At 67.3% G+C, this 57,671-nt stretch carries 47 protein-coding genes and 3 pseudogenes (1 of these 50 running past the window's edge); 17 read left to right on the top strand and 33 right to left on the bottom strand.

The window, feature by feature from the left end:
- The 7 genes from MKL20_RS03115 to MKL20_RS03085 all read left to right on the top strand — a co-directional run.
- Positions 1 to 850 carry the 3' portion of a MurR/RpiR family transcriptional regulator gene (locus tag MKL20_RS03115; protein WP_244035499.1) on the top strand. It extends 89 nt beyond the left edge of the window, so only the last 850 of its 939 coding nucleotides appear in the window; the start codon falls outside the window, past its left edge; the stop codon is at positions 848 to 850.
- Positions 847 to 1,824 carry an isoaspartyl peptidase/L-asparaginase family protein gene (locus tag MKL20_RS03110; RefSeq protein ID WP_244035441.1) on the top strand — a complete coding sequence of 326 codons (978 nt, stop codon included), beginning with the start codon at positions 847 to 849 and terminating at the stop codon, positions 1,822 to 1,824. Before MKL20_RS03115 ends, MKL20_RS03110 begins: the two co-directional genes overlap by 4 nt.
- A gap of 8 nt (positions 1,825 to 1,832) precedes the next feature.
- Positions 1,833 to 3,746 carry a dipeptide ABC transporter ATP-binding protein gene (locus MKL20_RS03105; protein WP_244035440.1) on the top strand — a complete coding sequence of 638 codons (1,914 nt, stop codon included), beginning with the start codon at positions 1,833 to 1,835 and terminating at the stop codon, positions 3,744 to 3,746.
- A 31-nt stretch (positions 3,747 to 3,777) separates the two neighbouring features.
- Positions 3,778 to 5,325 carry a glutathione ABC transporter substrate-binding protein GsiB gene (gene gsiB, locus MKL20_RS03100; RefSeq protein ID WP_244035439.1) on the top strand — a complete coding sequence of 516 codons (1,548 nt, stop codon included), beginning with the start codon at positions 3,778 to 3,780 and terminating at the stop codon, positions 5,323 to 5,325.
- A gap of 105 nt (positions 5,326 to 5,430) precedes the next feature.
- The gene (gene gsiC / locus MKL20_RS03095) at positions 5,431 to 6,351 is read left to right on the top strand and encodes a glutathione ABC transporter permease GsiC (protein WP_244035438.1); all 921 of its coding nucleotides are present in this window, start codon (positions 5,431 to 5,433) and stop codon (positions 6,349 to 6,351) included.
- Positions 6,352 to 6,358: 7 nt separating this feature from the next.
- Positions 6,359 to 7,261 (top strand): glutathione ABC transporter permease GsiD, encoded by a 903-nt coding sequence (gene gsiD, locus MKL20_RS03090; RefSeq protein WP_244035437.1) that lies wholly within the window; start codon positions 6,359 to 6,361, stop codon positions 7,259 to 7,261.
- Entirely contained in the window at positions 7,258 to 8,334 is a 1,077-nt protein-coding gene (locus tag MKL20_RS03085; RefSeq protein WP_244035436.1) for a P1 family peptidase, read from the top strand. Before gsiD ends, MKL20_RS03085 begins: the two co-directional genes overlap by 4 nt.
- A 394-nt stretch (positions 8,335 to 8,728) precedes the next feature.
- Here the strand turns inward: MKL20_RS03085 and MKL20_RS03080 are convergent, their stop codons facing one another.
- Both MKL20_RS03080 and MKL20_RS03075 read right to left on the bottom strand, forming a co-directional pair.
- Positions 8,729 to 9,748, bottom strand: coding sequence for an SMP-30/gluconolactonase/LRE family protein (locus MKL20_RS03080; protein ID WP_244035435.1), 1,020 nt, complete (start codon positions 9,746 to 9,748; stop codon positions 8,729 to 8,731).
- A 241-nt stretch (positions 9,749 to 9,989) separates the two neighbouring features.
- On the bottom strand, positions 9,990 to 11,561 hold the full coding sequence (locus tag MKL20_RS03075) for an ABC transporter substrate-binding protein (protein ID WP_244035434.1): 1,572 nt from the start codon (positions 11,559 to 11,561) through the stop codon (positions 9,990 to 9,992).
- Positions 11,562 to 12,242: 681 nt separating this feature from the next.
- Between MKL20_RS03075 and MKL20_RS03070 the strand changes: the two genes are divergently transcribed.
- Positions 12,243 to 13,181 carry a pirin family protein gene (locus tag MKL20_RS03070; RefSeq protein ID WP_244035433.1) on the top strand — a complete coding sequence of 313 codons (939 nt, stop codon included), beginning with the start codon at positions 12,243 to 12,245 and terminating at the stop codon, positions 13,179 to 13,181.
- 104 nt (positions 13,182 to 13,285) lie between these two features.
- Positions 13,286 to 15,052, top strand: coding sequence for a monovalent cation:proton antiporter-2 (CPA2) family protein (locus tag MKL20_RS03065; protein ID WP_244035432.1), 1,767 nt, complete (start codon positions 13,286 to 13,288; stop codon positions 15,050 to 15,052).
- 131 nt (positions 15,053 to 15,183) lie between these two features.
- Here the strand turns inward: MKL20_RS03065 and MKL20_RS03060 are convergent, their stop codons facing one another.
- The 6 genes from MKL20_RS03060 to MKL20_RS03035 form a co-directional block, all read right to left on the bottom strand.
- Positions 15,184 to 15,321, bottom strand: coding sequence for a hypothetical protein (locus tag MKL20_RS03060; RefSeq protein ID WP_243963613.1), 138 nt, complete (start codon positions 15,319 to 15,321; stop codon positions 15,184 to 15,186).
- A 65-nt stretch (positions 15,322 to 15,386) separates the two neighbouring features.
- Positions 15,387 to 16,622, bottom strand: a complete 1,236-nt coding sequence (locus tag MKL20_RS03055; RefSeq protein ID WP_409568107.1) for a DUF3095 domain-containing protein — start codon at positions 16,620 to 16,622, stop codon at positions 15,387 to 15,389.
- 356 nt (positions 16,623 to 16,978) lie between these two features.
- Positions 16,979 to 17,326 carry a hypothetical protein gene (locus MKL20_RS03050; protein ID WP_244035431.1) on the bottom strand — a complete coding sequence of 116 codons (348 nt, stop codon included), beginning with the start codon at positions 17,324 to 17,326 and terminating at the stop codon, positions 16,979 to 16,981.
- Positions 17,327 to 17,421: 95 nt separating this feature from the next.
- Positions 17,422 to 19,233, bottom strand: a complete 1,812-nt coding sequence (locus MKL20_RS03045) for a CHASE2 domain-containing protein (protein ID WP_244035430.1) — start codon at positions 19,231 to 19,233, stop codon at positions 17,422 to 17,424.
- A gap of 74 nt (positions 19,234 to 19,307) precedes the next feature.
- Entirely contained in the window at positions 19,308 to 19,829 is a 522-nt protein-coding gene (locus MKL20_RS03040) for a FecR domain-containing protein (protein WP_244035429.1), read from the bottom strand.
- A 22-nt stretch (positions 19,830 to 19,851) separates the two neighbouring features.
- On the bottom strand, positions 19,852 to 20,532 hold the full coding sequence (locus MKL20_RS03035) for a Crp/Fnr family transcriptional regulator (RefSeq protein ID WP_244035428.1): 681 nt from the start codon (positions 20,530 to 20,532) through the stop codon (positions 19,852 to 19,854).
- A gap of 642 nt (positions 20,533 to 21,174) precedes the next feature.
- Between MKL20_RS03035 and MKL20_RS03030 the strand changes: the two genes are divergently transcribed.
- The gene (locus tag MKL20_RS03030; protein WP_244035497.1) at positions 21,175 to 22,788 is read left to right on the top strand and encodes a GMC family oxidoreductase; all 1,614 of its coding nucleotides are present in this window, start codon (positions 21,175 to 21,177) and stop codon (positions 22,786 to 22,788) included.
- A 103-nt stretch (positions 22,789 to 22,891) separates the two neighbouring features.
- A complete protein-coding gene (locus MKL20_RS03025) occupies positions 22,892 to 23,764 on the top strand; it encodes a methyltransferase domain-containing protein (protein WP_244035427.1) in 873 nt (290 codons plus the stop codon).
- A gap of 340 nt (positions 23,765 to 24,104) precedes the next feature.
- On the opposite strand, the gene MKL20_RS03020 is transcribed toward MKL20_RS03025, so the two are convergent.
- The 10 genes from MKL20_RS03020 to MKL20_RS02975 all read right to left on the bottom strand — a co-directional run bounded on the left by MKL20_RS03020 (position 24,105) and on the right by MKL20_RS02975 (position 36,322).
- Positions 24,105 to 25,223 (bottom strand): M20/M25/M40 family metallo-hydrolase, encoded by a 1,119-nt coding sequence (locus MKL20_RS03020; protein WP_244035426.1) that lies wholly within the window; start codon positions 25,221 to 25,223, stop codon positions 24,105 to 24,107.
- A 94-nt stretch (positions 25,224 to 25,317) separates the two neighbouring features.
- Complete coding sequence (locus MKL20_RS03015; protein WP_244035425.1) at positions 25,318 to 26,529, bottom strand: serine hydrolase domain-containing protein; 1,212 nt, start codon at positions 26,527 to 26,529, stop codon at positions 25,318 to 25,320.
- Positions 26,530 to 26,533: 4 nt separating this feature from the next.
- Positions 26,534 to 28,033, bottom strand: a complete 1,500-nt coding sequence (locus tag MKL20_RS03010) for a M81 family metallopeptidase (RefSeq protein WP_244035424.1) — start codon at positions 28,031 to 28,033, stop codon at positions 26,534 to 26,536.
- Positions 28,034 to 28,105: 72 nt separating this feature from the next.
- Entirely contained in the window at positions 28,106 to 29,677 is a 1,572-nt protein-coding gene (locus MKL20_RS03005; RefSeq protein ID WP_244035423.1) for an ABC transporter substrate-binding protein, read from the bottom strand.
- A gap of 530 nt (positions 29,678 to 30,207) precedes the next feature.
- On the bottom strand, positions 30,208 to 31,371 hold the full coding sequence (locus MKL20_RS03000; protein ID WP_244035422.1) for a GlxA family transcriptional regulator: 1,164 nt from the start codon (positions 31,369 to 31,371) through the stop codon (positions 30,208 to 30,210).
- Between the two features lie 90 nt (positions 31,372 to 31,461).
- Positions 31,462 to 32,181, bottom strand: a complete 720-nt coding sequence (locus tag MKL20_RS02995) for an ABC transporter ATP-binding protein (RefSeq protein ID WP_244035421.1) — start codon at positions 32,179 to 32,181, stop codon at positions 31,462 to 31,464.
- The gene (locus tag MKL20_RS02990) at positions 32,178 to 32,969 is read right to left on the bottom strand and encodes an ABC transporter ATP-binding protein (protein ID WP_244035420.1); all 792 of its coding nucleotides are present in this window, start codon (positions 32,967 to 32,969) and stop codon (positions 32,178 to 32,180) included. The genes MKL20_RS02995 and MKL20_RS02990 overlap by 4 nt, the downstream gene beginning before the upstream one ends.
- Positions 32,966 to 34,192, bottom strand: a complete 1,227-nt coding sequence (locus MKL20_RS02985; RefSeq protein ID WP_244035419.1) for a branched-chain amino acid ABC transporter permease — start codon at positions 34,190 to 34,192, stop codon at positions 32,966 to 32,968. Before MKL20_RS02985 ends, MKL20_RS02990 begins: the two co-directional genes overlap by 4 nt.
- Positions 34,193 to 34,220: 28 nt before the next feature.
- Entirely contained in the window at positions 34,221 to 35,132 is a 912-nt protein-coding gene (locus MKL20_RS02980) for a branched-chain amino acid ABC transporter permease (protein WP_244035418.1), read from the bottom strand.
- Positions 35,133 to 35,155: 23 nt separating this feature from the next.
- Positions 35,156 to 36,322 (bottom strand): branched-chain amino acid ABC transporter substrate-binding protein, encoded by a 1,167-nt coding sequence (locus MKL20_RS02975; protein ID WP_244035417.1) that lies wholly within the window; start codon positions 36,320 to 36,322, stop codon positions 35,156 to 35,158.
- Positions 36,323 to 36,540: 218 nt separating this feature from the next.
- Between MKL20_RS02975 and MKL20_RS02970 the strand changes: the two genes are divergently transcribed.
- Both MKL20_RS02970 and MKL20_RS02965 read left to right on the top strand, forming a co-directional pair.
- On the top strand, positions 36,541 to 37,518 hold the full coding sequence (locus MKL20_RS02970; protein ID WP_050735878.1) for a dipeptidase: 978 nt from the start codon (positions 36,541 to 36,543) through the stop codon (positions 37,516 to 37,518).
- A 5-nt stretch (positions 37,519 to 37,523) separates the two neighbouring features.
- Positions 37,524 to 38,054, top strand: coding sequence for a 4-vinyl reductase (locus MKL20_RS02965; RefSeq protein ID WP_244035416.1), 531 nt, complete (start codon positions 37,524 to 37,526; stop codon positions 38,052 to 38,054).
- Between the two features lie 52 nt (positions 38,055 to 38,106).
- Here MKL20_RS02965 and solA read toward each other — a convergent pair whose 3' ends face one another.
- The 9 genes from solA to MKL20_RS02915 form a co-directional block, all read right to left on the bottom strand.
- The gene (gene solA, locus MKL20_RS02960) at positions 38,107 to 39,267 is read right to left on the bottom strand and encodes an N-methyl-L-tryptophan oxidase (protein WP_244035415.1); all 1,161 of its coding nucleotides are present in this window, start codon (positions 39,265 to 39,267) and stop codon (positions 38,107 to 38,109) included.
- Between the two features lie 292 nt (positions 39,268 to 39,559).
- Complete coding sequence (locus MKL20_RS02955; RefSeq protein WP_244035414.1) at positions 39,560 to 39,805, bottom strand: arginase family protein; 246 nt, start codon at positions 39,803 to 39,805, stop codon at positions 39,560 to 39,562.
- A gap of 650 nt (positions 39,806 to 40,455) precedes the next feature.
- The gene (locus tag MKL20_RS02945) at positions 40,456 to 41,151 is read right to left on the bottom strand and encodes a TMEM175 family protein (protein ID WP_244035413.1); all 696 of its coding nucleotides are present in this window, start codon (positions 41,149 to 41,151) and stop codon (positions 40,456 to 40,458) included.
- A 248-nt stretch (positions 41,152 to 41,399) separates the two neighbouring features.
- Positions 41,400 to 41,906 (bottom strand): PRC-barrel domain-containing protein, encoded by a 507-nt coding sequence (locus MKL20_RS02940; RefSeq protein ID WP_244035412.1) that lies wholly within the window; start codon positions 41,904 to 41,906, stop codon positions 41,400 to 41,402.
- 275 nt (positions 41,907 to 42,181) lie between these two features.
- Positions 42,182 to 43,237 (bottom strand): SDR family oxidoreductase, encoded by a 1,056-nt coding sequence (locus MKL20_RS02935; protein ID WP_244035411.1) that lies wholly within the window; start codon positions 43,235 to 43,237, stop codon positions 42,182 to 42,184.
- A gap of 323 nt (positions 43,238 to 43,560) precedes the next feature.
- Positions 43,561 to 44,160 (bottom strand): Isoquinoline 1-oxidoreductase subunit, encoded by a 600-nt coding sequence (locus MKL20_RS02930; protein WP_244035410.1) that lies wholly within the window; start codon positions 44,158 to 44,160, stop codon positions 43,561 to 43,563.
- Positions 44,161 to 44,162: 2 nt separating this feature from the next.
- Positions 44,163 to 46,502 (bottom strand): xanthine dehydrogenase family protein molybdopterin-binding subunit, encoded by a 2,340-nt coding sequence (locus MKL20_RS02925; protein ID WP_244035409.1) that lies wholly within the window; start codon positions 46,500 to 46,502, stop codon positions 44,163 to 44,165.
- Positions 46,424 to 46,906, bottom strand: a complete 483-nt coding sequence (locus MKL20_RS02920; RefSeq protein WP_409568105.1) for a (2Fe-2S)-binding protein — start codon at positions 46,904 to 46,906, stop codon at positions 46,424 to 46,426. The genes MKL20_RS02925 and MKL20_RS02920 overlap by 79 nt, the downstream gene beginning before the upstream one ends.
- A 249-nt stretch (positions 46,907 to 47,155) precedes the next feature.
- Entirely contained in the window at positions 47,156 to 47,419 is a 264-nt protein-coding gene (locus MKL20_RS02915) for a hypothetical protein (RefSeq protein ID WP_244035408.1), read from the bottom strand.
- Between the two features lie 77 nt (positions 47,420 to 47,496).
- Here MKL20_RS02915 and MKL20_RS02910 point away from each other — a divergent pair, with 77 nt between their 5' ends.
- Positions 47,497 to 48,516, top strand: coding sequence for a zinc-binding alcohol dehydrogenase family protein (locus MKL20_RS02910; protein WP_244035407.1), 1,020 nt, complete (start codon positions 47,497 to 47,499; stop codon positions 48,514 to 48,516).
- 108 nt (positions 48,517 to 48,624) lie between these two features.
- Here the strand turns inward: MKL20_RS02910 and MKL20_RS02905 are convergent.
- The 3 genes and pseudogenes from MKL20_RS02905 to MKL20_RS02895 form a co-directional block, all read right to left on the bottom strand.
- Positions 48,625 to 48,880: pseudogene (locus MKL20_RS02905) on the bottom strand (IS110 family transposase); the annotation flags it as partial.
- Between the two features lie 208 nt (positions 48,881 to 49,088).
- On the bottom strand, positions 49,089 to 49,481 hold the full coding sequence (locus MKL20_RS02900) for a hypothetical protein (RefSeq protein WP_244035406.1): 393 nt from the start codon (positions 49,479 to 49,481) through the stop codon (positions 49,089 to 49,091).
- A gap of 45 nt (positions 49,482 to 49,526) precedes the next feature.
- Positions 49,527 to 49,670: pseudogene (locus MKL20_RS02895) on the bottom strand (IS5/IS1182 family transposase); the annotation flags it as partial.
- Positions 49,671 to 50,144: 474 nt separating this feature from the next.
- Between MKL20_RS02895 and MKL20_RS02890 the strand changes: the two are divergent.
- The gene (locus tag MKL20_RS02890; protein ID WP_244035405.1) at positions 50,145 to 51,734 is read left to right on the top strand and encodes a mechanosensitive ion channel family protein; all 1,590 of its coding nucleotides are present in this window, start codon (positions 50,145 to 50,147) and stop codon (positions 51,732 to 51,734) included.
- A 291-nt stretch (positions 51,735 to 52,025) separates the two neighbouring features.
- Here MKL20_RS02890 and MKL20_RS02885 read toward each other — a convergent pair whose 3' ends face one another.
- A complete protein-coding gene (locus tag MKL20_RS02885; RefSeq protein ID WP_147854088.1) occupies positions 52,026 to 53,147 on the bottom strand; it encodes an aldo/keto reductase in 1,122 nt (373 codons plus the stop codon).
- 96 nt (positions 53,148 to 53,243) lie between these two features.
- On the opposite strand from MKL20_RS02885, the pseudogene MKL20_RS02880 reads away from it, so the two are divergent.
- Positions 53,244 to 54,145: pseudogene (locus tag MKL20_RS02880) on the top strand (LysR family transcriptional regulator).
- 46 nt (positions 54,146 to 54,191) lie between these two features.
- Here the strand turns inward: MKL20_RS02880 and MKL20_RS02875 are convergent.
- Positions 54,192 to 54,713, bottom strand: a complete 522-nt coding sequence (locus MKL20_RS02875; RefSeq protein WP_244035404.1) for a DUF1993 family protein — start codon at positions 54,711 to 54,713, stop codon at positions 54,192 to 54,194.
- Positions 54,714 to 55,094: 381 nt separating this feature from the next.
- A complete protein-coding gene (locus MKL20_RS02870) occupies positions 55,095 to 56,033 on the bottom strand; it encodes a LysR family transcriptional regulator (RefSeq protein ID WP_244035403.1) in 939 nt (312 codons plus the stop codon).
- Positions 56,034 to 56,107: 74 nt separating this feature from the next.
- Here MKL20_RS02870 and MKL20_RS02865 point away from each other — a divergent pair, with 74 nt between their 5' ends.
- A complete protein-coding gene (locus MKL20_RS02865; protein ID WP_244035402.1) occupies positions 56,108 to 57,325 on the top strand; it encodes an MFS transporter in 1,218 nt (405 codons plus the stop codon).
- The last annotated feature ends 346 nt before the right edge of the window (positions 57,326 to 57,671 follow it).

Below are 57,671 nucleotides of genomic sequence, written 5' to 3'. Positions count from 1 at the left end.
CTTCGTCCTTGATCATCCGTTGCGCGCTGCGACCCTGCCCGTGAATGAGCTTGCAGACTTGGTTGGCGTCTCGGTCGCCACCGCTAATCGGTTTGCTCGCGCTGTGGGCTATGAGGGCTACGCAAAGTTCCGCGCGGCTCTCGTCCTCGGCTATGAGAAGGCGCTCGCACCGGTCGAGAAGCTGCGCGGCGGCCGAGATCAAACCGCTACCGCGTCCGGCATCCTCGACGGAGCCTTGGCCGACATCGTCCGCAACATTGAAGCGACACGCCGCGGGCTCGACGGCCAGACCTGTGCGCAGGCCGTCGAGGCGATCCGCCGGGCCCGACGGGTCTACATTGTCGGGCTGGGCAGCAGCAGCTGGCCGGCCGGTATCCTGGCGCGCAACCTCGACGTCAACCGAGAGGACGTCCACCTGCTGGCAACCCTGGAGGGGCCCGGCTTCGCCGCCCGGACTCTGCGCCGGCTGACGACCGACGACCTCGTCATCGCGCTCGCAACCCCGCGGTACTTCGCCGACACGGTGCGGCTGGCCGAGATCGCCCGGAAGCACGGCGCCGCGGTCCTGGCGCTGACCGACGGACCGCACTCGCCCCTCGTCGCCACCGCTACGATCGCGCTCTACGCGCAGACTGACTGCCACTACTTTGCCGCCTCAGATGCCAGCCTGACGGCCCTCGTCGAGGCCCTGGCGAGCGCCTTCGCCCACGCCACCGTGGATCTCGTCCCGGCCGCGACGCGGGTGACGGAAGCCGTCCTGCCCTGGCTCGACCGCGACTACGCCGCCTGGCCACCGCAGGGCGGAGCCGACGACCTGCCCGACACCCCGCCCCCGGGAACCGTTCCATGAGCGACCACCGCCCCGTACTCGTGATCCACGGCGGCGCTGGGACGATCGCGTCGGGCCAGGCCGATCGCGGCGAGGCGCGCTATCACGCGGCCCTCGCCGAGATCCTGGCGGCCGGAGCGGCCTGCCTCGCCGCCGGCGGCAGCGCCCTCGACGTCGTGAGCCGCGCCGTCGACCTCCTGGAGGAGTGCCCGCTCTTCAATGCCGGCCACGGCGCTGTCTTCACCAGCGCCGAGACCCACGAACTCGACGCCGCGATCATGGACGGCGCCACCCTGCGGGCCGGTGCCGTCGCGGGGGTCGCACGGGTCCGCCGGCCCGGCCGCGCCGCCCGCGCAGTGATGGAGGCGGGCGAGCACGTCCTGATGGCCGGGGCCGGCGCCGAGGCCTTCGCGCGGCAGCACGGTCTGGAGATGGTCGAACCGGATTTCTTCTCGACGGAGGCCCGCCGCGACCAGCTCCGCCGGGCACTGGCCGCCGGGCAGGTGGCCCTCGACCACGACACGGCGTCGGGGCCCCTCGACGAGACCCGCAAGTTCGGCACGGTGGGCGCCGTCGCCCTCGACCGGGACGGCCATCTCGCCGCCCTGACCTCGACCGGCGGCATGACCAACAAGCGTCCCGGCCGTATCGGCGACTCGCCGCTGATCGGCGCGGGCACCTACGCGGACGACCGGACCGCCGCCGTCTCCTGCACCGGCACGGGGGAAGCCTTCATCCGCGTCGCCGCGGCGCACGATGTCTGCGCGCGCATGGCCTACGGCGGCCAGGACCTCGCGGCGGCGGCCCGGGCGGTGGTCGAGGACGCGCTCCCGGCGGTCGGGGGCCGCGGCGGACTGATCGCTGTCGACGCGCGCGGCCGTGTCGCGATGCCGTTCAACACCGAGGGCATGTATCGCGGCCTCGTCCGCCCCGGCGAGGCGCCGGCCACCGCGATCTTCGGCGAGTCCCGCCGCGTCCCAGCTCCCGCGCGCTGAGATCCGCCATGCCGACCATCGCAGCCGGAACCGGCTCTACCACCGCGATGCCCGACGGGCGCGTCGTCTCCGTCACTGGTCTCGCCGTCCGCTTCGCGACCTCCGAGCGGGTCGTGGAGGCGGTCCGCGACCTGTCGTTCCACGTCGATGCCGGCGAGACCCTGGCGATCGTCGGCGAGTCCGGGTCCGGCAAGTCCGTGACCTCGCTGAGCCTGATGCGCCTCGTCGAGCACGGCGGCGGCCGGATCGCGGCCGGGGAGATGCTGTTCCGGCGCGGCTCGGGCGAGGTCCTCGATCTCGCCGCCGCCCCGAACGCCCGGATGCGGGCGATCCGCGGCGCCGAGATCGCGATGATCTTCCAGGAGCCGATGACCTCCCTGAACCCGGTCTTCACCGCCGGGGACCAGATCGCCGAATCGATCCGCGTCCATCAGGGGAAGAGCGCCTCCGCCTCCCGGGCCGAGGCCATGCGGATGCTCGACCTCGTGCGCATCCCCGAGGCGCGCAACGTCCTCACGCGCTACCCGCACCAGCTCTCCGGCGGCATGCGCCAGCGCGTGATGATCGCCATGGCCCTGTCCTGCAAGCCGCAGTTGCTCATCGCCGACGAGCCAACCACGGCCCTCGACGTCACGATCCAGGCGCAGATCCTTGAGCTGATCCGCAGCCTCCAGGCCGAGATGAGGATGGGCGTCGTCTTCATCACCCACGACATGGGCGTCGTGGCCGAGATCGCCGACCGCGTGCTGGTCATGTACCGCGGCGACAAGGTGGAGGAGGGGGCGGCGCCCGCGCTCTTCGCCGCGCCGCGCCACGCCTACACCCGGGCGCTGCTCGCCGCCGTGCCCAAGCTCGGCGCCATGGCGGGCAGCGACCTGCCGCGGAAGTTCGACCTGCTGCGGGCCGAGGCCCGGGAACAGCCGGCAGGGCAGGCGGCCCCAGCCGCAGTCGACGCGCCCCATGACACCGTTCGCGCCGGCGCTGGGCCGATCCTGCGGGTGCGCGACCTCGTCACCCGGTTCGACATCCGCGGTGGCCTGCTGAACCGCGTGCGCCGCCGCGTCCACGCGGTGGAGCGGGTCAGCTTCGATCTCCATCCCGGCGAGACCCTGGCCCTCGTGGGCGAATCCGGCTGCGGCAAGTCCACGACGGGCCGCTCGCTCCTGCGCCTCGTGGAGAGCGAGAGCGGCCTGATCGAGTTCGACGGCGGCAACGTCCGCGACCTGCCCCCCGGCCGGCTCCGCAGTCTGCGGCGCAACATCCAGTTCATCTTCCAGGACCCCTACGCGTCCCTCGATCCCCGCCTGACCGTCGGCTTCTCGATCATGGAGCCGCTGCTGGTCCACGGGATCGCGACGCGCCGCGAGGCCGAGGCGCGGGTGGCGTGGCTGCTCGAGCGCGTTGGGCTGACCCCCGACCAGGCCCAGCGTTACCCGCACGAGTTCTCGGGGGGGCAGCGGCAGCGCATCGCTATCGCCCGGGCCCTTGCCCTGAACCCGAAGGTCATCGTCGCCGACGAGGCGGTCTCGGCCCTCGACGTGTCGATCCAAGCGCAGATCGTGAACCTGATGCTCGACCTCCAGCGGGAGTTCGGCCTCGCCTACCTCTTCATCAGCCACGACATGGCGGTGGTTGAGCGGATCAGCCACCGGGTGGCGGTGATGTATCTCGGCCAGACCGTCGAGATCGGGCCGCGCCGGGCGATCTTCGAGAACCCGCAGCACCCCTACACCCGCAAGCTGATGGCGGCGGTTCCAGTCGCCGACCCGGCCCGCCGGCACCTGCGCGCCCGCCGGCTCTTGACCGACGAGATCCCGAGCCCCGTCCGGGCGCTCGGCGACGAGCCGCAGGTCGCGCCTCTCGTCGAGATCGGCCCCGGTCATCTCGTCGCCCGCCACACGGTCGGCGGCCTCGCCGCCTGACACCCCCTATCCCCGCCAGCAGGATCGTCCCATGCCCCGAGGTCTGACCATGTTCGAGCGCTTCCTCCTCGCCGCCGGCCTGCTCGCCGTGGCGGCCGCGCCCGCCGCCGCGGCGGGCGACCCGATCCTGGCGATCAGTGGCCAGCCCGAGACCCTCGACCCGTACAACACCAACACGACACTCACGACCGCCGTCACCAAGTCGTTCTACGAGGGCCTCTTCGGCTTCGACAAGGACCTGAAGGTCCGCAACGTCTTGGCCGAGAGCTACGAGAGCTCGCCCGACGGTCTGGTCTACACGTTCAAGCTGCGCGAGGGCGTCAAATTCCACGACGGCACGACGTTCGATGCCGCTGCGGTCAAGACCAACCTCGACCGCGTCCTCGACCCGGAGAACCACCTGGCGCGGTACAACCAGTTCAACCGCATCAAGACGATCGAGGTGCTCTCACCCGCTAGCCTGCGCATCACCCTGAAGGAGCCCTTCGGGCCGTTCATCAACTCGCTGGCCCACGCTTCGGCGGCGATCATCTCGCCCACAGCCCTGAAGAAGTACGGAAAGGATATCGCCTTTCACCCGGTCGGCACCGGGCCGTTCACCTTCGTCGACTGGAAGCAGACCGATTACGTCAAGGGCGCGAAGTTCGCCGATTACTGGCTGGCCGGCTTCCCGAAGGTCGACACCATCACGTGGAAGCCGGTGCCCGAGAACGGCACCCGCGCCGCCATGCTGCAGACCGGCGAGGCCGACTTCGCCTTCCCGCTGCCCTACGAGCAGGCCAAGATGCTCGAAGCCAGCAAGAAGCTGAAGATCGAGGTGCACGCCTCGATCATCGAGCGGTATCTCAGCATGAACGTGCTGCAGAAGCCGTTCGACGACCTGCGCGTCCGCCAGGCGATCAACTACGCGATCAACAAGGAGGCGTTGGCCAAGGTCGCCTTCTCGGGCTACGCCTTCCCCGCGCAGGGCATCGTCCCGCAGGGCGTGCGCTACGCCCACAAGATGGACCCGTGGCCCTACGACCCGGCCAAGGCGCGCCAGCTCCTAAAGGAGGCCGGCTACGCCAACGGCTTCGAGGCGACCCTCTGGAGCGCCTACACCACCACCACCGCCCAGAAGGCGATCCAGTTCCTCCAGCAGCAGCTCGGCCAGGTCGGCATCAAGGTGCAGACCCTGGCCCTGGAGCCCGGCCAGCGCACCGAGTGGGTGCAGACCGCGCCGGATCCGAAGACCGCCCGCGTCCGCCTCTACTATGCCGGCTGGTCGTCCTCCACCGGCGAGGCCGATTGGGGCCTGCGGCCACTGCTGGCGACGGAGGCGTGGCCGCCCAAGCTTAACAACACCGCCTACTACAGCAACGCCGAGTTCGACGCCCTCCTCGCCAAGGCGCTGGTCTCGACGAACGACGCGGAGCGGGCGGAGCTCTACGCCAAAGCGCAAGAGATCGTGATGAAGGACGCGCCCTGGGCGCCGCTGGTCACCGAGCAGAATCTCTACGCGACCTCCGCGCGGCTCTCCGGCGTCTACGTCATGCCCGACGGCAACATCGATTCCGGCGAAATCGCTGTCGCTCAGTAGCCGCCAATCGCGGACCCTGCGCCGGCTGGCCCGATCGTTAGCCGGCCCGGCGCGGCGGGCCCGCGCGATCGCTTCACGGAAACCCCGGATCCCGGGCGCGAACCTATGCTGATTTTCCTGCTCAAGCGACTCCTCGGGCTGCTGCCGACGCTGCTGATCGTCTCGGTGCTGGTCTTCCTGTTCGTCCACCTGCTGCCCGGTGATCCGGCCCGGCTGGCGGCCGGGCAGGATGCGGACGCCCAGACGGTGGCCCTGGTGCGCACAGAGCTCGGCCTCGACCGGCCCCTGCCGGAACAGTTCGTGCGCTACTTCGCCAATCTCGCCCGCGGCGATCTCGGCGTCTCGATCCGCACCCGCCGCCCGGTCTCGATCGAGATCGGCGAGCGCTTCCTGCCAACCCTCCTACTCACCCTCACCAGCATGGCCTGGGCGGTCGCCTTCGGGCTGATCATCGGCATCGTCTCGGCGGTCTACCGCAACGAATGGCCCGACCGGGTCGGGATGACGCTCGCCGTGTCCGGCATCTCGTTCCCCGCCTTCGCGCTCGGCATCCTCATGATGCAAATCTTCTCGGTGGAACTCGGCTGGCTGCCCACCGTCGGTGCCGACACGTGGCGGCACTACGTGCTGCCGTCGCTGACGCTGGGCGCGGCCGTGGCCGCCGTGATGGCCCGCTTCACGCGTGCCGCCTTCGTCGAGGTCATCGGCGAGGATTTCGTGCGCACTGCGCGTGCCAAGGGCCTTAAGGAGCGCGTCGTCATCGCCAAGCACTGCCTGCGCAACGCCCTGATCCCGGTCGTGACCATGATGGGCCTGCAGTTCGGCTTCCTGCTCGGCGGCTCGATCGTCGTGGAGGCGGTGTTCAATTGGCCCGGCATGGGCCGCCTGCTCGTCGATGCCGTGAACCAGCGCGACTACCCTGTGATCCAGGCCCTGGTCCTGCTGTTCTCGCTGGAGTTCATCCTGATCAACTTGGTCGTGGACGTGCTCTACGGCCTCATCAACCCGACCATCCGCTACAGGTGAGCCGGCCGTGACCGACATCCTCGTCCCCGCCGCCCCCACCGTCGCGCCCGTCCCCACCGGCATCCGGACGCCGTGGTCGGAATTCTGGCGCAAGTTCCGGCGCCAGCGTGTCGCCGTCGTCGCCCTGTGCTTCATCGGCCTGCTGGTCGTGATGGCCGTGCTGGCCCCGTGGATCGTGCCCTACGACCCGGTCAACGACTTCGACTACGACCGGATCAACGAGGGTCCCTCGCTCGCGCACTGGCTCGGTGTCGATCCCCTCGGACGCGACATCCTGAGCCGCATCGTCGAGGGCGCGCGGATCTCCCTTGCGACCGGCTTCCTCTCGGTCGCCGTCGGCGGCCTCGTCGGGACCGTACTCGGTCTCCTGGCGGGCTATTACGGCGGCTGGTGGGACCGGATCGTCATGCGCATGTCCGACGTGCTGTTCGCCTTTCCGGGCATCCTGCTGGCGCTCGGCGTCGTCGCCATCCTGGGCTCCGGGCTCGTCAACGTCGTCGTGGCGGTGTCGGTCTTTAGCGTCCCGGCCTTCGCGCGCCTCGTGCGCGGCACGACCCTGGTCCTGAAGAACAGCACCTACATCGAGGCCGCACGGAGCATCGGCGCTCCCGACCGGACGATCATCCTGCGCCACATCCTGCCGGGCACGATCTCAGGCATCGTGGTCTACTTCACCATGCGGCTGGGTACCTCGATCATCACGGCCGCGAGCTTGTCCTTCCTCGGCATGGGCGCGCAGCCACCGACGCCCGAATGGGGCGCCATGCTGAACGAGGCCCGCGCCGACATGGTCTCGGCGCCGCACGTCGCGCTGTTCCCGAGCCTCGCGATCTTCTTCACGGTGCTGGCCTTCAACCTCCTCGGGGACGGCCTCCGGGACGCCCTCGACCCGAAGATCGATCGCCTGTGACGGACATCGCCCCTCCGCGCCCCGCGCCCCGCGTCGGCCGCCTGCCGCGGGGCGCGGGCGACGCCATCACCGACGTCCCGGGCGTGACGGTCGGCCATTGCACGCTGGCCGAAGGTGACGTGCAGACCGGGGTGACGGTCGTGCGGCCGCACGGCGGCGATCCCTACCGGGACCGTGTTCCTGCGGCCGGGGTCGTGCTGAACGGGTTCGGCAAATCCGTCGGCCTCATGCAGGTCGAGGAACTCGGCGTGCTCGAGACGCCAATTGCCTTGACCAACACCTTCTCCGTGCCGGCGGTGGCCGCGGCCCAGATCCGCGCGGCGATCGCCGACAATCCGGAGATCGGGCGCGCGCTGCCGACGCTCAACCCGCTCGTGTTCGAGTGCAACGACGGCTACCTCAACGACATCCAGCGCATGGCGGTGGAGGCGTCCCACTATCGCGACGCCCTCGGCGCGGCCGGCGCCGACGTCGCAGAAGGATCGGTAGGGGCCGGGCGCGGGATGTCGAGCTTCGGCCTCAAAGGCGGCATCGGTACCGCCTCCCGGCGGGTCCGCACGCGCACGCGCGGCCGCTTCACACTGGGAACCCTCGTCCTCTCGAATTTCGGCAAGCCATCCCAGATCCGGGTCTGCGGCACGCCGCTCGCCGCCCACCTCCGGGCAGTCGCGGGCGAACCGGAACCGGCCGCGGAGGCCCCGGAGAAGGGGTCGATCATCATGATCGTCGCCACCGATGCGCCCCTCGACGCGCGCCAGCTCCGCCGCCTCGCCCTGCGGGCCGGGGCGGGTCTCGCCCGGACCGGCTCGGTGTTCGGCCACGGCAGCGGCGACATCGCGCTCGCTTTCTCGACCGCCTACACCGTGCCGCACGATCCCGCGCGCCCGATGCCGACGCCCGCCCTACTGCACGACGCGGCGCTCGACCCGCTGTTCGAGGCCGCCGCGGACGGGATCGAGCAGGCGATCATCCACGCCCTCTGGCGAGCCGAGGCGGTCACGGGCCGCGACGGCCACCGGCGGGACGCCCTGACCGATCTCCTGCCCGGCTGGGCCGATATCCTCGGGGCCTAAGCGATGCGCGTCCTGATCTCGACGGATATCGAGAGCGTCGCCGGGATCTATCACGGCGTCTAGACGACGCCGGGCAAACCCGAATGCGAGCGCGCGGCTGCTGATGACCGCTTTCGGGGCCGACGTAAACATTGCGGAACAGCCGGGTTGGGCCGGTCTTAGCCCGTCCGCGTTTCAGCGGGCCCTTCTTCGAAGCGGACGCGCCGCTTTCGGCCAGCATCACCCGCGTCGCATCGCTCGCATGAATGTCTCAGATGGGTGGAACCCGCCTGTCCACTTCCGAGCGAAAACTCGTCGAATTAGACGCTGTCGTCATGCCCACAGGCGACCGAGCCTCTCCGCGCAAGGGTTGAGGGCTCACGCGTGGCAGTCGTTGTGGGGCGGCCGAGGTACCCTACGGCACCATTGCTCCCTGCGTGTCGACATAGACCGCGTAGATCGAGGTGCTCGCCGCCATGAACAGCCGGTTCTTCTTCGGACCCCCGAAGCAGAGATTGGCGCAGGTCTCGGGCAGGTTGATCTTGCCAATCAGGTCGCCCGACGGCATGTAGCAGCGCACTCCGTCCTCCTTCGGGTCGGCCCAGCCCATCGAGCACCAGACATTGCCGTCGACATCGGTGCGGACTCCGTCTGTGAAGCCCGGCGCGAAGCCTTCGGCGAAGACGCGGTCGCCGATGAGCCGGTCGCCCTCGACCGTGAAAGCGCGGATATTGGCCCGCCCACCATGGGTGATGCCTGAATCAACGACGTAGAGGATCTTCTCGTCGGGCGAAAAGGCGAGGCCGTTGGGCCGATCGATGCCCTCAGCCGTGACCTTGGCCTGCCCGGTCGAGGGATCGAGCCGGTAGACCCGGGTCGGCAGTTCCGCCTTGTCCTTGTGACCCTCGTAGAACCCGTCGATGCCATAGCCCGGATCGGTGAACCAGATCGCGTTGTTGGAGGCCACCACCACGTCGTTGGGAGCGTTGAGCGGTTTGCCGTCGAACGTGTCGATCAAGACCGTGATCTTCCCGTCCGGCTCGGTGCGGGTCACCCGGCGGGTATCGTGCTCGCAGGTGATCAGTCGGCCCTGGCGGTCGCGGGTGTTGCCGTTCGAGTAGTTCGAGTTCGCCCGATAGACGCTGACGTGGCCGTTCTCGAGCCAGCGCATGATCCGGTTGTTGGGGATGTCGCTCAACAACAAGTATCTGCCGTCCCTAAAATAGACTGGGCCTTCCGCCCAGCGGAAGCCAGTGGCGATGCGCTCGATTGCGGCGTTGCCGACCTTGTAGCGGAAGCGCTTGTCGAGAGCCTCGACCCGCGGATCGGGATAGCGAGTACCCAGCAGGTCGCCGAGGGGCAGCCGGTCGGCCTGGGCCGCGACCGTGGTCGCCGTCAAGGCGGCGGCACCCGCGAGGACATCACGTCGATTCATCACTCGTCTCCTCCGGTCCGGTCTTCGTGCCCGACCGGAGGATTGTATGGAAGCCGGGCACTCTGTCTCGTGGTTTTCTGATGGATGAGGGGATGGTGCTGGATCCGGACGTGGAACGGGGAGGCGGTGCGCTCGTGAGAGAGACACCATGGCCGGCGGAAAGATACGCAGACCCGGCGAGAACCGGCCCGGCTGATCCCACCAAAAACCTCCGGCGGCCTTCGGTGACCGGACGTTTCGCTCAGGTCTTTCTGATGTTCCAGAGGATGGGAAATCCGAGGACCCGGCCCGTCAGATTGCGCCGGAAAGAGGTCATGGATCGATAGGAGCCGACTGGTACGTAGGCCACTTGGTCGAGCGCGACCCGCTGCATCTCCGCGCAGAGCGCCTTGCGCACAAGCACATCCGGAGCGGTGAACCAGGCGGCGCGGAGTTCCTCCAGCTTCGGAATCGACGGCCAGCCGAACCAGGCACCCGCGCCGTTGGCTCTGAGCGGTTGAAGCGCCGCCGGATCAGCATTGTCGAACGACGAGAACGTGGTCAACAGCACGGACCAGCCGCCCTTATGAACGGGCTCGCGTGAGACGCGGCGTTGGATGACCGTACCCCAGTCGCTCAGGGCCAGATCTACATTGAAGCCGATACGGGGCAGCAGATCGGCCGCGACCTGGGTGATCGCCGAGGGCGCCAGGATATCGGTCGGACCGATCAGCCGAACCTTTGCGCCGTTATAGCCCGCGGCTTTCAGCGCCGCCCGCGCCTTCTCGATGCTTCGCGGGGCCGTGAGCACCTCCATGCCGGCATCCGTCGCCATAGGAGTTCCCGGCGTGAAGATCCCGCACCGGTCGTCATAGTTGGCGGGATCATCACCGGCCACGGCTGCCATGAAGTCGCTCTGAATGATGGCCGGCAGCACCGCCCGGCGCACCTCGACATCGTCGAACGGTGGCTGCAGGTGATTCATGCGCAGGATGGCTGGATTAGTGAAGCGGTCGAGCCCTTCCACGACGATATTACGATTGCGGGCGAGGAGCTGCTGGAGTTCCGGCGGTGGCTGCTCGTACCAGTCGATCTCGCCGTTCTGCAGCGCAGCCGCCGCAGTGGCGCCGTCGGCGATGATCTGCCACTCGACCCTGTCAAAATGGGCGACTTTGCCGCCGGCGGTCAGGCTCGGGGCACCGGGAGCGGGCGCATATCCCGCGTGCCGCTCGTAAACCATCAAGCTGCCCGAGTTGAACTCGTCCGCCTTCCAGCGGAACGGCCCGGAGCCGGTGGCATCCGTGATCTGCTTGAACGGATCAGTCTGCGCGATCCGCTCCGGCATAATGAAGGCGGGTTGGCTGACGCTCGCCAGTGCGTTCGGCAGCAGCGGGAAAGGCGCGTTCAAACGGAAGACGATGTTCACATCACCGTCGTGCACGATCTCGTCGGTCGCGGCCATCAACGTCTGGCCAAACCCGTTCCGCGCGGCCCAGCGCCTGATGCTGGCGACGCAATCGCGCGCGAGGACGGGGGTCCCGTCATGAAAGCGCAGCCCCTCGCGGAGGGCGATCGTCACTTTCCGCCCATCCTGCTCGACCCGGTAGCCGGCCGCCATCTGGGGCTGGGGCTGCAGGTCGGCATCGAGGCCGAACAGGGTGTCATAGACGATATAGGCGTGATTGCGCGTCACGATCGCGGTCGTCCAGATCGGGTCAATGGACGTCACGTTCGCCTGGGGCACCATGCGCAGCACCCGGGCGTCTTGCGCTCGGCCGACGATTGGCGCTGCCAGTGTCGAGGCACCTGCGGCGAGGAATGTGCGTCGCTTCATTTTGGCCCCCAACGAGACGCACCAGCATAGCAACCGCCGGACCAACGCGAGAGGGCGCGCGCCATGTCTTTGCAATCGCTGATACAGTGCCTCCCGATTGCTGCGGAAGAACGGCCCGCGAAGCGCCCGGCGCATTAGTTGAGGGCAACCGTAGAGTTTGCTCCGAGCGTCCCGGATCAGTGTGGTATGCGCCCGCTACCGGCCACCGTCAGTAGCTCACGCCGCTGATCAGACCGCCCTCAAGCGGATGTTGCGAGGGCCTGCGCTGGGTCAGGTGCGGAAGATGACCGCCTACCGCAAGCGGAAGATCCGCAATGCGCCCATTAGCTGCCGTACAGCACTGCTCGACGGTAGCCCGCAAGCAGACCTCGTGGAGGCTCGCACCTGCAGTCTAGGTCTTGCAGGCAGTTGAGGATCGCTACTGGCGTGAGATCCTCACACGCGAGATCATACCACAGTGCCTGATCCGTGACGCCGCACGAGCAGCCGGCGAATGACTCAGCCGATAACGGCTTGACGACCACCCAAGGCCAAGGGTCTGCGCTCAGAAATGGAAACGTTGCGTTTCGCCGGTTTCCATATTCGACGCTGACAGGATCACGCAATGTGCTTCCGGCGACGCGTCGTCAGGGCGCATCCCGTCTCACCCGGTCGGGCTTGGCCAAAACAGGAGAGAGAGTGATGAGCTGGCACAGTGCGGATGATCCGGTTCCGGGCGACCATTTCAGCTGCGACGCGATCCAGACCCTGATCGTCCCGCGCTCGCGGGACCTCGGCTCCTTCGCAGTGCGCCGCGCACTGCCCTCGACCGAGTGTCGGATGGTCGGGCCGTTTATCTTCTTCGACCAGATGGGCCCTTCCGAGTTCCTGCTCGGCACCGGGATGGACGTGCGGCCCCACCCGCATATCGGTCTCTCGACCGTCACCTACCTGTTCGACGGCGAGATCATGCATCGCGACAGCCTCGGTACCGCACTGCCGATCCGGCCGGGCGAGTTGAACTGGATGACCGCCGGACGCGGTATCACCCACTCCGAGCGCACCGCGCCGACCCTTCGGCAGACCGGCTCGAAACTGTTCGGGATCCAGAGCTGGGTTGCCCTGAGTTCAAAGGACGAGGAGACGGCGCCAGCCTTTGAGCACTACGACGCGCCGTCGCTACCGGTCCTGACCGGCGAGGGCAAGACTGTCCGGCTGATCGCGGGCGAGGCCTTTGGGGCGCGCTCGCCGGTGCGGACCTCAAGTCCGATGGTCTACGCCGACGTGGCGCTGGAGGCGGGCGCTGTGCTCCCCCTTGATCCGACCTACGACGAGCGGGCAATCTACACGGTCTCGGGCGCTATCGAGATCGCCGGCGACGGCTTTGGGCCCGGGCAACTGTTGGTATTCCGCCCCGGTGACCGCATCAGCATCCGCGCCACGGAAACTGCCCGGTTCATGGTACTCGGCGGCGAGCCGATGGACGGGCCGCGTCACCTATGGTGGAATTTCGTATCCTCGCGGCCCGAGCGGATCGCACAGGCCAAGGAGGATTGGCGCCAGGGCCGGTTCGATACTGTGCCGAACGATGCCGAGTTCATCCCACTGCCCGAGGATCCGCCTCCGGTCCGCTATCCGTGAGTTGACGCCAGCGCCGCCCCCGTTCACGGCGGCGTGATCGCGGCTCATACAAGGTTCCGCGGCCCATCGCGGGCGCTCCCGTACGCACGAGGTTGGACAACGCCATGGCTGTCGAAGCGTCCGGCGCGGGAAGCGATCTCGTGCAAGTCGTCGCCCTGCTGGCGGCGGGGGTCGTCGCCGTGCCGCTGTTCAAGCGGCTCGGCCTCGGCTCGGTCCTCGGCTATCTTCTGGCGGGGCTGGCCATTGGCCCCTTCGGCCTCGGCCTGTTCAACGACGCCCACGCCATCCTACACGTCGCCGAACTCGGCGTTGTGATGTTCCTCTTCATCATCGGGCTGGAGATGGAGCCCTCCCGGCTCTGGGGCATGCGCCGGGCGATCTTCGGGCTCGGCCTTGTTCAGGTCGGTGCCTGCATCGCCGCCCTCACCCTGGTCGGGATCGGCCTGGGGTTCTCAGTCACCGTGGCCTTCGTGGCCGGCACCGGCTTCGTGCTGACCTCGACCGCCATCGTCATGCAACTGCTGGAGGAGCGCCGCGCGCTCTCCACGCCGAAGGGCCAGCGGATCGTGGCGATCCTGCTACTCGAAGACCTCGCCATCGTTCCCCTGCTCGCCATCGTCGCGCTGCTGGCGCCCGGCGGCGTCGAGTCGAGCGGCACGGAGCGCGCCGTCGCAGTCGCCATCGCCCTGAGCTCGGTCGCGGCGCTTGTGGCCGCGGGTCGCTGGCTGCTCAACCCGCTGTTCCGTATCCTCGCTGCCGCTAAGGCGCGGGAGGTAATGACGGCTGCGGCTCTTCTGGTGGTGCTCGGCTCGGCGCTCGCGATGCAACTCGGCGGCCTCTCCATGGCGATGGGCGCCTTCCTGGCCGGCGTACTCCTCTCAGAGTCGAGCTTCCGCCACCAACTAGAGGCAGATGTCGAGCCGTTTCGCGGTATCCTGCTCGGCTTATTCTTCCTGGGCGTTGGCATGTCGCTCGACCTGACCATGATCGCGGCGAATACGGGCCTGATCCTCATGGGCGTGGCTGCCTACATGGCCGTCAAAGCCCTGCTTATCTACAGTGTCGCCCGGCTCTTGCGCGCCTCGCACGCCGAATCGCTGGAGCGCGCGGCCCTGATGGCCCAGGGCGGCGAATTCGCCTTCGTCCTGTACGCAGCGGCCGCAAGCGCGGGCATCATCGACGGCACGACCAACGCCGTCCTGACCGCGACCGTCATCCTGTCGATGGCGATCACGCCCTTGATGGTGATCGCCTTCGACCGGCTCGTGCCGAAGGCGGCGACCTCGACCGACGGCGTCGAGGCGCCGGAGGACCTCGTCGGGAGCGCCCTGATCGTCGGGTTCGGCCGCTTCGGGCAGATCGCCAGCCAGCCGTTGATCTCGCAGGGCTGCTCCGTATCGATCATCGACAGGAACGCCCAGAACATACGCCTTGCCGAAGGCTTCGGCTTCAAGGTCTATTACGGCGACGGCACCCGGCTCGACATCCTGCGCGCGGCGGGCGCCGAGACTGCGCGGGCGATCCTGATCTGCGTCGACGACCCCGCGATGGCCAAGCATATCGCCGAACTCGCGAAGGCCGAGTTCCCCCTGGTGCCGGTTCTCGCCCGCGCCCGCGACCGGGAACATGCGGTCGCGCTCATTGAGGCCGGAGTAGCCTACCAGATCCGCGAGACGGCCGAGTCAGCCCTGGCACTGGGCAAGCAGGCGCTCCTGACGGTCGGGTCCGAGCCTGAAGTGGCGAGCGCGATCATGGAGCAGGTTCGCCGTCGCGACACGGAGCGGCTCGATCTGGAAGTCGTGGGCGGCATCTACGCTGGTCGAGAACTGCTCCAAGGCAACATGGAAGGCTCGGTGCACAAGGTAGGTTAGCACTGCAAGTGACATGGTACTTGGCCAGGAAGCGGACGTTCGGCGCCGCGCCCATCCCGGTCATTCAGCCCGTTTCGAGAAAGCCCCGAAGCGGACATCCCATCAGCAAAGATCCCGGGCCGGAAAAGCTCCTACACGGTGAAGATTTTCGCGCCTTCGGCCGGTCGCCGCTCGCAGGCATCGGCACGGATCAGGCTGGCGCCGACCGCGAAGGTCCCGCCATCGGCCAAACGCTCGCTGATGCGGTGCTGCACAGTGATCTTGAACACCGCTCGAGGCAGGTCGTCCCGAGCGCCCGCGCTTCATCCGGCAGCAGCCACGCTTCACAGCCCCCTCACGGGTTGCTCGGCACCACGGCCCCGACGCTTGCCGCCCGACCCTTCAGCCTGGCGGCGGCCGCGGCGTAGCCTCCGCCAGCGCCATCGATGAAGTGCATGTGCCCGCTGCCGGGCACCGGCGGGCTGATGCAGGTCAACTGCGCAGCCAATTGCCGTTCCAGGCCGAAATGGCAGATCCCCTGCGCCTCTGCAGCGGCGAGCTGCGCCTCCAGCTGGTCCGCGAAGACCTCGGTGCAGTCCAGTGTCATCCGCAGCGCATCGTCGTATTTGCGGAAGTCCGTGTTCCCGACGATCTCGTGCCGAAGCACCGCGGGATCGAACGCTCCTACCCGCAAGCCTGTGCGATAGATCAGGTATTCCGGAATCGATCGTGCCACGAGGCGAAGCTTGCGCCAGAACCGGCTCTTACGAGAGCCCGGCACGGCGCGCAGTTCAAGATCCAGCCCCGCCCACGGTCCGTGCATCTGCGGTCCCTCATCCTGCATCGGACGTGCGACCTCGGCACTGATCTCCAGGCTGTGCAGGATCTCCTGCACGAGTTGCCGGAAGGCCGGCGCGTCGCCGCTGTGCTGCGGCGCGAGCACGAGCGAGAGCATCAACGCGTGGCGGGGACGGATCTCCTGCCAGCGGCAGGAGAGGCCGGTTAGGTCAGGCTGGCTGCCGGGCTCGGCCGGCGCGACGGCATAGTCGCCGGCCTTCATGGCGGCCTCTGCCCAGGGAAGGCCGCCTCCGCTGAACATGGCGTAGGACACGTGGGGACTGGGCGCGTAGCGCGCGACGCGCACGTCTAGCCCGCGATCGCGCACGGCTGCGACCGGCAGGAGAGCGGTGCGCAGCTCGAGTTGCAGCGCCTCACGGACCCAGACGGCCGTTGCCGCCAGCGCGTCTCTGGCGGTGTCGACGTCTTCCGGAGCAATGGCGAAGCTTGCCCCGTCACCGCCGAAGACGAAGGGAAACGCGCGCCGGCCGAGGGCATTCGAAACGGCCGCGATGGTGGCGGCGCCGGCCGCATTGACCGCCTTGTAGCGGCCGAGCCCGATCTGCTGCTGGGAGCCGACGACATCGGCCACACCGAGCCACCAGGTCGTGGGCAGCGGGCGATACAGGCCTGGATCCATGAGGCTGGAGAAGGCGGTGAACCGGGGCAGGCTCTCGTAGAAATCAGGGGCCGTGCGGCGCATGGCGGGCTCGCCCTGCCGAGCTGCACCCGCCGATTTCCGCTTCGCCGCCATCGCCTTGCTCCCCGGCGCAGCCTCCGGCCGCGTGACGCGCCCGGATCCCGGCACCGACATCATCCTCGGTGGAACCACCATCACCACGGTCACGTGCACGCCTTCAGGCGAACGCGCTAGGGCGGCGACACACTCGCGATCGCTCCGCGCAGGAGCGAGCCACACCTCTAACGCGCTTGCGGTTCGCGTTGCGATATGCGCGCGGCGTCTTCGGGACGAATGGGGCGGGGGTGCCGTCACTAGTCCCTCGTCGCAGAAAGCGGTGGTGTCACGAGATGGGCCGACCGGCCGCCGCTGCGTGTGCAGCGGCGGCCGGTCTCTGGCCGATGGCTCAATGAAACGGGACGGATGCCCGGTCAGCTACAGACGCGCTCGTGTCCGAAGAACAAAGGGTTGTAGACAAAGCGGCAATCCCCGAAATCCGAGCTGAGGAAGTAGCTGCCCGTGGGATAACCCCAGTCGAACCCACCGAAGCGCCGACGGAAGCCACGGTGGTGGAAGTATTGACGGTGGCCGAACCCGCCGTACCCGAAGCGGCCGTACCCGAGTCCGCGATGGCCGAAGCCGCCATGATAGCCGAACCCGTCGTGATGGCCGAAGCCGCCGTGACCGAACCCGCGGGCGTCGGCGCTGGCTGCACCGCCGGCCAGTGTCGCGAGCGCGAGACCCGCCACCATCATCGTCTTCGTCGAAATCGTCTTCATCGTGCTTCTCCCTGTTGGGGTGACAGCACTTTGCGGCCGACGATGGCCGGCCGCTGTGACCCCGGTCACAGAGACCCAGGCGCGCGGAGCGGGATCTACGGCAGCGGCGCAGGTTCGCGCTTCAACCAAACCTCGATGGGTTGGGACCGTCCACGGATGGGCGCTATCTGCCGCTCGTCGAAGAGGCCGCCCGGATCAACGATGCCGGCAGCCGTTAGGAGATCGGCGCTGACGGCGAGGTGAGCCTTGGCCTCCGACGCTACGGCCAGCAAGCGGCTCGCGACGTTGACGGTATCGCCCGTCGCCGTGACCTGCTGATTGGTGTCGCTGCCGAGACGCGAGAGGATCGCCGGTCCGGAATGCGCGCCGATCCGCACGTCGAGCGCACGTCCGGCGCCCGCCAGTTCAGGATCGCGCTCGATCCAATCGCGGGTGCGCGCGATGAGATCGCAGGCTGCCTGCACGGCGTTTTCCGCCTGCGCGGGATCGCGGTCCAGCGCGCCGAACACGACCATCGCGCCATCGCCCATGAAGTTGACGACGAGACCGTTGTGCGACGATGCGGCCTCGTCCACGAGATCGTGGAACGTCTTCAGGAGGGTGCGGGTGCGGCCCGGGCCGAGGCGCTCACTCTGGCCGGTGAAGCCGGTCAGATCGATGAAGAGCACCGGGATCTCGCGCGTGAGCGGTGCAGCCAGAAAGGCCGGGTCCCAGGCGAGCCGTTCCGCGAGCGCGGCGGGTTGAAGCCGGCGCAGAGCCTGCTCCGATCGCGCGAGCCTCAGGCCCTGGCGGCGATCCAGCGTCTGGCGGGCCACCGCGCACAGGAGCGTCGGCATGCCAGCAGCTGCGAGCGGCAGGGCGGCGCTCAGCCAAATGCCCTGGCTGAAGGCGACGGTGCCCAGAGCAAGCCAGGCGGCCAGGAGGAGGATCACGAGGATGGCTGCTGGGAGCGGTGGGGCCAGCGCGATCAGGAGCACGGCAGCGCCTGCGAGAACCACGGCCGCCACCCCGTCGAGCCGCCGAACGCGCGCATCGCGCACGAGCCCGTCGCCCGTGGTCAGATGGGCGATGCCGGTCGCGAGCAGTTCGACGCCGGGCATCACGGGATCGAACGCCGTCGCGAAGGTGTCGCTGCCTCCGAGTGCGGTCGCGCCGATCACGACGATACGGTCCGCCAGAGCGGCGACCGGAGCCGTGCCATCGAGAAGTGCGGCGGCGCTCACGGTCTGGATCGTGCGCCGCGGCCCGTAGGGACGGAGCGGAAGATGATAGCCGAGGTCGAGCCGGATGACGGCAGGCCCGATCCGTACCTGTCCCTCGGTCAGGACCGGATCGATCCGGGCGGCCAGGGCCGCTGTGCGCAGGACAAAATGGGCCGCAACGCCATCGTCCGCCCTGGCAACGAGAGGAAGGTGCCGCGGAACGCCGGCGGCGTCCTCAGACAGGTTGACGAGGCCCGTCAGCGCGGCCGCGCCGATCGCCGGGATCGGGCGATGCACGCCGGTGGCGACCGGGATGCCCCCCTCGTTCGCGGCCTCGTCGAACACGGCTGCCGCCGCCAGGACGGCAGGCAGCTTGCGGAGGGCGGCGGCGAGGGCACGATCCGCCTCCGGCTGGCGCCCGTCTTCCAGGAACAGGACATCGACGGCGAGCGCGCGGGGGTGGGCCGTGGCGATCGCTTCGATCAGCCGCGCCATCGTCGCGCGTGAGACGGGAAAGCCTCCTTCCCGGCGGACGATCGCGTCGTCGATGGCGACGATCGCGACATCATTGGGCGGCGTGCGTGGGCCGGCCAGCCGCATGCGTAGGTCCGTCGCCGCCGCCTCCAGGTAATCGAGCGGCGTCGCCTGTCCAGCGATGTGCAGGTGCGTGAGCCAGCCGCTCCACCCCAGCGCGGCCACGAACACGAGGAGGGCGAAGCCTCGCTTGGTCCGCCGGGAGGTCGGGATCGACTCAGGCCCCGGCTTCAGACCCGCGGCTCTCACCGCCCGAAGCGCTCGAGCAGGCTTTTGACGCGCTCCTGCGGCCACCGTCGCACGTCCAGGGGCCCCTGATCCTCACTGACATCGACGCCCTCACCCGGGCCCAGTGTGACGGCCACGGCCGGGGTGTTCCGGCGCGCGACGGCGACGCGGCCCCGGGCCACGAAAACCGACGTCTTGGCGGTGGTCACATCGACGGCGTAGATCGTGCCGCGCACGGAGGCGATGGCGTGGGGGGTGAGGATCTGGAAGCCGCCCCTGCGCGTGTTCGAGCGCGGTGGCAGGGTCACGAGCACGGCGCTGCCGCCGATCTCCGCCCCCTCAAGCTGCCCGTCGCCATCCCGATCCACGGGCCGTAACGGGGCCGCTCGCTCGGCTTCGAGGGTGAGACCGTCGGTGCATCGCAGGATCCGCAGAGGCGGGTCGAAGCGGGTCGATTCCGTACAGCGGGTCTGGGCGTCGGCGGTGACGGGGACGACGACGGCCGCGAATGCGGCCGCGACTCGCGCGAGAGGCCTCATGTGGTGGATCCCTTCTGTCGCCTCAGATCCGTGAGGGCTCGCCGAGGGCCGCCAGACGCGGCGCGACCTTCACACGCACGCGTGAGCGCCCAAGATCGATGATGCCAGATCGACGCCAATCCTGAAGGACGCGATTGACGCTTTCCCGCGCCGCACCAACGTACGCGGCGAGCTCTTGCTGTGTCACCTGGATTTCTGCGCCGTAATCCTCGGACAGCATAACCAGACGCCGCGCCAGCCGAGCATCGAGGGGAAGGAGCGTGGCCTCTTCCATGCGCTCGCTCATCCAGCGCAACCGTCGACACAGGAAGCCGATGATCCGCGCCGCCAGGGTCGCGTCGTGCGCCAGGAGTTCGAGGAAATCCCGCCGGTCGATGACGGAGAGATCCGTCGCCTCGAGCGCGATGGCCTCTGCGGTGCGGGCATGGCCATCGAGCAGGGCGATCTCGCCGAAGACATCACCCGGGCCGAGGAGGTTGAGCGTCACGGACCGGCCGTCCTCGGTGCCGGTGGCGATGCGGATCTGCCCGCGACGGATCGCGTAGATGGCATCGCCTGGATCCCCCTTCTGGAAGAGGATCTCGTGACGCGCAACGCTCCGCATCCGGCAAAGGCCGGCGATGGCCTGCAGAGCGTCTTGGCCCAGCTCGGCGAAGAACGCGTTGGCGGCCAGGAGCCCTACAAGCCTGTTCGGCGCGCTCACGACATCCTCTCTCGACTGCGCCGACCCAGGCTCGTGTGCGCTCCGCGAAGTTCTCCGCGGCGCAGCCTCGTGTCAGCATGACGCCGCACCGTGTCGCCTCTGACCGGCCGGCGGGTCCGTGACAAATCTCACAGCCCGGCTGGCCAAGCCGTCCCACGAAGCCCGGCTATCGGCCAGCGATCGGCGTATGGCCGCCACCGCCTCTCGGGGAGACTCGATCCAGGTCGCCCGCTGAACCTCCGGACGGTCCTGCTCGGTCGGAAGTTCCCACAGCCAGAATGCGGCTGTGACCGAGGATCGGTTCGCCACGAGGCTTTGCAGAAGGCCGGACCAAGACGCATCTCCGTCCGCAAGATCGACGACAATGGCGTGGGGGTGACCGGAGCCTATCACGAGACGCGCGGCCTGCAGAACCGCGAAGATCTCTGTAACGCATTCGGGGGCCGAAGCGAACAGGCCCTCGTGAACTTCAGCCCGCTCTTCCGGTGTGACGACGATCACAGTCGCGGAGGTCGAAGGCATGGAACATCCACCCGAATTCCTGCGGATCAGGATCATTTTCGCGGGACCCGCAGTGTTGGCGGGATAAACCGTACCGTTTCTCAGCAACGGCAGCGGAGCAGGAGAAGGATGTTGCCTATCATGAGCCAGTCTCGTCGCGAGGACCGCGATACATCCCGACGCGCGCAGGAGAATCAGCAGCGCCTGGTCGCCGAGCTGCGGTCGCAATACGATGTCATCATTTGCGGCGCCGGATCCTCGGGCTCGGTCGTGGCGCGGCGCCTCGCGGAAAATCCCGACCTCCGCGTGCTGCTGATCGAAGCCGGAGGCAGCGACGATGCCGAGACGGTGCTCGACCCTGCACAATGGCCGGCCAACTTGGGCAGCGAGCGGGATTGGGGATTTCAGGCGCAGCCGAACCCGCACCTGAACAATCGCGCCCTGTCGATGTCGATGGGCAAAGGTCTCGGGGGCGGCTCCAGCATCAACGTGATGGTCTGGGCGCGCGGACACCGCAGTGATTGGGACTGCTTCGCTGCAGAGGCTGGCGATGCGGGGTGGAGTTACGACAACGTCCTCCAGATCTATCGTCGTATCGAGAACTGGCAGGGTTCACCCGATCCTCGGTATCGCGGCGATGCCGGACCGGTCTGGGTCCAGCCCGCTTCGGATCCCAGCCCCATCGCACACGCGATGCTCGATGCGGCCCGCGAGGTCGGCATCCCGACGTTCGCGCATCCGAACGGCGTGATGATGGAGGGGCCGGGCGGCGCCGCGATCTCAGACATGCTGGTTCGCGACGGCCGGCGCCAATCGCTCTACCGGGCCTATGTCCACCCTTGGCTCGACCGCCCCAACCTGACGGTCCTCACTGACACGACCGTGCGGCGCGTCCTGTTCGAGCAGCAGCGCGCGGTCGGCGTCGAAGTGGTTCGCGCCGGGCAGGTCCTGGAGATCAGAGCCCGGGCCGAGGTGGTGCTGTCGCTGGGCGCCATCCAGACGCCCAAGGTTCTGATGCATTCCGGCATCGGGGACCAGGCGGAGCTGACGCGCTTCGGCATCCCGGTGGTGCAGCACCTGCCGGGCGTCGGACAGAATTTTCAGGACCACGTCTCGTTCGGATGCATCTGGGAGTATGCCGAACCCATCGCCCCCCGTAACAGCGGCAGCGAGGCGACCCTGTACTGGACGAGCCGCCCCGGGCTCGATGCGCCGGATGTGCTCTTCTGCCAGGTCGAATTTCCCGTGCCGAGCGATCGGACCGCGGCGCGCGGCGTGCCCGCGCAGGGCTGGACCATGTTCGCCGGTCTGGCGCGCCCGGCGAGCCGAGGCCGGCTTCGGCTGACGAGTGCCGACCCCTTGGTGCCGTTGGCGATCGAGGCCAACATGATGTCCGATCCCGCCGATATGTCGACGGCCGTCGCCTGCGTGGAACTGTGCCGCGCGCTGGGCAACGCTCAGGCGTTTCGGTCGCATGTCCGCGGAGAGGCCGTGCCGGGCGACATCAAGGGAGACGCGCTCGAAGACTTCATCCGTGATGCCGCCGTGACCTACTGGCACCAGAGCTGCACGGCCAAGATGGGCCGCGATGCCCTCTCGGTGGTCGATGCATCGCTGAACGTCTACGGGATCGACGCTCTGCGCATCGCGGATGCTTCGATCATGCCGCGTGTGACGGCGGGAAACATTCAGGCCGCGTGCGCCATCATCGGAGAGCAGGCGGCACAGATGATCGCCCGGGCTCACGGCCTGTGATCACCCTGCGGGTGGCCCGGCACGGTTCTGAGCCTGCCGGGCCGGGCTCTTCTCCTTCCGGCGCCACGCCGCGTCGTGGTGATCATCACTCTGGCGGTCGCCGATGACTTTCCAAGACGTTGAACGCACGCTGCGGCAGATGGGCGATGCGGCAAGAGGCCTTGCCGCGATCGGTGCAGCCTTACGCCTGCGGCAGGAGGCGCTGGAGGTTCATCCCGAGGTCGCGCGCCGGTTGCACGATGTGGTTGCCGCCGTAGTGCCGGGGGACCTCGGTGACCTTGATCAGGCGCAGGTCTCCGCGTCCCTGGCCTCCGTCACGCACGCGCTGCAGGAGACCAGGGAACTGTTCGAGTGTCCGGAGCGCCCGCCCGTCTGGCAGGTCCGCGATCCTGCGATGTTGCAGGCTCAGGGCCAAGCCTCGCGCGTCGTCGTACGGCGCTTGGCGGCCCTGGCAGCCGAGCGCCCGGCGCTCGCAGCCGCACTCACCGGGCGCTTCCTGGATGTCGGCACGGGTGTGGGCGGCATCGCTCTCGAGGCCGCAGCGCAGTGGCCCGCGCTGCATGTCGTGGGCCTGGACATCTGGGAGCCGGCCCTCGCACTGGCCCGTGCAAACGTGGCGGCAAGCCCATTCCGCAGCCGTATCGATCTCCGCCTGCAGGATGTGACCCAGATCGAGGATCCAGCCGGCTACTCGCTGACGTGGCTTCCGGCACCCTTCCTCTCTGAGGACGCGGCTCGGACGGCGCTCGACCGGCTGACGGTTGCCCTAGAGCCGAAGGGATACCTCGTTGTCGGGCTCTACGCCCCGCCTCCGGATCCGGTCGGCGCCGCGCTTGCAGCCCTGCGGCTGGCCCGAAGCGGCGGCCACCTATGGTCGTGTGCTGCTATTGAGGCTGAACTTCGCTCGCGTGAGTTTGCCGCCATCGAGACCTGTGCGGGACAGCCGGTCACGCTCGTGATCGGACGACGCGCGTAGAACGCTTTCCGTCGAGGCGGTGGCCTGCCGCGATGCGGCGCATCGAGCCAGCCAGTACCGGCCGGGTCCAAAGGCAGCGCGATCAGGACCGAAGATCGGGCGGCGCGAGAGCCGCTGCCGCGTCGCGCCTTAAGATGACTTTCGAAGCCGCGATCCGGTTGATGGGGCGTACCCTGAGGCCTTCGCCTGAACCGCTTCGCGTGGCCGCTCCCGTGCAGTTGGACCCCCGAAGCGGACCGGCGGGTATCGGCCAACTCCGGCCGGCGGCAGCACCTCAACGCCCCATAATGGACGCGAGGCTAGGTCACTTGTTTCGCCAGCACGCCACCAGATTTGACAGCTATCGGGCGGCCATGGGCAGCGCGATGGCCAATTGTTGAAAGATCGTGATCGATCGTTCGAGCTGCTCGAGGTCGATGAACTCCTCCGACTTGTGCGCCTGCTCCATCGAGCCTGGACCGAGGATCAAGGTCGGTGCCACTGTGGCGAACTGCGAGCCATCGCTGCCGAACGCACCGACATCGGGCGACGCTGCGGTGACGGCCGCGGCCAACTGCACCATGGGATGCTCAATTGCCAATTCGGGCGGTGTCCCCTCCTGACGTACGACGAGGTCCAAGCCATGACGGCGCGCGGCCGTCTCAACGCGCTCGATGACCCACATCGGATCGATCGCCTTCGAGTACCGGAACTTCATCCGGCAAGTCGCCAGCGGGGCTGTGATGTTGATCGCTGTGCCATGATTGTCGACGATGATGTTGAGATCGCACCAGGGCGGCACGTAGTTTTGATCTTGAAGCCGGGGATCTGCGCGCAGGGCGAGGTAGATGTCTCGCATCTCGGAAAGGAACGGAATCAGGGCGATGTCGGCATTCAGTCCATCCGCTGTCGAGGAATGGGCCTGGATGCCGCGGGCCGTTACGGTGAACTGCACGTCGGAGCGATGCCCGCGCAGGGGGCGCAGGTTTGTCGGTTCGGCGACGAGTATGCCGGCGGGTGGGTGAGTCTTGAGCATCTGGCTCTCGGCGGCGATGCGCCGAGCGCCGGCCTTGGTCGTCTCCTCGTCACACGTCAGCAGCAGCATCACGGCGTGGGCGGTGGGCAGGCTGCGGGCGGCGACGATGGCCGCGGCCATCGGCCCTTTCATGTCGCAACTTCCCAGACCGTAGAGCCGATTGTCCTGGACCGCGGGTTGGAACGGATCGCGCGCCCAGCTGACCGGCGGCACCGTGTCCATGTGCGCCGGAAAGGCGAGGCAGCCACCGGCCTCGCCGCGCAGGGCGACGAGCGCGGTTTTCTCGACGCCCTCCGAGTCGGTGAAGTCCAGCCGCTCGACCGCAAATTCCGGTAGCTCGCTGACGATCATGTCGGCGAGTCCGCGATTGCTGCGGCTGCTGCGGGTGTCGAGCGGGATCAACCGCGAGGCTAAGGCGACGACTTCTGAGAGAGGGGACGACATCGCGCGATCCTGGACGGCGTGGACGCCTGGATCATAACGATGTCGCAGTCTCACCAAAGATCAGAGCTGAGACGCCGGGGCGGCATCTTTCACCTCAGGCGGCGTGGAGCGCGGCGTAGACCATGGCGCGGGTCAGCGTGCGGTAATGCTGGCGCTGCGTGGCCGATGACGTCTGCATCATTAGGAGAGCGAAGAAGCCCGCCGCCGGATCGACCCAGAAGTAGGTGCCCCCGACGCCGCTCCAGAACCAGTCGCCGACGCTGCCCGGAACCGGCGCCTCGCCGGCCGCGAGCCGGACCGCCACCCCCAGACCGAAGCCGTAGCCCGACCCCGGCGGATAGTAGGAGCCCTTCCCGATCGCCGTCCCGAGATGATCCGAGGTCATGAGCCGCACGCTCGCCGGGGCCAGGATCCGCACGCCGCCGAGGGCGCCGCCGGCCAGCAGCATGCGCAGGAAGCGGGCGTAATCCGCCGTGCTCGACACGAGGCCGCCATTGCCCCGCTGGCTGCGCCGGGGCTCGGTGGGATCGTGGAAGACCGGCCGCTGCCCGAACGCCTGCGGCAGCGGCTGGGCGACGCGCCCGGCCAGCGCCGTCGGGATCCGGAACCGGGTGTCGGCGAGCCCGAGCGGCCCGAGGAGGGTCGCGTCGAGGACGCCCTGCAGATCCGTGCCGCCGGCCACCTCCTGGACGTGGCCGAGGATGTCGGTGGCGTGCGAGTAGTGCCAGACCGTGCCGGGCTCGTGCTCCAACGGCAGGCGGGCGATCCGCTCGGCAAAGGCCGCGTTGTCGAGATCCTCGGCGAGCAGGCCGTCGGCCTCGTAGGCCCGCCGCGTCGGTCCATCGCCGAGATAGCCGTACGCGATCCCGGCAGTGTGGCGCAGCAGATCCTGAACGGTCGGCACGCTCCCGGCCGGCCTCAGGCCGCCCTCCGGGCCCTGCACGGCGAGGCGTCCGAAGGCGGGGATGAAATCCGCGACCGGCTGATCGAGGCGCAGGGCGCCGTGCTCGGCCAGGACCAGGGCGGCGACCGAGACGACGACCTTGGTCATCGAGTAGATGCGCCAGAGCGCGTCGGGCTTCAGGTCGTCGCCCGCGACGCTGTCGCGGAAGCCAACGGTACGCCGCCAGATGTCCCCGCCCGTCCCGCCGACGAGCAGGTCGGCCCCCGCGATCGCGCCCGTGGCGACATCGTCAGCCAAGCGGTCGCCGAGGCGATCGAGGCGGGGGAGGGAGAGGACCGGCGCGTTCCGCATGGCGCCGATGTAGCGCGGGGCCGCCGCGACGGCATCGCCGAGACGGACCATCTGGCTATCCGACGTCGAAGGCGGGATCGCCGTAGGGATAGAAGTCGGCGACGTTGAGATGCTGGTAGGGGAGGGCGTCCAGGTGGACCGTCCCGACGAACGGCTCGGGCGGCTCGACCAGCAGAATCGTCCGTGCATAGCCGCCGTCGTCGAAACCCCGGCGAAAATGAACCCGGGACTTGATCGCCACCACGTCGAAATCCTCGGGTGTCAGGCCGAGATCCCAGAGTTCCGACGGCTCCATGATCTGAACGAGGTAGGGGCTGAGGACCAGCACGTTGCCCCGGCCGAAGGCGACGCAGAGCCACGTCCCGGCGCCCCGGCCGGTCGTGACCTCGACGACCGCACACACCGTGCCGGTGACGCGGACCGAGACGCCCGCGGAGGGTTCCGCCTCGCCGGCCACGGGGCCGCCGACCTCCGCGTCGAACGGATCGCCGGCCTTCACGCCCCCGGCCAGCAGCCGGCCCAGAAGCATGGGCGCGGCGACCGTTGCGATCAGCGTGCGCTCCAGCCCCTGGGCCAGCACCTCGGCGAGCAGCCATGTCGCCCGGCCCGAGCGGTCGCTGTAATCGGCGAGCACGACCGGCGCGCCGCCCGCCCGCGCAGCCTCGGATGCCTTGGCGATGCCTTCCCGCATCGGGTGGATCGCGACGCTCGACACCAGCGCCGCGCGGTGCCGCCACGTCCAGGCCGCCATGTCGCGGGCGATCCGGTCGGCGAGGGCATGATCGCCGTTCGTCAGGACCTGAACCGCCATGCCGGCATCCGGCCCGTCCGACCAGGGGAAGCCGAAATACACGTTGACGAAGACATCGGGCTCCCGCGCCTCCCAGACCAAGGCGCGCTGGATCAGGTCGGACCACGGCGAGGCGCCGGTCCACATCACCACGGTCGGCGCGAGGATCGGGATCGGGATCGTCAGGTGCGCCGGCCGGAAGCTGCCGCGGATCGTCCGCACCAGCATCCGCGCCGCGCGCTGCCCCTGGAGATGCATGTCGTAGTGCGGGAAGTACTTCACCGCGAACGCCATGTCGGCGTGGTGCAGGAACTCCGCATCCTCGTTGCCGTGCGGGTCGAAGGTCGCCGCGATGGGCACGCCCGCCCCCACCACCGCCCGCACCCGTCGGGCGATTTCGGCCTCGGGGCGCGGCACGCCGCGCACCGCCATCGCGCCGTGCAGCGCGAGGTAGACTCCGTCGAACGGCGCCCCCGCCTCTAGCTCCGCCAGCATCGCGTCGAGGAAGTGCGCAAACGCGTCCTGCGTCACCCAGCCTGAGCCGATGCCGGTGCGCGGCCAGAGCGGCGAGGTGAGGCCGACGAGGTCGACCCCCTCGTATTCCCGGGCGACCTGGCCGAAGCCGCCCATGTAGCCCTTGGGGTCGGTGGCGAGCAGCGCCTCGCCCCCCGCCGGGGAGCCCGGATAGATGAAGTCGTCGCGGGTCGTGTCGTTCGGCAGGAACGTCACGGTCTCGTGGGTGAACTGGACCACGGCGATGCGCATCGGCTGCGGTCTCCTCGGGTGCGCTCCGTCGATGCGGAGGCCGGTTCGGCATGGGGGAGGGGGGGCAGGCCGCTAAGCCGGCCGGACGTCGTAGAATTGCGGGAAGCCGGTGCGCAGGCCGGTCAGCCCGCGCGAGGCCGTCGCCTCGTAATAGGCGCCGAGCGGCAGGTACGGCACGTCGATGAAGAACTGCCGCTGGATCTCGGCGCAGATCGCCTTCTGGGCCGCGGGATCGGGCGCGGCGAACCATTGCGCGCGCAACTCCTCGAGCCGCGGGGCACGGGGCCAGCCGAACCAGGCCTGATCGCCGTTGCCGCGGATGCCGAGCTGGCCGGCGGGATCGAAGTTATTGGTGCCGTTCAGGTAGGTAACGAAGGTGCTCCAGCCGCCCTTGTCGGGGGACTGGCGACTCGCTCGGCGCTGCACCAGGGTGCCCCAGTCCATCGCGACGACGTCGACATTCAGCCCGCTCTTCTGGAACGCCTCGGCGGCAACTAGCGCCAGCGGGTGGGTGGCGGGATAGTCGGTAGGGTCGAGCATGACGACGCGCTCGCCCTTGTAGCCGGCCGCAGTGAGGGCGCGCTTTACGGCGCCGAAGTCGCGGGGGCCGACCAACACCTCGGTGCCGTCGCGCGTCGCCATCGGAGCGTCCGGGCTGAACACGCCGACATGGTCCTTCCACAGGGCGCGCTCGTCGCCGGCGACCGCGCTCATGAACTCGGTCTGGTCGATAGCGCCAAGCAGCGCTCGGCGGATCGCGGGATTGTCGAAGGGCGGGTGCAGGTGGTTGAAGCGCAGGCAGCCGACGCCGCCGACCGGATCGAGCACCTCCAGCCGGATCTGCGGCTTGGCCCGGAGCAGCCCCTGCAGGTCCGGCGTTGGGTTCTGCCACCAATCGACCTCGCCGGCCGCCAAGGCACTGGCAGCCGTGGAGGCGTCCGGCACGATCCGCCACTCGACCCGGTCGTAATGCGCGCGCTTCGGCCCGGCGGTGAAGCTCGCCACGCCGTCCGGGCGGGGCACGTAGCCGTCGAAGCGCTCGTAGACGGTGAGCGCCCCCGGGACCCGCTCGTCTGCCTTGAAGCGGAACGGCCCGGAGCCGACCATCTCGGTGACCTGCGTATTGGGATCGGTCTTCGCCAGGCGCTCCGGCATGATGCAGGGCATCGAGGTGCCGGTCTTGCCGAGCGCAGCGGGCAGCAGCGGAAAGGGTCGCTTCAGGCGGAACACCACGTTACGGTCGGAGGCGGCGGTGAGCTCGTCGGTGGCCTCCATCAGCGCTCGGGCGAAGGCGTCGCGGGCGGCGAACCGACGGATGCTTGCCACTGCGTCGCGGGCCAGCACCGGCTCGCCGTCGTGGAAGCGCAGGCCCTCGCGCAGGGTGAGCCGCCAATGGCGGCCATCCGCCTCGATCGCATGCCCTTCCACCATCTGCGGCTGGAAATCGTAGCGCGCGGTCTGGCCGTAGAGGGTGTCGAAGACGAGGTAGCCGTGGTTGCGCGTGACAGTCGCGGTTGTCCAGATCGGGTCGATGACCGCGACGTCGCTTTCCGGAATGAAGCGCAGGACCTTCGCGGGCTGCGCCACCGCGGGCCGCACGACAGAGGCGGCAGCCAGCGCGGCGAGAACCTCGCGGCGCCTCATGCGCGATCGCTCGTGCTTGGCACCATCAAGATCATGCACCCTTCACGCTGGTGGCTTCGCAGAGTGCCCTTGGATCAGCGGCGAGGCAAGTTGGAGCGCCGGACGAAGCGGTGTCATGATTGGAGGGGCGATGGGCCTATGAACCCGTGCCCTTCACTGCCCAAGGCGTAGGCAGGCCGCTCCGCGCCGCGCGTTGCCGTCAGAAAGCCGATATTCGGCTTTGCGCCCATAGCGGGCATTCGTTCACTTCTCGCGGTGTCTTCAAAGCGGACCTAACCTCACGATGAGCTGACTTCTCATCGCAGTACTTCGGCCTGTCCCGTGCTTAGCGGAATGTAGAAGGCGGTTATACCGATCCACAGCATGCCCTGCGCCGTAGCGGAACTGCTCAGTCTCCTTAGGGGGTACAGGGCAGGATTGAATATTGCCACCGCAGCAACGTCTGTATGTCGGGACCTCGATTGTGTGCCGATGTTGGATGCGCCGGCGGCGATTCCGTCCGACACATCGTCAGCCGAGCTACGTGGGGGCTACTGGGCGTAGGGACGCCGCTCACAGCTCAGGAACCGTTCGACTCCGAGGACCCCGGCCGGATTATTGTTCAGGAAGCGATGGAAATCGCCTTGGCTGTCGGGAGATCCGGCGATCGCCCGCAGGCTATCCCACTCCTCCGACGCCTGTACCGAACCTTGGCTGTCACCCCGGCGCATGGTCGATGGCGAACATCCGAAGCTGCGACGGAACAGACGGTTGAAGTGGGATACGTCCGAGAACCCGCATTCCGTGGCGACCTCCGTGATGGTCTGCGGCGAGTTCGCAAGGAGCCAGCGTCCATAGAGGACGCGAAGGTCCCGCGAGTATTCCTGGACGCTCTTGCCAACGAGCTTGCGGAAGACCCGTTCGAGCTGTCGCTTCGAAAGTCCTACGGTCTGCGCAATTTTCTCAACGCGCTGAGGCGTGCTGAGATTCTGCTCAATCAGCAGCATCGCCCGGCGAACCCGGTTGTCCTCGACGATCCCGGCGCTTGGCGGCTGGGGCTGAGCCCCGGCCGCGGGACGGGCCCGGTCGGTGACCATAATATGCAAGCTCTTCTGCGCATGTCCCGGACCAAGGTGCCGATCGATGAGCCAGGCCCCGAGATCCAGGCTGGCGAGACCGCCCGCGCAGGTGATGAACGGGCCATCCTCCACGAAGAGTTGGTCCGCGACTGGGATCACATCGTCATGCCGCGCGACGAGATCGGTGAAGTGGTACCAGCTTACGCAGCAGCGGCGGCCGCGCATCAACCCCGCCTCGGCCAAAGCGATGCCGCCGGTGCAGATGCCGATGAGGCGCACCCCGGCAGAATGAGCCTCTCGCATGAATGCGAGGGATCGGGAGTTATAGGGCTGCCGGTCGAGCAGCCCGCCCACGACGACAATGTAATCGAACCGGGTCGGATCCGAGAACGTCTCCCAGGGCATCACCTGGATTCCGCAACTCGACGTCACCGGCTCCAGATCCGGAGCGAGCAAGCTCCATGAGCAGCGCTCGGGTCGGCTGCGATCCCCCTCGTCCGCGGACAAACGTAGGATGTCGATCAGGGTCGAAAAGGCCACAAGGGTGAAGTGGGGCAGCAACACGAAACCGAGCGACAGCTTGCGACGGCTCGGCCCCTGCAGCGGTATGGTCGACGGTGTCCGGGGTGTCGTCATGCCATCCGGTGCGTTTGCCCGGACTGTGATCCGGTCGGTCTCCTACTGCAAGAGGCGGACCAGGGGCGAGCGAACAGCGGGACGCTGGAGTCAGTGCACAGCGCCGAAATAAGCCCGTTGCAATTCGGGGTCGTCCCGCAGCGTCGCGGAGGTGCCCTGCGCCACGATGCGCCCGCCGGATAGGACATAACCGTGATGGGCGATCGCCAGCGTCTGGTTCACGTTCTGCTCGACGAGCAGGACCGTGACGCCGGTCGCATTGATCCGGGCGATCACATTGAAGTTCTCTTGCACGAAGAGCGGCGAGAGCCCCAGCGAGGGCTCGTCGATCACGAGGAGCTTCGGATCGGTCATCAGCCCCCGGCCGATCGACACCATCGCCTGCTCGCCACCGGACATCGTGCCGGCGAGCTGGCGAGCCCGCTCCGCGAGGCGCGGGAAGACGGCATGCACGCCGTCGAGCCTGCGCCGGATCTCCCGCTCGGACGACACGCGGTAGGCGCCGAGCCGAAGGTTCTCCTCGACGGTCATCTTGGAAAAGATCCGGCGGCCCTCGGGAATGCAGCCGATCCCGAGACTGACCACGTCGTGGGTCTGCATCCCGTCGAGCTTGCGCCCGTCGAAGGAGATGGAGCCGCGGCGCGGCGGCGTGAGGCGCAGGATCGAACGGATCAGCGTGGTCTTGCCGGCGCCGTTCGAGCCGAGGATACATGTGATCCGTCCGGGGGCCACCTCGAGAGTGATGTCGTCGAGGACATCGACACGGTCGTACGTGGTGAAGACGCCGTCGATGGTCAGGCGCGCGGTCATGAATGCCCCAGATAGGCTTCGCGGACGGTCGGGTCGGCGGCCACTTCGCGGAAACAGCCCTCGCAGATCTTGCGGCCGTAGTTGAGGACGACGCAGCGGTCGGTGATGCGCTCGATTAACCCCATCTCGTGTTCTACGATGATAACAGTCAGGTCGCCGCGGCTGCGCTGCACATCCAGGATCTCGTCGATGAGCTGGTTGGTCTCATCGTGGGTCATGCCGGCGGAGGGCTCGTCGAGCAGCAGGATCTTCGGCCGTCCGATAAGGGCGCGGCAGATCTCGACCCGGCGGCGGTCGATCATGCCGAGGGCGACGGCCGGCTCGTCGAGACGCCGGGCGAGGTTCGTGTTGAACAACCGGGCGAGGTCCCTAGCCTCCTCGGCGAGGGCCGCGACGGCCCGCGCCAGGGTGCGGCGGCGCAGGAGGTTGTCGATCACACCCTGCGGCAGGCGCTCCTGCGCGCCGAGCGCGATGTTGTCGAAGACGGAGAGCGGCAGGCACAAGCGCGAACGCTGGAAGGTCCGGGCGAGACCGAGCCCAGCGAGCGCGTGGGCGGGCTCGCGGGTGATGTCGCGGCCGTCGAGTACGATGGAGCCGGCCGCAGCCGGGTAGATGCCGCTCGTGACGTTGAAAAAGGTGGTCTTGCCGGAGCCGTTCGGGCCGATCAGACCCAACACCTCGCCGCGTCGGACCGTCAGGTCGAGTTCATTGAGGGCGAAGAGGCCGCCGAAGCGGACGGACAGGCCCTTCGCCTCCAGGATCGCAGGGGCTGCCGCCACGGCGCTCATGCTTGGCGCCCCGCGACGAGGGTCCGCGTCCGGCGGGGCAACAGGCCGCCGGGACTGAGGACGAGGACAAGGATCACCAGCACCGCGAACAGCAAAAGCCGGTATTCCTGAATGAACTGCAGTTTCTCCGGCAGCAGCACGACGATCAGCGCCGCCGGCAGTACCCCCCAGCGGTTGCCGATCCCGCCCAAGATGACGATCGACACCATCATCAGCGAGTCGCCGAGGGTGAAGTTGTTGGGGGCGATGAAGCCGGTCATCTTGGCGTAGATCGCCCCGGCCATCCCGGCGAGCACGTTGCCCAGGGTGAAGGCGAGGATCTTCCAGCGGGCGATCCGGAGGCCGAAGACCTGGGCGGCGACCTCGTCGAGCCGCACTGCGTCCAGACGGATGCCGATCCACGATCGATCGAGGAGACCGACGAGCGCCAGGGCCACCGCGGTGAGGGCGAGGCACAGCATGACGTAGTTGGCGTAGAAGGAAAACGTCATGCCGAACAAGTCGAGGTCGTTCGAGAAGTCCCAGCCGAACACCGTGATCGGCGCGAGCTTCAGGCCCTGGGGGCCACCGAGCAACTCATTGGCGTCCAGGAAGACGTTGAACATCACCCCGAAGGCCAGTGTCGTTAGGGCGGCGTAGTGGCCCCGCGTCCGCAACAGCGGCAGTACGAGGAGCGAGCCGATCGCGACGGCGACACCGCCCCCGAGGAGAATGACCACCAGGTCCGGGATGGCGATTCCCTCCGCCCGGCCGAGGGCGGCTGCGGTATAGCCGCCGCAGCCGAGAAAGGCCGCGGCGCAAAAATTCGAGAGGCCGGCATAGCCGAGCTGGATTGTCAGGCCGAGGCAGACCGTGGCGTAGATCAGCACCGTCGCCAGCATCAAGAGGCCGAAATTGTCCTCGCGCAGGACGACGATGACGGCAAGGCAGGCGGCCACCAGCACAAGCCGCGCCAGCCAGGGATGACCGGCCGCGCCGCGTTCCACGGCGGCGATCACCCGGAACCGGGCGGCGGCGAACCACGCCATCCCGCAGGCCACCAGCGCCGAGAGGACGACCCTTTGGTCCTCCGCATGGACCAGGAAAGCGACCGCCCCGGCGCAGGCGGCCACGACAACCGCGAAGATCGCGAAATCCGAAGCCCGCCGGGCACTCACCCCAGCCACCATCGGCAGCGCGTCCCGGGGGACCTCGTCTTGGGTGGAGCGGTGGCGCGTCAGCATCGGTACGTCATCCGGGCGGGAGGAGAGGTCAGACGCGCTCGCTGGCGCGCTCGGCCAGCAGCCCGGTGGGGCGCCACGTGATCAGGGCGATGACGGCGACGAAGGCGACGACGTTCTTGTATTCGCTGAAGGTCGGCAGGGTGGCGACGACGACGGTTTGAAGCCCGGCAAAGAGGTAGCCCCCGAGGATCGCCCCCCAGAGGTTGCCGAGCCCGCCGACGATAGCCGCGCTGAAGCCGATCACCGCGATCAGCAGGCCCATGCCGTAGTTGATCTCGCTGTAGTACAGGCCGGAGATCACCCCCGCGAAGCCCGCCGTCGCCGAACCGAGGGCGAAGGTCAGGGGGACGACACGGAAGAAGTTGACCCCCATCGTCCGAGCGGTCTCCTGGTCCTCCGCCACCGCCCGCATCGCGAGCCCGAAGCGGGTGCGGTTGATGATGTGGTGGACGACGGCGATAATCAGGAGCCCGGCCACGATCAGGATCAGCCCGTCATAGCGGACGAAGACGCCACCGACGGTCGCCCCCCCGGGTGGCAGCAGGGCGGGGAAGCGCTGCGAATTGGTGCCGTTGGGGAAGAACAGCCGGATCGCCTCGCGGATCACGGTGCCGACCATCATCGTCATCAGCAGCAGGTTGAGGGGCGGGGCGGAGCGCAGGGGCAGTATCAGGAGGCGGGAGATCCCGGCGCCGAGGAGCGCGGCAAGGCCCACGGCCGTCGAGACGGCGGCCAGGATCTGCACACCGGTCGGCAGCCCCGCGGCGGCGGCGGCAGTCGCCGCGACCAAGGCGCCGAAGGCTCCGAACGTCATCACGTCCCCGTGGGAGAACTTGATGACGTTCATCACCCCGAAGAAGATCGTGAACCCCATCGCCACGAGGCCGTAGATCGTCCCCTGCATGAGCCCGTTGAGGACGTACTGGCCGATCGCGCTCATCGCATATCTCCGATCGCTCGGTCTCAGCGGTGCAGCAACTTGCGCTTGCCGCTTGCGTACTCACTGTCCTCCCAGAGGAGCCATTTGCCGTCCTGAACGACGTATTTCGTGGTGAGCGGCGTGATATTCTGGCCGTGGTCGTCGAAGGTGATCGGCCCAACGATCGAGGGCACGTCCTTCACGTCACCGAGCGCCGCGGTGATCTTCGCCCGCTCTGGACCCACCGCCTCGATTTTCTGCATCAGCAGGTGGGTGGCGATGTAGGCGAAAGGGCCGTAGGCCTCCGGCGGCTCCCGGAAGCCCGCCGCCTTGTAGTTTTCGGTGAAGGCCGCGCCGCCGGGCATCTTTGAGAGTGGTGGCGAATCGAAGAAGGTCACGGTACCTTCGGCGAGATCCGGTCCCACGGCGTTGATGAACGCATCGCCCATGATCCCGGAGTTGCCTTCGAGCTGCGCCTTGATCCCGAGCTTGTCCATTTGCGTCCGCAGCCGCGTCCCCAGCGGCGTGAGACCGCCGAAATAGATCACCTCCGGATTCAATTCTTTGATCTTCGTCAGCTCGGCACTGAGATCCTGCTGATCGGGCGCGACCGCGAAATTTCCTAGTATTTTTCCGCCGTTCTCGTTGGTGAACTCGGTAAAATATTTGTTCATCGACTTCCCGTAATCGGTCGAGTCGGCGAAGGAGACAAAGGTCTTGTAACCCTGCTCCTTCATGAATTGGGCACCGACCCGGTTTTGGCCGATGAGGATGCCGCTCACCCGGTGGATTTCCGCGTATTTGTTGGCATAGGTGATCTCGGGAAGCACCGCCGCCCAGACCACCATCGGCAGCTTGAAGCGGTGGAACACGTCGACCGTGGCGATGGCGGTGGCCGAGCAGTAATGCGGCACCGCCGCCGCGATGCTGCGGTCAGACCCGAGCTTGGTCACGACCTGCACGCCGACATTCGGTTTGCATTCGTCGTCTAGAACGACGAGCTCGTACTGATAACGATGGGCCGGATCGGCGTTGAACAGCTTCACGGCGAGTTCGGCGGAGTTGCGGGCGCCGATCCCGTGGGGGGAGTTCGGCCCGGTGAGGGGGCCGACGAACGCGATCTTCACCGTGTCCTTGGCCTCGGCCCATCCTGGGATGAGCAGCGCCCCCGCCACCACCCCTGCGAGGCACCGCCGCGTGATCCGACCCATTCCGCCTCTCCGTCTTCAGTCCAGAAACAGACTAGGCAGCGGGGCCGTGGGCAGACTAGCACGCAAGCGCGCTGGCTCCTGAACGGATGCGCCATTGGTGCAACCGCGGGGCGCGGCGCGTGCGTACCGAGCCGATGACGGAAATGTCCTAGCTGCCATCCGGCGGAAGGGAGGATCAAGGGCACCCCGAACCAGGGAAGCTCCCACGGAGACTGCGCATGCCGTCCGACCTGCACGACCGATCGATCGTCATCGACGGCCTGATCATCTCCGACTTCGGCCGGCCGGTCTTCGAAGACATGCGCAAGGGCGGCCTGACTGCCGCGAACTGCACCTGCTGCGTCTGGGAGAATTTCACGGAGACGATGCGAAACGTGATGCGCTGGAAGGCGTATTTCCGCGAACATGCGGACCTGATCACGCAGATCTACACCACCGCCGACATTCAGGCCGCCAAGGAAGCCGGGAAGACCGGTATCATCCTCGGCTGGCAGAACATCACCGGGATCGAGGACCAGGTTGGCTATCTCGGCCTGTTCAAGGAACTCGGCGTCGGCATCATCCAGATGGCGTACAACACCCAGAACCTCGTCGGCACCGGCTGCTACGAGCGCCGGGACGGGGGCCTGTCGGACTTCGGCCATGACGTGCTGGGTGAGATGAACCGGCTCGGCATCCTGGCCGACCTGTCGCATGTGGGTCCGAAGACGAGCGAGGACGTGATCCTCGGCTCCCGCCAGCGGGTCGCCTACTCGCACTGCCTCCCTGCCGGGCTGAAGGCGCACCCGCGCAACAAGTCCGACGAGCAGCTTCGCTTCATCGCCGAGCGGGACGGGTTCGTCGGCGTGACCATGTTCCCGCCCTTCCTCAAGCGCGGACCGGATTCGACGGTCGATGATTACGTCGAGGCGATCGAGTACGTCCTGAACCTGTGCGGCGAGGACAAGGTCGGCATCGGCACCGATTTTACCCAGGGCTACGGCCGGCCGTTCTTCGACTGGATCACCCACGACAAAGGCTATGGCCGCCGGCTCACCGACTTCGGCGAGGTGATCAACCCCGAGGGCCTGCGCACCATCGGCGAGTGGCCGAACCTGACTGCGGCGATGGAGCGGCGCGGCTGGCCGTCCGCGCGGATCGAGCGGGTGATCGGCGGCAACTGGTTCGCGCTCCTGCGCGACGTGTGGGGAGCGTGAGGGTTATGGGCAAGCCGCAGGTAGAGATCGCGGTCGACGACACCACCGGGCGCTGGTCCGTCGACGCGCTGCCGATGATCCTGGTGCCGCAGCATTTCTTCCTGAACAACCACTTCGCCCTTGAAGCGGAACTGGGTCCCGAACGGCTGGCGGAGGTGCTGCGGCCCGCTGGCCATCGCTCGGCCTATCATTGGTGCGAGAAGGAGGCCGCTCATCATGGGTTGGACGGCCTCGGGGCCTTCCACCACTATATGCGGCGCATCACCCAGCGCGGCTGGGGGCAGTTCGAGGTGCTGGACGTCGATCTCGGGGCCGGCACGGCCTCGGTCCGACTTCGGAACTCGGCCTTTGTGGACGAGGAGCGCCGACGCCTCGGCCGCAAGGTCTGCACGATGTTCGCCGCGTGGCTCGAAGGCTCGCTCGAATATGCGGCGGCGGCCTCGGGCCGGACGCTGCATCTCCAGGCCCGGGAAGCCTATTGTGCTGCGGAGGGCACGCACGACCATTGCTTGTTTGAGGTCACGCCGCGGAGATAGGCCTCGGCTCTTTCCGATCCCGGCCGGCTCCCAGTCCGTGACGCCTCCGGCGCTACGGATTGGCGGGGCTCAGGCCCGGCCGCTTGAGGCCCAGGAAGCCGATCTCGTGGCGGGTCCGCCCGTCGCCGCTGGCAAGATCGGCAAGGATCTCGCCGATCACCGAGCAAAACTTGTAGCCGTGCCCCGAGCACGGCGAGGCCAGCACGACCTGCGGGTAGTCCGGGTGGTGATCCAGGATGAAGTGCTCGTCGGGGGTGTTGGTGAACATGCATTCGCGCAAGGCCATGGTTGGCCCGCTGCCGGCGGGGAAGTAGCGTTCCGCGAAGTCGCGCAGGAGGCGCTCGTCGGCGGCATCCGGCTCCCGCCGCACGGCGTCCGGGGCGCCGATCTCCCCGAGGTGATGGTAGCGCCCGAACTTGAATCCCGGAACCTCATAGACGGGCAGTCCGTAGTATCGTCCCTCCGGCACCTGCAAGTTGAAGACCGGAAAGCGCGACGGCTCGAACCAAGCGGGCTCCTGAGGCTGGAGCCATGCCAGCACTTGGCGCTCCGGGACGGCAAGACCGGTCAGGGGCGCGGCGAGATCCGCCGCCCAGGCCCCCGCCGTCAGGACCAGCCGCCCGGCTTCGTAGGTCCCGTGATCGGTCCGCACGACGACCCCACCTCCCGGGGTCGCCTGCCAGTCGAGAACCTGCTCGCGGGCATGGATCTCCGCCCCGTGGGCCTGTGCGGCCCGGACGTGGGCGACGATCGCCCGCTCGCTGGCCACGAGCCCGCCCTGGGGCTGGTAGACGGCGCGCATGCCCACCGGGAGCCGGTAAGCCGGGAACCGCTCGTTGACTGCGGTGGCGGTGAGGACCTCGTGGGGCAGGTCGTGCAGCCGGGCCGAGGCCAGGGCGCCCTGGAAGACGTCGCTCTCCTCCGCGCCGCCGTCGATGGAGCCAGTGATTACCAGGATCTCGTCGCCCGTCGCCGCCTCGAGGTCCCGCCACAGCGCGTAGGCCCGGTGCAGGAGCGGCACATAGGCCGGATCCTCGTAGTAGGGCAGACGGATAATCCGGCTGATCCCATGGGACGAGCCCATGGCGTGGGGGATGTCGTAGCGCTCAAGCCCAAGCACGCGCTGACCGCGCTTGGCCAACTGCCAGGCCGCGGCACTGCCCATGCCGCCGATCCCGACAACGATGACATCGTAGGGCGTATCCGAACGCATGGGGGCCTGCATCTTCGACCTGATGGCGGAGGGTCGCACTTCGGCACCGGTCATCCCCCGGAAGGCCGGGGATCGGCTTGGACGCAAGCGGCGCATCGGTAAGCTGCATGCGGCACGGGCGGGACCGCACCTTGTTCGCGGTCCCCGGTGACGAACCGCCGGTTCGAGAGGACGGAGGGGCTTGCCCGTTGTGGGAGGGGGCAGCCTCTCCTGCCGCCGCAGATGTCGTCTTTCTTCGAGTGTTGAGAGTCGAGGGCGATCTCTTGCGCCTGGGTGGTCCGGCCGACGAGACTCAGGCCGGCTCCGGGATCAAGTAATGCCGGCGAGCCAGCAGGAGCATCCCCTCCATGATCATATGCGCGCAAAGATGCGCGGCCATGTCGCTCACGTCCTGCGGCAGGCTCACGGTGTTGAAATTCATCGCCACGATGTTCAGGCCGCTCAGGCTGCGGATCAGCTCGATCCCCTTCCGCGCCGTCAGGCCGCCCCAGCTGGCCGTGCAGTCACCGGGGGCGACCGACGGATCGAAGACATCCATACCCCAGGAACGAATAGACCTTACTAGTTCCTGTCCGTGGCAGGACGGCCATCCTAAATCCTTAACGTCGTCTGACCGCAGATTGAAATGACCGGATCAGATGTCTCCCGCGGCTCGGTGCCGAAAGTAGCGATGAGACCTGATTGGATCGCGGGAGGAGCGTCTGCTTTTCGGTGGGACCGCTCCGTAGCGGACCGGCGGCTTTCGGCCAGACTACGTCATGCCGGCTCGCTGTCGCGCGCAAGATCAGACATTCGGCTAGGCGCCCAAGCCGGTCGTCTGCTGGTTTGTGACACTATCTCCGAAGCGGACGTGGCTTGGCCGCGACCCAGCAAACTGTTTCGCACTGAGCGCGAGTTTCTCAAGCGTCCTGAACCCCGAAAGAGGGTGAATGCCATGCCTTTGCAAGCGCTTCACGAATCAACTGATCGCTTTTGCTCTTGGGCAGGCAGTAATGGTGCGACGGTTAAAGTGATCTGACTGGCTGGCTTACGAACATCGAGGAGGAGGCCGTGGACCTGACCGCGGTCGTCCCCTTCCTCGTCCAGGATACACTTTAGCGGAACGGCGGCGTGTTCTCCGAGGCCGGCCATTGGGCACCGTACGTGGTCGGGGACGGGTTGTTGATCACCCCTGGGTGCAACCGAAGCTTACCTCAGGGCGGCGAGCCGCGCCCCTCGGCGTGTCTGCCAACGCACGACCGAAGGTCCGGGCAGCGCATAATAGAGCAGTAGGACAATGTAGATCGCGATGCTGAGGCGGGCATCGACCCAGGCAATCACGAAGGCGAACCCATACAGCAGCGGCACGAGCATCCAATGGAAGCGCAGTGCCTGCATCCGGTGCTGGTCGGCGCGCGGGGAGACAAGGCCGGCGCGCAGTGCATGCTGCCACATTGCGCTGAAGCAGAGCCCTGCGGCGCAGAGCGCCGCGCTGTAGACCATGGCGGCGCGCTGTCGCTCCGCATGCCCGGCGCGGGCATATTCCGCGAGCATCGCGGTGGTGAAGGGAAGGACGGCGATGCAGAGCAGAAGCAGCAGATTGAGAACCAACAGCACGTGGTCACTGCGGCGAATATAGTGGAACATCGTGTGGTGGTTGGCCCAGACCACGCCCACCTGCAGGAAGCTGAGGACGTAGGCTGCGTAGAGCGGCCATTGCCGCATCAGCGCAGCATCGAGGGACTGACCACCCAGTGCATCCTCCCGCGGGACACGCAGATCAAGCACCAGCAAGGTGATGATGATCGCGAAGACACCATCGCTGAACGCCTCTATGCGAGCCGGCGACGGCTCCTCCTCGGGCCGCGGGATGGCCCGAGCGATCGCCTCTACGGCATCCGTCACGGCATGCTCCTCACCAAAGTTCGAGCCGAGATACGACAGCGCCAGCGGAGAGCGGGATCGCACCCGGTTCAGGCATCGCTCGGCACGGTACGCGTCGGACGATCGGCGTACCGTGCCCTCAGAGCATCGTTTTGGAATAGCCGCTGTGCGATCGAATCGCGATTCAGCTTGTCCCCGTCTGCTCTCTTCGTCTTCGGGAGTGCCGGCGTTGCCAGTCGATGACGAGTCGAGCGTCGCGCCATGACCCGTCACGTCACGTAGCGAAACTCCGGCAGTTTCCTCAGTTCGTCCTTGCTGGCGCCAGGCAGCACGATCTTTCCTTTCTCATCATCGAGTTTCAGCTGATCGAAGGGCGTTGCAATCAGGTGACCGCCTAGCCCAAGGAATCCGCCCACCTGTATGACAACGAATAAGACTTTATCCTTCCCAATGATCATGTCGTCGATGCTGCCGATCTTCTCATCCTTGTCATTGACGACGGCGCTACCGTGCAGTTTCGTCGTGCGCCAGCCCTTTGCGACTTCTCTTACGTCTACGGTCAGGAGGCGGACGACCTGGGAAAAAGCCGGTACGGCGCCCCCGACGCTCGCGACACATCCCGCAAACACGGCCCCCACCACCAGCAACACGATGATTGGAAGGCGTGCCTGATCGGCTCGACCCGAACGGGGACGCCGAGAAGCACGGGACCCGGCGTCGTTGGCCGGGGTTCCCTGCCAAGCTGTCTCAGGTCGGACGCGGCGATAACGGGGCATGAGAGCACTCCTCAGCAAAGACGCTGAAACACGGCGTTCGATCGAAACAGCGACTGTTGCCGCGGACAGCCACTTCGTCCGAAGGTCTGCTCCCGAAATGGACGGTGCACATTGATCCGCGTCAGACCCACGAACGATTGGTGTTGGTGGTTGCTTCGGCCGAGGGTTGGCTCGGGCAAACCCCGGGCACTGGCGTTCTCCGAGGCATACGCGGTCAGACATGCGGCGACGTCCGACCGACGACAGAGTCTCAGAGAGAATATGCGACTTCAACGCTAAGGAATGACCTTCCTATTGCGCAGGGACGCGAAGAAAATGCGGAACATCTCTTCGGTGTCGATACACTCGACAAAGCCTGCCTTGCGCGCCTTGATTGTGCTCGACACATTATCGAAGCCACTGTTGAATATAAAATCCGCAAAATCCCACGAAACCAATTTCTCATAGGGCGTTCTAAGCAAATTGTACCGGGCGACAATCTCGCTCCAGAGCTCTGTCTTGTCGGTCATATAAGAAGTGAGTGGCATCGGAACCGGATCGGCGACCTCCATATCAAACATTTTGGCAATGCGCGGCCACATGTGCTGCCAGCGAAACTGATCCCCGTTCGTGATATTGAAGATGTTGTCGCGGGCAGCTTCCGTGGCCCCTGCCCACACCGTCGCCTTTGCCAGGACGTCCGCTGAACTCACCTGATAGAGGGCGCCATAGGCTGCCGGCGAACCGGGGAAGCGCAGGGGAATGTTGAGCGCCTTGGAGATGACCGCGTAGACGGCAATTGCCATGCCCAGGTTCATCGGGTTGCCGGTTGCATAACCGATGATGGCTTCCGGGCGCAGGGCCGTCCAATGCCACGCCTTTCCGACTTGCTGATGTCGTAGGAAGTCTTCCTGGTCGTAGTAGAAATTCGGCGACATGAGACGCGGATCGTCCTCGCGGGCCGGCGTCTTGAAAGGTCCAAGGTCGGAGCCATACGCCTTGCCGCCTTGGTAGAACGTTACATGCCTCAGCGTCGGAGACACTGTCTCGACCACCTCGACGAGGTTCTTCAAAATCGCCACGTTTGTCTTTGAGCGCTCGGCAGCACTCGCCTTCTCGATGTAGGCAGCGAAGACGATATGCGTGATGTCGCCGCGACCGTTTAGCTTGCGCTCGACATCGTGGCGGTCGAGCATATCGACCGTGATGCCTTTCACACCTTCGGGAAGGTACGCGTCACGGCGGGATAGACCGTACACGGTCGCATCTGAGGTGTTGGCCCAGGCTATGGCTGCCGCGTTGCCGGACACGCCGTGCACGCCGGCGACGAGAACAACATTTTTGGTGCTCACGCGAGGATTTCCCTCTCTGATCGTTTCGGCGCGATGTTCATAGACGGGCACCAGCTGTTAACGGACACTGCACGTGTAGTCCTGGTATCCCGCGAGGTCTTTCCGCAGCGCCACCTCCTCGACGAGGGTTCGGGCGAACAGCAACGGTACCAGTACGCCGAGCCAGCCGGATCCTCAGAAAGAGCCGAGGAGGAGCGACGTCCCGATCAGAGGCAGGAGGGCGAAGCTTGACGTCCTCCCGTCGCTTTGGTCCGGCCTAAGTGCTGGTTTTCCGATTTTGTAAGACCCTCACGTTGTCGTGGAGCTGTCCCGTTCGAGGTCCCTTACTTCGGGCAGGCTGCCCCAGTCTTGATCCAGGCTTGCGTCAGTTCGCCGAGGATCTCTTGGGTCCCGGGAGCAGCCTCCCGACCCTTGCCAAGATGCCAGCCCCAGCCGACCAAACCGTCGGTTGCGAGATGCTTACTGATGTCCGCCAGCGAGCGGTTGCCGTTTCGGGCCGGGTCCTTGAGCTGCACGCAGATCTCGTGGACCGACAGCCCGATCCAGCCCATATTGGCTGGCGCCAACTGCCATGGGTCGTGTCCCGGTATGTCCCTGTCGTGGCCTACGACCGCCAAGTTCTCGGAACCGTGGCAGGAATTGCAGTGCAGGCCGGACGGGCCGAAGCTGGCCTCGCCGCCGCGAATCATTGGGGGACGGTGAAGTCGTTGATCGTCTCCCTGCCTCGGGATGTTATCGGCGGGATGGCAGTTCATGCAGCGCGGATGCGTGATGACCTTCGCCATCTCCCCGAACAGGGCGACGGACCGTTCGATCCTGTTCTGTATCGCGTCGAAGGACTCTGAACGGCGCAGATCGGCCTCCGCCGCGAGGGCCACGGTGGTGGACAGCGCCGCGGCCGCCGTCAGGATCGCGACGCGCACGGTCAGGCTCCCATCGCGGCGCGGACCGCCGCTGGGCGGATGGGAAGGTCGCGCACGCGGGCCCCGATGGCAGCGAAGATCGCGTTCCCGATAGCCGGCGCAATCGAGATGACGCCGGGCTCGCCCAGGCCGACCGGCATGTGATCGTTGCGCAGAAACTCGATGTCCAGCTCCGGCACGTCGGTCATGCGCAATGGCGTGTAGGTGTCTAGATTGAGGTCCCGGGGCAGGCCCTTCTCGTATTCCGTGCTCTCGAACAGGGCGAGCGATAGGCCCCAGAGCATGCTCCCCTCGACCTGGGCCAGCGCACCGTCCGGATGCGCCAGCGTGCCGGCATCCACGACGGACGTCAGCCTCTCGACTGTGACGGCACCGCTGTGTGTGTCGACGGCGACCTGCGCCACCGTGGCGATCCAGGTCGGCATGTCGCGTTCCTGCCCGGTGCCGAGCGCCAAGCCCATACCCTTGCTGGGCGGCAGCGCTTCCCGGGCGGACCACCCGGCCTTCTCCAGGACGCGCTCCATGACGGCTCGGAGGCGATTGGCTCCACCGACGGCGTGCGGAGCCGCGCCGCCGTTGCGGCCCTTCGCGCCGAGCAGCGCGCGCCGGTACTCGGCGGGATCGCGACCGAGCTTGTGCGCGAGTTCATCGATATGCGTCTCGACCGCCCACGTGGTGTAGCCGGGCGCCACCGACCGCAGGTATCCAGGGAGCATCGTCGCATGGACGACGTCGCTGCAGATCGCCTGAATCCGCTGGCTCGCCGTGTCGTACCAATGGTCCGCGCCGTTGATGGCGAACACATCGACCGTCCCGTGCCCGTCCGCGCTCGGCGCCAGGAACTCCGGAAAGATCGAGCGGGTCGGCCATCCCGATGCGCACCTGTGGTCGTAGGCCAGAAGCGCTCCCCGCCCGTCGGTCACCGAGCGGAGTCTCTGCACGGTAGGCGAGCGCGGCTGGTCGAACTTCGTGTCATCCGACCGCGCGAAGATGAGCTTGACCGGTCGACCCATCTTCTTCGCCGCGAGCGCTGCCGGGACAATGTATTCGCAGTACAGGCGCCGGCCGAAGCCGCCGCCGAGGTAGGAAGTCTCGAACACAAGATCGGCCTGATCGATCCCGAGCGCCTCGGCGACGAGCGGCAGCGTGACCGACTGCCACTGGTTGCCAGCGTGCACGTGCCATGTGCTCCCATCCTGCCAGGCCAGGGCGTTGAGCGCTTCAAGATGCATGTGCAGCACGGTGTGCGTGCGGTAGACGCCCTCGTGCAGCGCGGCGGCTTCGGCGATCCGCATCAGGGGGTCGCCCTCCTGGAAGAAGATGCCTCCCGTACTCGGATTCTCGACGAGGCGCGCGCCTTCAGCGAGCATCTGGTCTTCGCTCGCCGCGCCACCATCGGACCGGTAGCTGACCGCGATGAGATCGGCCGCCTTGGCCGCGACGGGCCAGCTCTCTGCGACCGCGACGAGCCAGCCCTGGCATGTTCCTGTCGGATCGTCGATCACGACGGTGCTCAGGTAGCCGGGGAGCTTGCGGGCGGCCCCGTCGTCCCAACTCACGATGCTGTTCCCGTAGCGGGTCGGTGGCAGGACCGGCCGCGCGAACACCATGCCGTCGACCTTGCGGTCGATGCCGTAAACGGCGGTGCCGTTCACCTTCGACGGCACGTCGCGCGCGGCGGCGTCCCGGTTGAGGAACCGGCGTTCCGACGCCGGCTTCAGGGCGATCGCCTTGAGGTCCTCTTCCGTGAACTGGCGGGTGACGCTGCCGGAGGAGACGATGTCGGCGTAGCTGATGGCACGCGCACCGTGCCGCACCTCGCTGGCGCGAGCGACGCAATCCTTCAGGGGCGCCCCGAGCATTCTCGCGCCGGCCTCAAGCAGCGCGATGCGGCCGGCGGCCCCGGCGCGGCTCAGCTCTTCGAAGCTTTTGTGCACGGACCAGGAGCCGCCCGTGATCATTACGCCCCAGCGCGGGTCCGTGTCGACGTGCACGACCTCGACGTGGTCCCAGTTCGCCTCAAGCTCCTCGGCGACGATGCGTGCCAGCGCGGTGCCGATGTGCTGGCCCATCTCCGCCCGGGTGACGTGAACCAGGATGCGCCCGTCCCCGCTGATCTCGTACCAGAGTGTCGGGCTGTAGCCCCTGGACGAGACATCGCCGAACAAGGGACCAGCTTGCGCGCCCCCAGGGAGGAAACCCGTAGCGACGGCCGCGCTTCCCAAGGACGCGAGGAACCACCGCCGGGTGACGTCGACCGCGCTCATTTCCGCCCCCCGTTCTGGGCCAGGGCGGCCAGCTTGATCGCCTTCTGAATCCGCACGTACGCCATGCAGCGGCAAAGGTTCGCGGCCATGCCGTTCCTGATGTCGTCGTCGGACGGATCGGGAGTCTCGCCGAGGAGGGCCGCGGCCTGCATAAGCTGGCCCGACTGGCAATAGCCGCATTGCGGGGCCTGGACCTCGATCCAGGCGGCCTGGAGGGGGTGGAGCTCGCGACCGTCGCCTGCCGTCGCGGCCAGGCCCTCGACTGTCGTGACGGCTGAGCCGGCGACGCTCGCCACCGGGGTGACGCAGGAACGTCGCGCCTGGCCATCGACGTGCACGGTGCAGGCCCCGCACTGCGCCACGCCGCATCCGAACTTGGTGCCCGTCAGGTTCAGCCAGTCCCGCAGGATCCAGAGAAGGGGCGTGTCGCCGGGCGCGTCAACTTGGACGTCGACGTTGTTGACCAAGAACGAAATCACCTTGGATCTCCAACAGTGGGTCGATGGCTTGCTGGACACATGCGGCGAGATATCCCGAATCGTTCGAGCGTCCCTCGGACGAACACCACGCTGCTATTTTGGCCCTTGCTGCCGATACGTCCTCGGGACATGCGTGGATGCTCCGCAGGGCTCCGCAGGGCTCCGCAGGATTCGGCCCGGCCCCGCTGCATGCGAGCCGCGGGATGGCGACGGATTACCGGATAAAGCTCGTCGCAGCCCTGACGCCGGTCAGTTTGACGTCTTATTTAGCTGTGCGCCGGACACCGAGAATTTCTCGCTGCTCCATGGAGGCCCGGATTTCGCGACCTTGTCTGATACAGGCCCCGAATGAGCGCGCCGGTTGCTGATTCGGAAGCGACATACGGCACCGGAACTGATGCGTGTCAGGGCCGCGATGACCCGTCTCGTAGTCATATGCGGAAGGGCTGTTCCGCCTTCTTCATCAACGGACATCGGCATGATGGTCCGTTCGATGACCAGCATCTCGCGCACGCCATCCAGTCCGTGTGCTCCAGGCCGAAGCTTGCGTTGTAGGTGGTAGATGGCGGAGCCGAATACGCGAGAACACCATGCGTGCTGTCACCTATACTGAAGGCTCATCGATCGACGCGCCGGGTGCGCTCGTGGACACGACCTTCCCCGATCCTGCCCCCACTGACCGCGACTTGCTGGTGCGGGTGCAGGCCGTCTCGGTAAACCCGATCGACACCAAGGTTCGGCAGGGCGCCTACAAGCAGGGATGCGAGCCCAAGATCCTCGGCTGGGATGCCGCCGGGACCGTGATCTCCGTCGGCCCCGAAGTGCGCCTCTTCAAGCCGGGCGATACGGTGTTTTATGCCGGCGCCCTCGACAGGCCGGGCAGCAACGCGGAGCTGCAATGCATCGACGAGCGCCTCGTCGGTCCCAAGCCCGAGAGCCTGAATTTCGCCGCCGCCGCGGCACTCCCGCTAACAGCGGTGACTGCCTGGGAGATGCTGTTCGACCGGCTCGACGTGGCGAGGCCCGTGCCCGGCGCCGCGCCCGGGATCCTGATCGTCGGCGGCGCAGGTGGCGTCGGCTCGATCGCCATCCAACTCGCGCGGCAACTCACCGATCTCACCGTGATCGCCACCGCGTCGCGCCCCGAGACTGCGCAATGGTGCCGGGATCTCGGGGCTCACCATGTCGTCGATCATGGAAAGCCGCTGGCCGACGAGGTGGCCGCGCTGGGACTCGGCGCACCGAGCTTCGTGTTCTCGACGACGGGCACGGGTGCTCATCTCCCGGAGATCATCGAACTCCTCGCTCCGCAGGGACGCCTCGGACCGATCGACGACCCCGCGACTTTGGACGTGATGCCGCTCAAGCCCAAGAGCCTGTCATTGCACTGGGAACTGATGTTCACTCGCTCTCTGTTCCAGACTGCCGATATGGAACGCCAGCACGCGATTCTTACCGAGGTGTCTCAGTTGATCGACGCGGGGCGGCTCCGCACGACATTTGCCGAGTCGTTCGGCCCGATCGCAGCCGCGAACCTCACTCGCGCTCATGCGCTGATCGAGAGCGGACGGGCGAAGGGCAAGCTGGTTCTCGAAGGGTTCGGCAACTGAAGTGCAGACAGGCGAGCCAGATGTGCTCTCCTGCTGTGTGGTGGCGCGACTGATGCAGCATGAAGGGATGCGCTATGCGGCAGGTTCTCCATGGCGGCACCGCGACGACTAAGGCCGTGTTGAAGGTCGAGCGGAGAATGACCGCCATGGCGTAAGTTCGCGAACGATGGCGTCGAGCGTCATCAGGCGCTTTCGCATTACGGCTACGAGGGGACCTTCTTCGGCAGGCCTCGCTGGGCCAGCCGCTCATAGAAGGGGCGGAAGGGGGAGCCGCGTCGGATCGCGGTCAGAGCGGCCATGTTGAGCACGCCCCGCGCCGACCTTGTCCGCCCGCGCTGGTTGGTCGGCCTCGCATCAGGCCGGTCTAAAGCCAGCCGGTCCGGTTAGCGCTACTCGGGCTCTACGCGTTGGTGCAGCGTCGGACATAGAGCGCGGGTACGGAAACTGGCCGAGCTTACGTCCGTTTTGGTGGACAGCTCGCTTGGAAGCGGCTCTTCCGCTATCGGCCAGACCCGGGCATTTGAGGCTAACCGAGTCGCAACCAATCAGACCTTCTGGATGGCAGAAATGGGTCATGCCACGACGTCGTAGGCCGCCAGTTCGGGCAACATCGCTTCGACCACGAAATCGACGAACGCCTCCGGCGCGTCCAGGTAGAATTCGCGACCGGAATAGGCGCCGACATGAGCGCGTAGCCCCCTCGCAGCGAGCCATGCAGCCAGCCGGTTAAGGTCAGCTTCTGGGGTGCCGCTAAGGAATGAGATCTGCGAGCGCTCTCGGTCTTGATCGCGGTGCCCGGTGTCGCTGCCGCTGAGCTGCAGGTCCACATTGGCCCCGGGTTGCCGCAACCATACGGCCCGATTAGTGCGCCGCAGTTCCACAAATCCCAGCTGCTTGACGAACATATCCACGACGGTCTGAAAATGACCCGGATTCACCCGGTTAGCGATATGGTTGAACCGCAAGACTCAGCTCCGTCCCGTCCCCACGAGTGACAAAATAGACGACCGGTCAGCCGCAAGCCGCGCCGACCATAGCCCAAAGCGATCCTGCGTGCGCGCGACCATGGTACGGGCCGCCCCGACCTCCGCCTGCCGGATCGCACGGCTGGCCTCGAAGTCGACGATCACGGCGCGGTCGAGGTCGATCACTTGAGATGTTCGATGTCATAGTCGGTGTGTCGGCCTGCCCCGTACGCTCGACCGATGCCGCCCGCTGATGCGCGATCAGATCCCGAGACAAAAAGTCCAGGGCTCTCGGTGACACGCGCCGCTGGGGGCGTGTAGGAGCGGGCGGACGACCCGAGTGGCGAGGTCGCGCCGGCCTTCGAGTATCGGGACGCAATTTATGCATGCAGGTCCAACGTGCTGAAGATCCGGCTTGGGCGGCTGTTGGTCGTTGCCGCACTTACAATGGTCCCCATCACAGCACACGCCCAGGGTCCATCAATCGGATTCGGTATTTCTGCGTTCGGTCACGATCTTGACCAGTACCTCCGCGCGATCCGCGACAGAACGGGCGATCTGGTCGCGGCTGCCGCCGGGGTCCCCGCAGCGACTAGCCAAGCCGCCTCAACGCTCGTGGCAGACGAGCGGACGAGCCCGATTGGCTTGGCTGTGCGACTCCTCATGCTTTGGTTCGGAGGGTGGCTCGCCGAGCGCCTGTTCTTCCGCTGGTCCGCGACATGGATGCGCCGGATCGCCGACAGCCCGCTTGCCACTGTGCGCCAGCGGGCTGTCGCCCAGGCCCAGCGCCTGCTGTTCGCCCAATGCTTGGTCCTGAGCTTCGCAGCGGGTGCCTGCCTCGCCTACCTCGCTGCGGCCCCCCCGGCCGCAGCTGGCATCATGGCGCTGGACGTGCTGCTTGCCATCGTCGCCGTGCGCAGCGCGCGCGTGCTCGGCCGCTTCCTGCTCGCCCCCGGCGGACCGCGGCTGCGCCTCGTCGCCCTGCCGACGAATGCGGCCTGGCGCGCGCAGCACGGTGTCACGGTCGTGGCTCTTACCCTGGCGGCGGGGCTCTTGTGGTCGGCGCTTCTGCGGCTGGCTGGCGCCGGAGCGGCCGTCGCCGACGCATCCACGAGCCTGGGTCTGCTGCTCGCTGCCATCCTGACACCGGCGGTAGTCTGCGCCGTCGTCCTGGCGCGGCACGGGGCGGACAGACATCCGCCGCGCCCGGCGATTGTAGCGCTGGCCCTCGTCCCCATCACCGCGTGGCTGCTGGCCCAGGCCTGCCTCTCCGCCGTGGCGTGGGCCGCGCTGGTGATGGGCCTCGCGCCGGCGCTGGCGTTGGCGCTCGGCGACGCGGCGCGCACGATCGCGTTCGGTCCGAACCGCTCGGGAGCGCTGACACGCGAGGAGCGCATCGTCGCCCACGCCGCCCGCAACGTCGCGTTGATCGCGGGGCTGCTGCTGGTGGTCCGGGGCGCGCCCGGGTCTGACGAAGGCTTAGGCGCAGTGGCTACGACCGAGATCGTGTCCGCCCTGCTGATCCTACTGGGCGCCGACCTTGCCTGGCAGATCGTCCGCAGCTTGATCGACCGTGGTCTCGCCCGGGCGGACAGCGACTCGCGCGCGGATCGCCTCGCCACGGTCCTGCCCGCCCTGCGCACGGTAGTGCTCGTCGCGCTCGCGGTCACGGCGATCCTGGGCATCGCCTCGACCTTCGGCCTGCAGATCGGGCCGCTGCTGGCCGGTGCCGGCGTGGTCGGCCTAACGATCGGATTCGGGGCGCAGGCGCTGGTGCGCGACGTGATCGCGGGCTTCTTCCTGCTGCTCGACGACGCGTTCCGAGTTGGCGAGACGATCGAAAGCGGCGGCCTGCAGGGCCGGGTCGAGGCGTTCTCGCTGCGCTCGGTCCGGCTGCGCGACGACAGCGGGCACATGCACACGGTGGCCTTCGGCGAGTTGAAGGCGGTGACGAACTTTTCGCGCGACTGGGCAGGGCTGGAGGTGCCGATCTACGTGCCGCACGGCGTGCCCTACGAAGCCGCAGCTGGCGTGATCACTGCGGCTATCGCGGCGGTGGAGGCCGACGAGGCGCTCGCTCCCTTGCTTACTACGCCGCCCGCGTTCCTGGGTGCGACGGCCCTGTCCGAGGCATCCGTAAGGATGGCAGTGCTGGTCCGGACGGTGCCTGGCAGCCAGGGGCGGGTGAGATCGGACCTGCTGCGCCACGTCCTGTCCGGCATGGCCGGAGCGGGCATCCCGCTGAGTAGCTGACCGGTCGAACACAGCGAGCGGGGCGCGATAACGGACTGGTGCCTCAAACCGATGCCGGAGCGACCGTGTCCGCTTCAGCGCGGCATCAATCAGAAGCAGTCATTCGGCTTTCGGCCAGATCTCGTCGTTGTAGATCGCCCCCATGAACGGCTGTGACGGGTGGTAAGCTGCCGGTCCGCTCTCGGCGTCGTGTCGCTGAAAGCGAACCTTGCGGCCAAAGCTCACGACGCGGAATACTGTCCTTCGGTGACTTGCTCCACCCGAGAGCGAGTGAGCGAGGAAGGGGTTTCCTCAGAGCATCTCGTTTGGGGCTTGAACCTGCGCGCCGCCGAACACGACGGCCTGCCGCAACGACGGTCGTGACAGGCCGTAGATCAGACGCGGCTCCACCGGTGCGCTGACCGCATCCAGGGCGGCGCGATGCTCTGGGGAAAGCATGAGATCGAGCGCGGCGATGTTGTCGGCCACCTGCTCCGGCCGGCTCACCCCCATCAGCGTCGAGGCGACACCCGATCGTCCGACCACCCAAGCGAGCGCAACGCGCGCCGGCGATTGCCCGATGGCCACCGACACCCGGCGCACACCTTCGACGATGTCCCAGTTGCGCGGCGTGAACAGGCTGTCTCCGAACGGGTTGGACCCGTCGAGACGCTTGTCGTCGGCGGGGCGCGCCTCGCCCGACTGAGCAGCATCCTTCGGCAGGCCGCCTGCCCGCGGACCCGCAGCCTCAACCGTCACGCGATCGTACTTGCCGCTCAACAGCCCGTAGGCGAGCGGCGACCATGGCACCACGCCCATGCCGAACTCGGCAGCGAGCGGGACATGCTCGTCCTCCACCTCCCGGTTCACGAGCGCGTAGAAGTATTGCAACGCGATCGGCCCCGGCAGGCCGCGTATTGCGGCCACCGTCGCGAGCTTGGCGACGTACCACGCGGGCGTGTTCGAGAGACCCCAGTACCGGACCTTCCCGGCGCGCACGAGACCAGCCATGGTCTCCAGCAGCTCCTCCGCCGGCGTGATCCCGTCCCAAACGTGCACCCAGTAGAGATCGACGTAATCGGTCTGCAGGCGACGTAGTGAGCCTTCCAGCGCCGCGTGAACATGCTTGGCGCCGTTGCCGCCTGCGTGCGGCCCCTTGCCCGTGGCAAAGCCAGATTTCGTCGCGAGGACGATCCGGTCGCGCAAGCCGCGCTCGCCGATGAAGCGGCCGAGCATCGCCTCGCCCTCACCGCCCGCGTACACATCGGCTGTGTCGATGAAATTGCCGCCCCGCTCCAGGTAGGCATCGAACACGGCGCGGCTGCCGGCCTCGTCCAGCCCCCAGCGCGCGGTGCCGAAGGTCATGGTGCCGAGCGCGAGCGGACTGACCGCAAGGCCGGAGCGGCCGAGCGTACGGTAATGCGTGAGGTCCATTGTTGCATATCCCTGCTGATACCCCACAGGATAGAGCCGCCGTTCGTAGGCGATTAGCCCCAAACATCGGCAAGGGCTTGTGAGCGGAGTTCAGGAATGCGACGGGGCACGCTCGATGATCTCGCGGCCTTCGCGGCGGTCGCGCGCACCCGCAGCTTCACGCGGGCGGCGGCCGAGCTCGGCTTGTCCCCCTCGGCGCTCAGCCACGCCGTGCGGGGGCTGGAGGAACGGCTCGGGGTCCGGCTGCTCGCGCGCACCACGCGTAGCGTCGCGCCGACGCCGGCGGGCGAGCGGCTCGTGCGTTCGCTGGCCCCGGCGCTGGCGGAGGTCGAGCGCGGGCTTGCAGCGCTCGCCGACTGGCGCGGCGCGCCGTCCGGTTCGCTGCGGCTGACGACCTTTTCTTCGGCCGCGCGCCGAGTGCTTGACCCAGCCCTGCCACGCTTCCTCCTCGATCATCCGGCCGTATCAGTCGAGGTCGTCATCGACGACCGCCTGACCGACATCGTTACTGCCCGTTTCGATGCCGGCATCCGCTTCGGCGAGACGGTGGAGCGCGACATGGTAGCGGTGCGGCTGGGGCCGGACCTGCGCACGGTGGTGGTCGGCACACCCGCCTACTTCGCGCGCCATCCGTGGCCCGGGACGCCTGCCGACCTGGAGGCGCACAACTGCGTCAACTACCGGCTGGTCGGCGGGGGTGGATTGCTGCCGTGGGAGTTCGCGCGCGACGGCCAAGACGTGCGCGTGCGTGCAAGCGGGCAACTCACCGTCAATGATGCGGCCCTCGGGGGGCGGCCGTGCGGGCCGGTGCCGGGCTCGGCTACATGCTGGAGGAGGATGTGGCCGCCGACATCCAGGCGGGCCACCTCGTGCAGGTTCTGGCGGACTGGTGCACGCCCTTCCCCGGTTACCACCTCTACCATCCGAGCCAGCAGGCTACCCCGGCGCTCCGCGCCCTGATCGATGCCGTGCGTTGGGTTGAAGCACGACCTGTTTAGGTCGGACACGGTCGAATGCTCCTCCGACCGCGGGGAACCGGAGCGACTACTGCGCCGCGTGAATGTTCGGCGGCCCGAGATGCTGGAGAAAATCCGGCTTGCCGAGGCTCACGCCAGCGCCCCGGAGGATCCCGTAGGCTGTTGTCACGTGGAAGAAGAAGTTCGGAAGCGCGAAGCCGGTCAGATAGGTTTGCCCACTGAAGCGGTATCCCATGCCATTCGGGAACTTCAGCTCCACCTCCCGCTCCGCGCCTGAGGCCAGCGCCGCCGGATCGATGCCTTCAACGAAGGCGATCGTCCTGGCACAGCGCTCCTTGAGTTCGGCGAAGGTCGTCTCGACGTCGGGCATCGAGGGCGCTTCGATCCCAGCCAGCCGTGCCACCGCGTTCTTCGCACTGTCGGATGCCATTTGATACTGAGCAGGCAGAGGCTTCATGTCGGGAGCCAGCCGCTGGACGAGCAACTCGGCTTCTGGCTTCTCTGATGCCGCCTTGTCGAGCCAAGTGCTCATGTTGCGAAGCGCGTTGACGAAGACGGGGACGCTGACGTCGTAGATGCTGATGCTCATCTGGGCTCCCTAAGGCACCTGCTATAATAGACGCAGTGAGAAGGCGCACACCGCAAAAGGGTGCATCGAACGAAGACGCTAGACCGCCGACGAACGGCCGCTTCGGAGAAGCGACGGGAGGGGTCCGGGCGGCTAGGTTGGGTCGGTAGGAGCCTGTCCGCTTTTCCGGCCGACTTTCTCCGAACCGGACAGGCGGCTTTCGGCCAGTTCCAGTCGCGTTGGTTAGTGCCTCTGGATGGCCGGGTTGGATGGGAAACGGCCCGACTGCTTTGAGCGTGGGATATATCGAAAGCTGCCGTTAGTGATCCGGGGCGCTTTCCCGAAAATGATGGTGTTTCGAGAAAGCCGGTGAATGGCCGCCTACAGCAGTGCGGTCGGTGCTTATCCCTCGGCGGCCAACATCGTCAGCCGATCACGCAGCCAGCGTTGTGCCGGATGGTTGGTCGTCCGGTCATGCCAGACACTCGCGATGGTAAAGACAGGGATGGTGAGCGGCGGGTCTAGCACCTGCACCCGATCCGACCAGCCATCGGCGATCCGCCGTGGGACCAAAGCAATCATGTCGGATCGTGACACGACCTCCGGCACGATCAGGAACCCCGACGTGGACAGGGCTACGGTGCGGCGGCGGCCGACGGCCTCTAGTGCCGCATCGGTAGGTCCCGAGAACCCGCCGCCTTGGGGAGACACCACAACGTGCTCCAAAGTACAGAACACGTCCAGGCTGACATATCCCTGTACGGTCGGGTGTCCCTGCCGGGCGATCACCGTGTAATCCTCACAATAGAGCTGACGCTGGCGCATGGCCGCCGGTGCATGGTCTGAAGATGCCAAGGCTAGGTCGACCTCGCCACGCTCCAACTGCGTGGCGAGCGCCAGCACGTCCAGGGCACGCCAGGCAATGCGGACCTTGGGCGCCTCGGTCCTGAGCGCGACCGAGAAGCGGGTGAGCAGCGCATACTGCTGGTAGTCGGTCGCGGCGATCACCAGGGTGGCCTGCATGGTCGCCGGGTCGAACGGTGCTCCATCTGCCACTACCCTGCGGACACCCTCCAACGCTTCATGCAACGGTTGTCGAAGCTCGACGGCGCGCTGGGTCAGGACCATCCCGCGCTGTGCCGGAATGAGGAGGGGATCGCCGAAAGCCTCGCGAAGCCGCGCCAGCCGGGCGGACAAGGCGGGTTGGCTCAGGTTCAGGCGCTGGGCGGCACGCGTGACGTTCCTTTCCGCCAGCAGGGCTTCGAGCGTGACGAGTAGGCCGAGATCGAGGTTCCGGGTATCCATTTGCTCGATAACAACAGGCAGAAGGTTCGATTTCAACACTGCGACGCGCCGCGCGATATGCCGAGCAGGCTTCAGTTCCGGGAGCCTCCATCGACTTCGCGGATAGCAGCTTGCCGGAAGCCCCCGCCCTCCAACCGCATCGCTCCTCCTCGATCGCGTTCCCGCTGCTCGCGGCCATCCTGTTCCTGTTCTTCGTGTCGAGCAGCGTGCCCTCGCCCTTGTTCGTCGTGTTCCAGGAGCGTTGGGGTTTCTCCCCGGGCATGCTGACGGTCGCGTTCAGCATCTACTCCCTGGTGCTGTTAGTGACGCTGCTCGTGGCCGGGTCGCTCTCCGACCACCTGGGACGCAAGCCGGTGATCGTAGCGGCGCTGGTCATCCAGGTCGTGTCCATAGCGCTTTTCCTAACGGCAGACGGCATCGGCGGATTGCTGGCCGCCCGGATCGCCCAGGGCATATCCATGGGCGTGGTCAACGGCGCCCTGTCAGCCGCGGTGATCGAGGCGGCGCCACCGGCCCGCAAGGCGCTTGGCAGCCTGTTTACAAGCATCTCGCCGCTCGCGGGGCTGGCGACGGGCGCCTTCGTCACCGGCGTGCTGCTCGGCGTGACGGACAGGGCGGAGATCTGGGCGTTCGGCTTGCTCGGGGGGCTGTTCTGCCTGGGTGCGTCGATTGTTCTGCTTATTCCCAAGACGGCAAGCCCGGTGCCCGGCCTGCTTCGTTCCATGGTGCCGAGCGTGCATGTCGCCTGTTCGGCGCGCGACGGCTTCACGCGCGGGCTGCCGTTGCTCCTATCGATCTGGGCGCTGGGCGGCTTCGTTAGCGCGCTCGGGCCGTCGCTGTTGCGCACTGTCTTCGGCGTCAGCAGCGGATTGCTGAACGGCGCCACCGTCGCCGTGCTGTGTGGCGCCGGCGCCGTGTCGCCGCTGATGATGCGTGGCCTGCCGCCTAGGCGCATGGCTGTCGTGGGCATGGCGGCGGTGACGGCCGGGGTTGGCCTCCTGCTCGTGTCGATCGGCACCGGAGCGTTGGCGCTGTTCTTCGTCGGCAGCGCGGTCGCCGGCGCGGGGCTAGGCGCATCGTTCAGCGGCCTTATCCAATCGCTCGTGCTGCTTACCCCGGTGCACGAGCGTGCCGAACTCTTCGCGGCGATCTTTCTGGTCACCTACCTGTCCTTAAGCGTCCCCCCCATCGCTGCAGGCTTCGCCGTTCCGCTGGCCGGCTTCTTGGGTACGACCCAGACTTATCTCGGCGCTGTCCTGGTCGTCTCGGCAATCGCGACCGTCCTGCAATGGCTGTCCCCACCGAGAAGGGCTGATCGGATCGAATGACCGCTTTCGGGCTGCTTACGCATGCTTCAGAACAGCCGGGTTGGGTCGGAGATGGAATGTCCGCGTCCGGATGCAGCGCCGCGGTCGGGTTGCGATCCTCAGAGGAATCGTTCGCATAACGCGCGCTTACGGAACGAGGCGCCATGGAGCAGCAACAGGCTGCTTGCGACCGATTTCGTTGAAAAACTCGTTGGCGGCCGAGATCGGAGAGGGGCGGGATGAGCCCTCGCCCTCGAGCTGGGTGTCGCCAGCCGGTCAGGCCGGGCTCGGCTGCGGGATCGGGAGGAGCTTTGCGAGCTTCCTCAGGTTCTGGGCGGCGGCTGCGAGGTGGAACTCGTCTCTTGCT

The organism is Methylobacterium sp. E-066 (genome assembly GCF_022829635.1).
Classification (GTDB): Bacteria; Pseudomonadota; Alphaproteobacteria; order Rhizobiales; family Beijerinckiaceae; genus Methylobacterium.
Note: the sequence above shows the minus strand (reverse complement) of the source record. Positions and strands in the feature narration are given on the sequence as shown.

Coding starts and splice junctions, on each gene's coding strand:
- MKL20_RS03110 (WP_244035441.1), top strand. CDS start 847: ATGAGCGACCACCGCCCCGTACTCGTGATCCACGGCGGCGCTGGGACG.
- MKL20_RS03105 (WP_244035440.1), top strand. CDS start 1,833: ATGCCGACCATCGCAGCCGGAACCGGCTCTACCACCGCGATGCCCGAC.
- gsiB (WP_244035439.1), top strand. CDS start 3,778: ATGCCCCGAGGTCTGACCATGTTCGAGCGCTTCCTCCTCGCCGCCGGC.
- gsiC (WP_244035438.1), top strand. CDS start 5,431: ATGCTGATTTTCCTGCTCAAGCGACTCCTCGGGCTGCTGCCGACGCTG.
- MKL20_RS03080 (WP_244035435.1), bottom strand. CDS start 9,748: ATGAATCGACGTGATGTCCTCGCGGGTGCCGCCGCCTTGACGGCGACC.
- MKL20_RS03075 (WP_244035434.1), bottom strand. CDS start 11,561: ATGAAGCGACGCACATTCCTCGCCGCAGGTGCCTCGACACTGGCAGCG.
- MKL20_RS03070 (WP_244035433.1), top strand. CDS start 12,243: ATGAGCTGGCACAGTGCGGATGATCCGGTTCCGGGCGACCATTTCAGC.
- MKL20_RS03065 (WP_244035432.1), top strand. CDS start 13,286: ATGGCTGTCGAAGCGTCCGGCGCGGGAAGCGATCTCGTGCAAGTCGTC.
- MKL20_RS03055 (WP_409568107.1), bottom strand. CDS start 16,622: ATGGCGGCGAAGCGGAAATCGGCGGGTGCAGCTCGGCAGGGCGAGCCC.
- MKL20_RS03050 (WP_244035431.1), bottom strand. CDS start 17,326: ATGAAGACGATTTCGACGAAGACGATGATGGTGGCGGGTCTCGCGCTC.
- MKL20_RS03040 (WP_244035429.1), bottom strand. CDS start 19,829: ATGAGGCCTCTCGCGCGAGTCGCGGCCGCATTCGCGGCCGTCGTCGTC.
- MKL20_RS03030 (WP_244035497.1), top strand. CDS start 21,175: ATGAGCCAGTCTCGTCGCGAGGACCGCGATACATCCCGACGCGCGCAG.
- MKL20_RS03025 (WP_244035427.1), top strand. CDS start 22,892: ATGACTTTCCAAGACGTTGAACGCACGCTGCGGCAGATGGGCGATGCG.
- MKL20_RS03020 (WP_244035426.1), bottom strand. CDS start 25,223: ATGTCGTCCCCTCTCTCAGAAGTCGTCGCCTTAGCCTCGCGGTTGATC.
- MKL20_RS03015 (WP_244035425.1), bottom strand. CDS start 26,529: ATGGTCCGTCTCGGCGATGCCGTCGCGGCGGCCCCGCGCTACATCGGC.
- MKL20_RS03010 (WP_244035424.1), bottom strand. CDS start 28,033: ATGCGCATCGCCGTGGTCCAGTTCACCCACGAGACCGTGACGTTCCTG.
- MKL20_RS03005 (WP_244035423.1), bottom strand. CDS start 29,677: ATGAGGCGCCGCGAGGTTCTCGCCGCGCTGGCTGCCGCCTCTGTCGTG.
- MKL20_RS03000 (WP_244035422.1), bottom strand. CDS start 31,371: ATGACGACACCCCGGACACCGTCGACCATACCGCTGCAGGGGCCGAGC.
- MKL20_RS02995 (WP_244035421.1), bottom strand. CDS start 32,181: ATGACCGCGCGCCTGACCATCGACGGCGTCTTCACCACGTACGACCGT.
- MKL20_RS02990 (WP_244035420.1), bottom strand. CDS start 32,969: ATGAGCGCCGTGGCGGCAGCCCCTGCGATCCTGGAGGCGAAGGGCCTG.
- MKL20_RS02985 (WP_244035419.1), bottom strand. CDS start 34,192: ATGCTGACGCGCCACCGCTCCACCCAAGACGAGGTCCCCCGGGACGCG.
- MKL20_RS02980 (WP_244035418.1), bottom strand. CDS start 35,132: ATGAGCGCGATCGGCCAGTACGTCCTCAACGGGCTCATGCAGGGGACG.
- MKL20_RS02975 (WP_244035417.1), bottom strand. CDS start 36,322: ATGGGTCGGATCACGCGGCGGTGCCTCGCAGGGGTGGTGGCGGGGGCG.
- MKL20_RS02970 (WP_050735878.1), top strand. CDS start 36,541: ATGCCGTCCGACCTGCACGACCGATCGATCGTCATCGACGGCCTGATC.
- MKL20_RS02965 (WP_244035416.1), top strand. CDS start 37,524: ATGGGCAAGCCGCAGGTAGAGATCGCGGTCGACGACACCACCGGGCGC.
- solA (WP_244035415.1), bottom strand. CDS start 39,267: ATGCGTTCGGATACGCCCTACGATGTCATCGTTGTCGGGATCGGCGGC.
- MKL20_RS02955 (WP_244035414.1), bottom strand. CDS start 39,805: ATGGATGTCTTCGATCCGTCGGTCGCCCCCGGTGACTGCACGGCCAGC.
- MKL20_RS02940 (WP_244035412.1), bottom strand. CDS start 41,906: ATGCCCCGTTATCGCCGCGTCCGACCTGAGACAGCTTGGCAGGGAACC.
- MKL20_RS02910 (WP_244035407.1), top strand. CDS start 47,497: ATGCGTGCTGTCACCTATACTGAAGGCTCATCGATCGACGCGCCGGGT.
- MKL20_RS02890 (WP_244035405.1), top strand. CDS start 50,145: ATGCTTTGGTTCGGAGGGTGGCTCGCCGAGCGCCTGTTCTTCCGCTGG.
- MKL20_RS02885 (WP_147854088.1), bottom strand. CDS start 53,147: ATGGACCTCACGCATTACCGTACGCTCGGCCGCTCCGGCCTTGCGGTC.
- MKL20_RS02875 (WP_244035404.1), bottom strand. CDS start 54,713: ATGAGCATCAGCATCTACGACGTCAGCGTCCCCGTCTTCGTCAACGCG.